Below are 57078 nucleotides of genomic sequence, written 5' to 3' on the forward strand. Positions count from 1 at the left end.
GGTAGGTGAACTGCACTTCTTCCAGGTGGGTGAAGTGCGAGTTGCCTGGATCCTGGCAGTTGTGCATTTTGTTGTTGATGGCGACGATGATCGCGTCTTCCAGTTTGGTGGTGTAGTAGTGCTCTTGAGTACCTTGAGCCGAAGTACGGAACCACTGGATAACGATTTCGCTCATGCGCTCGCCGGAAGTCAGAGCGGCTTGCAGCAGAGGCGAAGCCTTGTCGTAGACCTTGGTGATCACAACTGGCTTGTGAACGCGCTGACCGGTTGGCTGACCGGATTGCGGGTCACGCGGGATGATCACGTCGTGGCTGAACGCCTGAACCATGACCTGGTCTTCGTGACCTTCCTGGTAGGTGTTGCCAACGGAGTCGGCAGTGAAGGCGCCGGCAGTGATCAGGCCTTGTTTTTCGCCGGTAACCGACATGTACGCTGGTGTTGCCATGGGGTGCTCTCCTTGCGGATAAATTTAAGGTGCCCGGGAGGCGAAATCGCCCGGTGGGTGCCGAAGACATATCAAGTAGCGTGCCAGGTTTTGTGAAGTGCCCGGAAGCCGGGGGTGAGGCTGCACCTGATCGGGTTTTTGACTGTTTTTCGTGCGGATTTGAGGTCTGAAGTGCGCAACTTCTTGCGCAGTACTGCGCAAGAAGTTGCGCACTCGTCTGTACAGAACGGATTACGTGGGCTGTAGGGATGTGTCCACACGGTTATCCACATTTGAGTGCGCAAGAAGTTGCGCACAATGGCGTGTGGCCACTATTGGTGGGGGTTGCTAAAAAATGGCCAATCCAACATCCATTTTTGCCATTACGTCACTGGTGCGTCGCCTTGGGATTGTCAGACAGTCGCACGCCAAAGCCTTGCGATAAGCCGTTGCGCAAGGCGTGAGGGTGAAAAAGCGTCTTATAAATGAAACAGCGCCCTCGGCTATACTCCCCGCATTTCGACTTAGGCACGAGGACTCACTGTGAAGAACTGGACGTTGCGCCAACGCATTTTGGCGAGCTTTGCGGTGATTATCGCCATCATGTTGCTGATGGTCGTCGTCTCGTATTCACGGCTTTTGAAGATTGAGGCTGGCGAACAGAGCGTGCGTGATGACGCGGTGCCGGGTGTGTATTTCAGCTCGATGATCCGCAGTGTCTGGGTAGACAGTTACTTGCAAACCCAGGAATTGCTGGGCCTTAAAAAAGGCTTGGGAATCAGTTCCGAGGACGCCGCAGACTTCAAGGCCTTCGAAGCACGGCTCGAAGAGCAGGTGGGCAACTATCAAAACACCATCACTACCGAGCAGGACAAAGCCGAGTTCAGCTTGTTCAAGCAGGACATCCTGAACTACAACAAGATTCAGGCTCAGGTGCTCGATCTGCACCAGCGCAATCTCGATGATGACGCGACGAAGTTGTTCAACGAACAACTGACGCCAGCGTGGATGGCTGGTCGCATGAAACTCAACGACATCATTCGCGAGAACAAGTCGGTGGCCGATCAGGCCATGGACAACATTGACAGCGCAGTGGAAGCGGCCAAGATCAGCATGTTCATCTCGTTGCTGGTGGCCATTCTCGCGGCTGGCGCCTGCGGCCTGCTGCTGATGCGGGCGATCATGGCACCGATGAACCGCATCGTGGAAATCCTCGAAATCATGCGTACCGGCGACTTGAGCAGCCGCCTGGACCTTGCCCGCAAAGACGAGTTCGGCGCGGTGGAAACCGGCTTCAACGACATGATGGCCGAGCTGACTTCGCTGGTGTCGCAAGCGCAGCGTTCATCGGTGCAGGTGACCACTTCGGTGACCGAAATCGCCGCCACTTCCAAGCAACAGCAAGCCACCGCCACCGAAACCGCGGCCACTACCACCGAAATTGGCGCGACCTCGCGGGAAATTGCGGCGACGTCCCGCGATCTGGTACGCACCATGACCGAAGTGTCCACCGCTGCCGATCAGGCCTCGGTGCTCGCCGGCTCCGGCCAGCAGGGCCTGGCGCGCATGGAAGACACCATGCATTCGGTGATGGGCGCAGCCGATCTGGTCAACGCCAAACTGGCGATCCTCAACGAGAAGGCCGGCAACATCAATCAGGTGGTGGTGACCATCGTCAAGGTCGCCGACCAGACCAACCTGCTGTCGCTGAACGCGGCGATCGAAGCCGAGAAGGCCGGTGAATACGGCCGTGGTTTTGCCGTGGTTGCCACTGAAGTGCGGCGTCTGGCGGATCAGACGGCGGTCGCCACTTACGACATTGAACAAATGGTGCGCGAGATCCAGTCGGCGGTGTCGGCGGGCGTGATGGGCATGGACAAGTTCTCCGAAGAAGTGCGTCGTGGCATGTTCGAAGTGCAGCAGGTCGGTGAGCAACTGTCGCAGATCATCCATCAAGTGCAGGCGCTGGCGCCGCGGGTGTTGATGGTCAACGAAGGCATGCAGGCCCAGGCCACGGGCGCCGAGCAGATCAATCACGCGCTGGTGCAGTTGGGCGATGCCAGCAGCCAGACCGTCGAATCGCTGCGTCAGGCCAGTTTCGCCATCGATGAACTGAGCCAGGTGGCCGTCGGGCTGCGCAGCGGCGTTTCGCGATTCAAAGTCTGATGAGCGAAATCAGCGCCAAACGCAGTGCCGCACCCGTGGCGAAGCAGGCGTTATTCCTGCTGTTTCGCATTGGCAATGAGCGCTACGCCTTGCGTGCCACCGAAGTGGCGGAAGTGCTGCCGCGCTTGCCGTTGAAACCGATTGCCCGGGCGCCACAGTGGGTCGCCGGGGTGTTCGCCTATCGTGGTGCGGTGGTGCCGGTAATTGATCTCAGCGCGCTGACTTTTGGTCAACCCGCCGAGGCACGCACCAGTACGCGGTTGGTGTTGGTTCACTATCGCCGGGACGCGTCGCAGCCGGCGCAATGGCTTGGGCTGATTCTCGAGCAGGCGACAGACACGCTGCGCTGTTATCCAGAGGATTTTCAACCCTACGGCCTCGACAATCGCGAGGCGCCGTACCTCGGCCCGGTGCGCGAAGATGCGCAGGGGCTGGTGCAATGGGTGCGGGTCAGTGACTTGCTCGATGATGGCGTGCGCGCTTTGCTGTTCCCCAATCCGCCGCTGGACCCGATGCAGCTTGAGGCGCAGTCATGAGCAGCGACCAGCGCTTTTTCGACTTCCTCAAAGAACGCATCGGCCTTGATGTCACCTCTGTGGGGCCGGCGATCATCGAGCGAGCCGTCCGTCAGCGCACCACGCTTTCACAAGCGGCGAACGCCGAAGAATATTGGCAACTGCTGCAAGGTTCGCGCGATGAACAGCAGGCGCTGATCGAAGCGGTCATCGTCCCCGAAACCTGGTTTTTCCGTTACCCGGAGTCGTTCGCCACCCTCGGTAAACTGGCGCGCAATCGTCTTGGCGAACTGAACAACATGCGCGCGCTGCGCATCCTCAGTCTGCCGTGTTCCACCGGCGAAGAGCCTTATTCGATTGCCATGGCCTTGATTGACGCCGGGCTCAGGCCGCATCAGTTCAAGGTCGATGGCATGGACGTCAGCCCGATCTCGGTGGAAAAGGCGCGGCGCGCGTTGTATGGCAAGAACTCGTTTCGTGGCCAGGATCTGGACTACCGCGAGCGGCATTTCACGCCTGAGCAGGACGGCCATCGGGTCAACGAAAACGTGCGCGAGCAAGTGCGTTTGCAGGTCGGCAATGTGCTCGATCCGGCGCTGTTGGCCAGTGAGCCCGCCTTCGATTTCGTGTTCTGCCGCAACCTGCTGATCTACTTCGATCAGCCGACCCAGAAGCAAGTCTTCGAAGTACTCAAGCGCCTGACTCATGTCGATGGCGTGCTCTTTATCGGCCCGGCGGAGGGCAGTCTGCTTGGACGGTTAGGCATGCGTTCGATCGGTATTCCCCAGTCGTTTGCGTTCAGCCGCCACAGTGAGCCGGCGCCGGAACCGTTGCCGATCCCCAAGCCCATTCCGTTGCCCGTCAGTCAGCCGCTGCGCACCACACCACCCACACCGTCCGTGCGCAACCGGCCGTTTACCGCCGTGACGGCACTGCCGATTACCCGCAAAAGCGCCAACCCGGACGCTGCGACGTTGCTCGCCCACATTGCCGCCCTGGCCAACGAAGGCAAAAGCGCCGAGGCCCGCGCCGCGTGCGAGCAGTATTTGCGTAGCCACGAACCGGTGGCGCAAGCCTTCTACTGGCTCGGCCTGCTCAGCGATGTCGCAGGCAGTGCCCTTGAAGCCCAGGGTTTTTACCGCAAGGCGTTGTACCTCGAACCGCAACATCCCGAAGCGTTGATGCACCTGGCCGCGTTGCTGCAAGCCCAAGGTGACAGCGCCGGTGCCAGACGATTACAGGAGCGCGCCGCCCGCAGCGCACGCACCGCCGACAGTGAGCGCAAACGATGATCCCGTCCGACACCTTGAACGTCACACATGAAGATGCCCGGGCCATCGACGATTGCTGGAACCGCATCGGCATTCACGGCGACAAGTCCTGTGCGCTGCTGGAAGAACACATCCATTGCCGCAATTGCTCGGTGTATTCCGCCGCCGCCACGCGCCTGCTCGACCGCTATGCGTTGCAGCAGGACGAGCGTGACCCGGTGGCTACAGCAGTCGAAACCGATTTGAAAACCCGTTCTCTGCTGATGTTTCGTATTGGCGAAGAATGGCTGGGGCTGGCGACGCGCAGCCTCGTAGAGGTGGCGCCGATGCAGGCGATTCACTCGCTGCCGCATCAACGCTCGCGGGCCTTGCTTGGCGTGGCCAATGTGCGCGGCGCGCTGGTGGCGTGTCTGTCGCTGGTTGAGTTGCTGGATCTGGATGGCAATGTTGCACCGGCCAATGGCGGGCGAGTCATGCCGCGCATGCTGATCATCGCTGCCCATGGTGGACCGGTGGTGGTGCCGGTGGATGAAGTTGATGGCATCCATGCGATTGACGAGCGCATTCTCGATGCCGCATCGCGATCCGGCGCTCAGGCCAGTGCCAAGTACACCCGGGGTGTTCTGCCATTTCGGGGGCGCAGCCTGCGTTGGCTGGATGAAGAACAGCTGCTGTCCGCCGTGACCCGGAGCCTCACATGACCCCCGAGCAAATGCGCGACGCCTCATTGCTGGAGCTGTTCAGCCTTGAAGCTGAGGCCCAGACCCAAGTCCTGAGCGCGGGGCTTTTGGCACTGGAGCGCAACCCGACCCAGGCCGATCAACTGGAATCGTGCATGCGCGCGGCGCACTCGCTCAAAGGCGCGGCGCGGATCGTCGGTATCGACAGCGGCGTCAGCGTTGCGCATGTGATGGAGGATTGTCTGGTCAGTGCGCAGGAAGGGCGGTTGTTGCTGCGCCCGGAGCACATCGACGCGTTGTTGCAGGGCACCGATTTGCTGATGCGCGTCGCCGTGCCGGCCAGCGCGCCGCAACCGGCAGACATTGAAGCTTACGTCGCGCTGATGGCGCGCCTGCTCGATCCGTCAGCCCCGCCAGCATCGGTCGCTGCGCCGCTGATGGCCGAGTTGCAGCTTGAAGCGCCGCCAGCGGTTCAGCCGACGCCGGTGCCTGCTATAGAAGCTTCTGTTGAGTCGCCCGAGCCGCCACCGAACAAGAGCAAACGCACCACCGAAGGTGGCGAGCGCGTGTTGCGCGTCACCGCCGAACGTCTGAACAGCCTGCTCGATCTGTCAAGTAAATCGCTGGTGGAAACCCAGCGACTCAAGCCGCATCTGGCGACCATGCAGCGCCTCAAGCGCATGCAGAACAACGGTCTGCGCGCATTGGAAAACCTCAACGTCCACCTCAAGGAACATGCGCTGAGCCTTGAAGCTCTGGAAGCGTTGGAAGATGCGCGGCGTTTGCTCGCCGAATCCCAGCAAATGCTGATCGAGAAAAATGCCGAACTCGATGAATTCGCCTGGCAGGCCAGCCAGCGCGCGCAAGTGCTCTACGACACTGCATTGGCCTGCCGCATGCGGCCCTTCGCAGACGTGCTCAGCGGTCAGGTGCGCATGGTGCGTGATCTGGGCCGCACTCTCGGCAAGCAGGTGCGACTGGAGATCGAAGGCGAGAAAACCCAGGTTGATCGCGATGTGCTGGAGAAGCTCGAAGCCCCGCTTACCCATTTGCTGCGCAACGCGGTCGATCACGGCATCGAAACGCCGGAGCAACGTTTGCTCCAGGGCAAACCCGCCGAAGGCCTGATCCGCCTGCGCGCCTCGCATCAAGCGGGATTGCTGGTGCTGGAATTGAGCGATGACGGTAACGGCGTCGATCTGGAAAAGGTTCGGCGTAGCATTGTCGAGCGCCAGTTGTCCCCCGCCGAAACAGCGGCGCAGTTGAGCGAAGAGGAGTTGCTGACCTTCCTGTTCCTGCCTGGTTTCAGCCTGCGCGATACGGTCACTGAAGTGTCTGGCCGTGGCGTCGGCCTTGATGCCGTTCAGCACATGGTCCGTCAGTTGCGTGGCGCGGTGGTGCTGGAACAGACGGCGGGCGAGGGCAGTCGCTTCCATCTTGAAGTGCCGTTGACCTTGTCAGTGGTGCGCAGTCTGGTGGTGGAAGTCGGCGAAGAGGCCTACGCCTTTCCGCTAGCCCACATCGAGCGCATGTGCGATCTGGCCCCCGAAGACATCGTGCAGGTCGAAGGTCGCCAGCATTTCTGGCACGAGGATCAGCATGTCGGGCTGGTGGCTGCCAGCCAGTTGTTGCAGCGCCCGGCCAGTCAGAGCAGCGGTGAGGCCCTGAAAGTCGTGGTGATCCGCGAGCGCGATTCGATCTATGGAGTGGCGGTCGAGCGCTTCATTGGCGAGCGCACGTTGGTGGTGTTGCCACTGGACGAGCGTCTGGGCAAAGTGCAGGACATTTCCGCCGGTGCCTTGCTCGATGACGGCTCAGTGGTGCTGATTGTCGACGTCGAAGACATGCTGCGTTCGGTGGACAAACTGCTCAATACCGGGCGCCTTGAGCGCATCGCCCGCCACGGCAATCAAGCCGTGGAAGCGGCGCGCAAACGAGTGCTGGTGGTCGACGACTCGCTGACGGTGCGCGAGCTACAGCGCAAACTGCTGCTCAACCGTGGCTACGACGTCGCTGTGGCGGTGGACGGCATGGACGGTTGGAACGCGTTGCGTTCGGAGGACTTCGATTTGCTGATCACCGACATCGACATGCCGCGCATGGACGGCATCGAACTGGTCACGCTGTTGCGCCGCGATAACCGACTGCAATCGCTGCCGGTGATGGTCGTGTCGTACAAGGATCGCGAAGAAGACCGGCGCCGTGGACTGGACGCCGGCGCCGACTATTATTTAGCCAAAGCCAGTTTTCATGACGACGCCCTGCTCGACGCAGTGGTCGAGCTCATCGGAGGAGCGCGGGCATGAAGATTGCTATCGTCAATGATATGCCGCTGGCGGTGGAGGCCCTGCGCCGGGCGCTGGCCTTCGAGCCGGCGCATCAGGTGGTCTGGGTCGCGTACAACGGCGCCGAAGCGGTGCGCCTGTGCGCCGAAAATACCCCGGATCTGATTCTGATGGATCTGATCATGCCGGTGATGGACGGCGTCGAAGCCACCCGACGGATCATGGCCGAGAGCCCGTGCGCCATTGTCATCGTCACGGTTGACCGGCAACAGAACGTGCACCGGGTCTTCGAAGCCATGGGCCACGGCGCGCTGGACGTGGTCGACACCCCGGCCCTTGGCGCCGGCAATGCACAGGAAGCGGCGGCGCCATTGCTGCGCAAGATCCTCAATATCGGCTGGCTGATCGGTGAGAAAACCCCTCGCTCGCGCCCCGTGCCGACTCCCCAGCGCAGCACGGCGTCGTGCCAGCGACTGGTAGCAATCGGTTCGTCGGCGGGCGGGCCGGCGGCGCTGGAAGTGCTGCTCAAGGGCTTGCCGCGTGATTTTTCGGCGGCCATCGTGCTGGTGCAGCACGTTGACCAGGTGTTCGCCGCCGGTATGGCCGAGTGGCTGGCCAGCGCCAGTGGTCTGGATGTGCGCCTGGCCCGCGAAGGCGAGCCACCGCAAGCCGGCGTGGTGCTGCTGGCCGGCACCAATCACCATATTCGATTACTGAAGAACGGCACGCTGGCCTACACCGCCGAGCCGGTCAACGAGATTTACCGACCCTCGATCGACGTGTTTTTCGAGAGCGTCGCCAGTTACTGGAATGGTGATGCAGTCGGGGTTTTATTGACCGGGATGGGACGTGATGGGGCTCAAGGGCTTAAGCTCATGCGCCAACAAGGTTACTTGACCATCGCGCAGGATCAGCAAAGCAGTGCGGTCTATGGCATGCCCAAGGCCGCTGCGGCCATTGATGCAGCCGTTGAAATCCGCTCACTGGAAAAGATAGCGCCACGATTGCTGGAGATTTTCCCCAAATGAACAGATTTTTCCGCAATCCTGGCCCCCGCCGTACTCAGGTGACCGCCCATGAATGACTTACAGATCGATGACATCAAAACCGACGAAAACGCCGCCATGGTGTTGTTGGTGGACGATCAGGCGATGATCGGCGAGGCCGTGCGTCGTGGGCTGTCGAATGAAGAAAACATCGACTTCCACTTCTGCTCTGACCCGCATCGAGCCATCGCACAAGCGGTGCGGATCAAACCAACAGTGATCCTGCAGGACCTGGTCATGCCAGGCCTCGATGGTCTGAGCCTGGTGCGCGAATACCGTAATCACCCGGCGACCAAGGACATTCCGATCATCGTTCTGTCGACCAAGGAAGACCCGCTGATCAAAAGCGCGGCGTTTTCGGCCGGCGCCAACGACTATCTGGTGAAACTGCCGGACACCATCGAATTGGTCGCGCGCATCCGTTATCACTCGCGTTCCTACATGACCTTGCTGCAACGGGACGCGGCGTACCGTGCGCTGCGGGTCAGCCAGCAGCAGTTGCTCGACACCAACCTGGTGCTGCAACGCCTGATGAACTCCGATGGCCTGACCGGGCTGTCCAACCGTCGACACTTCGATGAGTATCTGGAACTGGAATGGCGACGTTCCCTGCGTGATCAGAGCCAATTGTCGTTGCTGATGATCGACGTCGATTACTTCAAGTCCTATAACGACACGTTTGGTCATGTCGAAGGCGATGAGGCGCTGCGCAAGGTTGCCACGGCGATCCGCGACGCCAGCGCCCGGCCGTCGGACCTGCCGGCGCGTTACGGGGGGGAGGAATTTGTCTTGGTGCTGCCGAACACCTCGCCGGGCGGCGCGCGACTGATGGCGGAGAAGCTGCGCCAGACCGTGGCCGCGCTGAAAATTCCACATATTGCACCGAGCGAAGGTGCGAGCCTGACCATCAGTATCGGTTTGGCGACGATGGTGCCTGAGTCGGGTAGCGATTGCCGGTTGCTGATTTCGGCGGCGGATCGCGGTTTGTACCTGGCCAAGAACAATGGGCGCAATCAGGTCGGCATTGAGTAGTCCACTGTCCCCTGTGGGAGCGGGCTTGCTCGCGAAGGCGACGGCATAGCCAGCAGTAGGGTTGGCTGACCCACCGCATTCGCGAGCAAGCCCGCTCCTGCATTTGCAATACGTCGCCCCAACAGCCGCCAGACGGGCTGCCGTGACAGCGTGATTACGTTATACTCGCCGGCTTTCAAAAGTTCGCCAACGAGTGCTGCCCGTCATGGAAATCAACCCGATCCTGAACACCATCAAGGACCTGTCCGAGCGCTCCGAAACTATTCGGGGGTATCTTTGACTACGATCAAAAGCATGAGCGTCTGACCGAGGTCAATCGCGAGCTTGAAGATCCGAGTGTCTGGAACAAACCTGAATACGCCCAGGAGCTGGGCCGCGAGCGCGCTGCGCTGGCGCAGATCGTCGATACCCTCGACGAACTGAACGGCGGTCTGGCCGATTGCCGCGACCTGCTGGACATGGCTGTCGAAGAAAACGACGAAGGCGCAGTGGGCGATGTTGTCGCCGAGCTGGCCCGTCTTGAGGACAACCTCGCCAAGCTCGAATTTCGCCGCATGTTCAGCCACGAGATGGACCCGAACAACGCCTACCTGGACATCCAGGCCGGTTCCGGCGGCACCGAAGCCCAGGACTGGGCCAACATCCTGCTGCGCATGTACCTGCGCTGGGCTGACAAACGCGGTTTCGACGCGACCATCATGGAACTGTCGGCCGGTGAAGTCGCCGGGATCAAAGGCGCGACCGTGCACATCAAGGGCGAATACGCCTTTGGCTGGCTGCGTACCGAAATCGGCGTACACCGTCTGGTGCGCAAGAGCCCGTTCGACTCCGGCAACCGTCGCCACACTTCGTTCTCGGCGGTTTTCGTCTCGCCAGAGATCGACGACAAGGTGGAAATCGAAATCAACCCGGCAGACCTGCGGATCGACACCTATCGTTCCTCCGGTGCCGGTGGTCAGCACGTAAACACCACCGACTCGGCCGTACGTATTACGCACGTACCGACCAACACCGTGGTCAGTTGTCAGAACGAACGTTCCCAGCACGCCAACAAGGACACCGCCATGAAAATGCTGCGGGCCAAGTTGTACGAGCAGGAAATGCAGAAACGCAACGCAGCGTCCCAGGCGCTGGAGGACACCAAGTCCGATATCGGCTGGGGTCACCAGATCCGCTCCTACGTTCTCGATGCTTCGCGCATCAAGGACCTGCGGACCAACATCGAACGCAGCGACTGCGACAAGGTGCTCGATGGCGACATCGACGACTACCTGGAAGCCAGCCTGAAATCGGGGCTGTAAAGCCGTCAGCCCGACCTTAAGTCCCCCGTCAATGGCGGGGGCAACGAACCTGTGATGGAAAATTTAAAGACATGAGCGACCAACAACTCGATCCGCAAGCCCTGCAACAGGAAGAAAACTCCCTGATCGCCCTGCGCAAGGAAAAGCTTGCTGCCGAGCGCGCCAAGGGCAATGCCTTCCCGAACGACTTCCGCCGCGAAAACTACTGCGAAGAACTGCAGAAGCAATACGCGGACAAGACCAAGGAAGAGCTGGCAGAGGCTGCAATCCCGGTCAAGGTTGCCGGTCGTATCATGCTCAACCGTGGCTCGTTCATGGTGATCCAGGACATGACCGGTCGCATTCAGGTCTACGTCAACCGCAAGACGCTGTCCGAAGAAACCCTGGCCGCGGTGAAAACCTGGGACATGGGCGACATCATTGCCGCTGTTGGCACCCTGGCCCGTTCCGGCAAGGGTGACCTGTACGTTGAAATGACCGACGTGCGCCTGCTGACCAAGTCGCTGCGCCCGTTGCCGGACAAGCACCACGGCCTGACCGACACCGAACAACGTTACCGTCAGCGTTACGTTGACCTGATCGTCAACGAAGACGTGCGCCAGACCTTCCGCGTACGTTCGCAAGTGATCGCGCACATCCGCAGCTTCCTGATGAAGCGCGACTTCCTCGAAGTCGAAACGCCGATGCTGCAGACCATTCCTGGCGGCGCTGCGGCCAAGCCGTTCGAAACCCACCACAACGCGCTGGACATGGAAATGTTCCTGCGTATCGCCCCGGAGCTGTACCTCAAGCGTCTGGTGGTTGGCGGTTTTGAAAAGGTCTTCGAGATCAACCGCAACTTCCGTAACGAAGGCGTTTCGACGCGTCACAACCCGGAATTCACCATGTTGGAGTTCTACCAGGCGTACGCCGACTACGAAGACAACATGGACCTTACCGAAGAACTGTTCCGCGAACTGGCGCAACTGGTGCTGGGCAGCACTGACGTGCCGTACGGTGAAAAGGTGTTCCACTTCGGCGAACCGTTCGTGCGTCTGTCGGTATTCGACTCGATCCTCAAGTACAACCCTGAGCTGAGCGCCGATGACCTGAACGACATCGACAAGGCGCGCGCCATTGCCAAGAAGGCCGGCGCCAAGGTGCTGGGCTTCGAAGGTCTGGGCAAGCTGCAGGTGATGATTTTCGAAGAACTGGTCGAGCACAAACTCGAGCAGCCGCACTTCATCACTCAGTACCCGTTCGAAGTGTCGCCGCTGGCCCGTCGCAACGACGACAACCCGAACGTCACCGACCGTTTCGAGCTGTTCATCGGCGGCCGTGAAATCGCCAACGCCTACTCCGAGTTGAACGACGCCGAAGACCAGGCCGAGCGCTTCATGGCGCAGGTGGCCGACAAGGACGCCGGCGACGACGAAGCCATGCATTACGACGCCGACTTCGTGCGTGCGCTCGAGTACGGCATGCCGCCAACGGCCGGTGAAGGGATCGGCATCGATCGTCTGGTGATGTTGCTGACCAACTCGCCGTCGATTCGCGATGTGATCCTGTTCCCGCACATGCGACCGCAAGCGTAAACGTTTCAGTTAAAAAGCCGCCTAAAACAGGCGGCTTTTTATTGCCCGTCTGGTACAAATGTATCAATTGGTTACTTTTGAAATAGCAGAGGAAGTGCTGTCGTGATGGTTGCAATCGCTCAAGAAGGTGCAGCGGGTATCGCCACTGCGGTCGCTGAAAGTGTTCAGTACCAGGGCCGCAAGGCCAGCCGACAGGGCAGTGAACAGCGTCGACAGGTCATTCTCGACGCGGCGATGCGCATTGTCGTGCGTGATGGCGTGCGTGCCGTGCGCCACCGTGCGGTAGCAGCCGAGGCCGGTGTGCCGCTGTCGGCCACCACGTATTACTTCAAGGACATCGATGACCTGCTCACCGATACCTTCGCCCAATACGTCGAACGCAGCGCGGCCTATATGGCCAAATTGTGGGTCAACAACGAAGGTCTGCTGCGTGAGATGGTCGTCAGTGGCGATGGCAGCCCGGAGTCGCGTTCGCAACTGGCCGACAATATTGCGCGGCTGATGACCGATTATGTCCATCGGCAACTGGTCAACCGTCGCGAGCATTTGATGGCCGAGCAGGCGTTCCGTCAGGAAGCGTTGCTTAACCCGCGCCTGGCCATTCTGGTGCGATCCCATCAGCAGATTTTGCTGCAGGGTACCTGCCAGTTGTTTCAGGTTCTGGGCTCGCGGGAACCGCAGCAGGATGCCAAGGTGTTGACGGCGATTATCGGACGGATGGAATATCAGGGCCTGCTCAACGAAGCCGAGCCTTTGGCCGAGCAGGAAATGCTCGACATTTTGACGCGGTATATGCATTTGGTGCTGGCGTCGGTGTAACCCTCTGAGGCAATCATAATTCCCACGGGGGACTGTGGCGATCTTCAGGGCCGTGATTGTTCATAGGGAGTATTGAATGAAAGCCTGGCGTGGTGTGCTGATCGCCTTGTCGTTGCTGTTGCTCAGTGGCTGTCTGGTGACTTTCAAGGCGCCTCTGGCCAGCAGTGACTCGGCGCCCAAGGGCTTGCTCGGCAAATGGTCGAGCACCAATGCCTGGGGCGAGCCGATGAGCCTTGAGTTGACGCGCGTCGGCAGCAACCGTTATCAGGCCGTCACTTGGTTGAAAGCCAAGCCCCGTGAGCGCGAAGCCTATCCTTTCACGGTGTCCCGTCATGGCAATCGCTGGTATCTGTCAGCGAAAGTACCGGCGCGGTTCGGCGGCCACTACACCATCGCCGGGTTCGAACTCACCGACAAACACGAACTGGTGGTCTACAGCCTCGATCTCGAGCAGATCAACCAAGCGATCAAAGAAAAAGCCCTCGACGGACAGGCCTTCCAGACCGACGATGGCGACGGCGCGCAAGTCGATAGCCCACTCGACAAGGTCTTTGCTTACCTCGACGATCCGGCCAATTCCGATGTGTTCGTCGAGGCTGCGCGCTATCAGCGCCAGCGCGCGGGCAAATAATTCAGTACGTCACGTTTTCTACAGGAGTTTCGGGTGGACGATTACCAGCAGACGATACGCATGTTGTCCGATCGCATTGTGCTGGCGCAGACGCCGATTCGCGTGCTCGATGCGGTCAAGTGGGACGAGAACGTGCGCAAGGGCTTCCTCAAGGCCAAGGGCAAGGAAATGCCAGCGGTGGATCGCGACTACTACCTCAATCGGCCGCTGACCTTCGATTCGAGCAAGGTCAAACTGGAATTCCAGAACATCGAGCGCGACATCACCCGCCAGCTCGGCCAGTTCAATCCGGTCGGGCAGATCATGCGGCGCATGTGCAAGGAATACCGCATGGTGGTGCGCATGCTCGAAGCGCGTGGCACCGAGGATTTCGGACTGATCTCGCAGGAACTGTACGGCGCTGCCTCGGATGCGTTCCACGCTGGCGACCCGACCCTGGCCGACCTCGGCCTGATGATGTCCGACTATTTGAACAACATCGATGGTCGTGGCGACCTGAAGGACGAACCTAAAATCCTCACCGCCAAGGACGCCGTGCACCTGCTGCAAACCCGTCTGAATAAAGTCTTCGGCGAGGCCGAGGAAACCATTCGCGTATTCGAGTCCGACGGCATCGTGGCCGACGCGGCGGCGGGGGCCGACTACATCAAGATCCGTACCGATGCGATGTTTAACGACCGCGACGTACGTGCGCTGGAGGTTCACGAAGGCCTGGTGCACGTCGGCACCACGCTCAACGGTTTGAACCAACCGATCTGCACCTTCCTGTCCAAGGGGCCGCCCTCATCGACGGTGACCCAGGAAGGCCTGGCGATCCTGATGGAAATCATCACCTTCGCCTCCTACCCGAGTCGTTTGCGCAAACTGACCAACCGCACCCGCGCCATCCACATGGTCGAGGAGGGCGCGGACTTCTTGCAGGTGTTCGAGTTCTTCCGCGAGCAGGGCTTTGAAATGGCCGAAAGCTACGGCAACGCCAGTCGGGTTTTCCGGGGTTCGACACCGACTGGTCTGCCATTCACCAAAGACTTGTCCTACCTCAAGGGCTTTATCATGGTTTACAACTACATTCAGTTGGCCGTGCGTAAGGGCAAGCTTGAGCAGATTCCGTTGCTGTTCTGCGGCAAGACCACGCTGGAGGACATGCGCACGATGCGCCAATTGGTCGATGAAGGGCTGGTAGTGCCGCCCAAGTATTTGCCGGACCAGTTCCGCGACTTGAACGCGTTGTCGGCGTGGATGTGCTTCTCCAACTTCCTCAACCATTTGAGCCTGGACCGGATCGAAGCGGATTACTCCAACATCCTTTGAACCAACACAAAACCCTTGTAGGAGTGAGCAGGCTCACTCCTACAGTTTTCAATCGTGTACCAACCCGAATTTTCGCGAGGTTTCACCGGATGAGAATCCTCGGCATCTTTTGCCTGCTCCTGACCCTCGGCGGTTGCAGTTCGCTGTTGTTCTACCCGGAACCCGGTCAGGTCTTCACCCCGGAAAAAGCCAAACTCCAATACCGCACCGTCACGCTGGTGACGGCTGATGGCCTCAAGCTCAATGCCTGGTGGCTGCCGGCCAAGCCCGGCGTAGACGTCAAAGGCACGGTGCTGCACTTACACGGCAACGGCGGCAATCTGCCGATGCACTTGGGCGGGAGTTGGTGGTTGCCGAAAAACGGCTATCAGGTATTGCTGGTCGACTATCGCGGCTACGGCCTGTCCGAGGGTGAGCCGAGCCTGCCGGCGATCTATCAGGACATCGACGCGGCGTTCGCCTGGCTGGACAAGGCGCCAGAGGTCCAAGGCAAGCCGCTGGTCCTGCTCGGTCAAAGCCTTGGTGGTTCGATGGCCGTGCATTGGCTGGTACAGCATCCGCAGCGGCAGAAACAGCTCAAGGCACTGGTGCTCGACGGTGTGCCTGCCAGCTATCGAAGCGTCGGCCAATATGCGCTCAGTACCTCGTGGCTGACCTGGCCGTTCCAAGTGCCGCTGTCGTGGCTGGTGCCGGACGGCGACAGTGCGATCTACTCGATGCCGCAACTCAACGGCGTGCCGAAACTGATGTTCCACAGCATCGACGATCCGCTGGTGCCGCTTTCCAATGGCATCCGTCTGTATCAAGCTGCGCCGCCGCCGCGCGTTCTGCAGTTGACCCGTGGCGGCCATGTGCAGACGTTCGGCGATCCGGTGTGGCGTCAGGTGATGCTGCGCTATCTAGACGATCCCGAGCATTTCAACGGCCTGCGCCGTCTCGGCGAAATCCCCAATTACCCGCCACCCCCGAATTCTGAAAACGAGAGCCCGCAATGAGTGAAGAACGCAACGCTATCCCGCTGATCATCACCGGTATCTGCAGCATCCTCGGCACCGTGGGTGCCCTGTGGTACTACGGCTACCTGCACTTCGCCAAACCCGAGGATGCGTTGCTGCTCAACGAATTCACCATGCTCAAAACCGTGCCGGGCGAGGACTACAAAGTCTCGCTGGACCCGGCAGCGCAAGTGGCGCAGTGCATTGACGGGGTACTGGTGCTGTTCGATACCGAGCAGAAAGGTTTGACCGGTGTGCTGATCAACGGCCAGAAGAAAGCGGTGCGTTGCATGGGGCAGGAAACGCCGCAAAAACTCGAGCAATAACCGCCCCTACCCAAGGCCCACTAAAAAGCCCCGCCTGATCACTCAGGCGGGGCTTTTGCGTTACTGCTTACAGCTTAGTTCGAGCTGACCGCCGAACGTGGCATCACTGGCTGGTTGTCGTTGGAAATGGTCACTTCCACACGACGGTTCATCGCACGGCCCGACACGCTGCCGTTATCGGCAACCGGATATTCCTGGCCGTAGCCCTGAACCACGATGCGCGCAGGATCTACGCCCATTTTGATCAGCGCGACCTGTACCGACGTCGCACGACGCTCGGACAGCGACTGGTTGTACGACGCGGCGCCAGTGCTGTCGGTGTAACCCTCGACGATCACTTTGCGATCAGGGTTTTGCTGGAGGAACTGCGCCAGTTTGTTGATGTTCACCAGACCGCTGGATTTCAGGTCAGCCTTGTTGGTGGCAAACAGCACGTCACCGAAAGTCACCAGCGTACCGCGATCAGTCTGCTTGGCGTTCAGGCTTTGCTGCAGCTGTTTGATCTGCTGGTCACGAGCATCCAGACGCGCCTGGGCACGCTGGGCTGCGGCGTTCTTCAGATTGTTCTCAGCGGTACGCAGGGCGATGGTCTGCTTGGCCACTTCCACGCGCTGGTTGGTCAGGTAGGCCAGTTGATCGACCTTGGCCGCATCTTGCTTGTCCATATAGGCCTTGTCGGCCTTGTCCAGATAATCGCTAGCATCTTTGGTTTCCAGCGCTGCCACTTTGCTCGCTTGCGGGTTGGCTTGCAGGCCGGCGTAGTTGGTGCGCGCCTGTTCCAGGTTCGGGTTAGGCGGGGTAGAGCAGGCAGCCAAGGCAACGCTTGCGGCCAGGAGAGCGGGAATCATCAATTGCTTACGCATAATTTTTCGTCCTTTCTATCGATAAGAGTTTCAGCTTTGCAGTCCGGATGCGCGCTTATTGCACGGTGCGCTGACTTTCCTGACGCAGTTCCTGAATACCTTTCTGGGAATCCTTCACCGCTCGCTCGGCTTTCATGGCTTGTGCCTTGCGTTCGGCGACACGGGCATCCCACTCGGCTTGTTCGGCGAGGACGCGGGCTTCGTCATACTTCTTATCGTGCATGGCGATTTCGGCTTGTTTGAGTTTGTCCTGCGCTTGCTTCATCTCCACAGCAGCGAACTCAGTACCACCGGCGCTGACCGCGCTGTTCACGGCCGATTGAGTCACGGCGTATTGCTCGCTCGGTGGATTGCCTGCGCAACCGGCCAGCACGAAGCTGGTGCCGATGGCCAGAGCAGCCAGTTTCAGACCGCGCAAGTGAGAGAACGAGGTTTGGGTCTTCATGGTCTTCAACTCCATTGTTTAACTCCTGATAAAACCGAAAATCCATCCTGGTCGAGGAGCCGCAAGCGTCATGTGGCAGCGCGTTTTTGAAACGCTCGTTCCAGGCGTGGTTACAGGTTCCGACCGGAGGCGTTTTTCAAAAGTTCAGAAAAGATGGCCTATCGCCAAAAAGAAATCTGACCGAATGGACAGGGCTATAAAGCGGGAACTTTGGCGATTTTGAGTGGTACGCGCGGGAGTTTTTGCAGCCCGAAAACACACCCTGCCAAAGGGAGAGATTCGGTCAATGTGGGAGCGGGCTTGCTCGCGAAAGCCTCGAGTCAGTCGACAGAAATACCGACTGCCAGAGCACGTTCGCGAGCAAGCCCGCGTGCGTCCAGATCTATGTCCGATCAGTGTTTTTGCTTGTTCCCAGCCGACGACAAGTCCTGCAAATGCCTGCGCGAGAGGGCGAGAAAGCGCGGGGTCGGCCCGACGTCTTCGTACAGTGGATCACCTTCCTCGTCAGTCGCGACCACGGTTGAGCCTTTCACATAGGGCAGGCTCGCTTCGAACTCCTCAAGCGCAGCGCCAAGCAGTTCGCCAAGCAGTTCTTCGGGGTGGCGTTTGGGGTACATCTCGGCAATTGCCGCCAGGCGCGCGGCGGCCTCGACGTCCAGATGAATCGTGTAGCCCGTGTCGGTCATACGACCTTTGGCGTTTTCTTCCCAATGCTGGGCGAGTTCACGGATTTTCATAATGACCTCATGTCGCACCTGATCAAAGCAGGCCAGGGGGAGTGTCCGGCGGGGCCGGCGGCAAGCCGTTGTGCGGCTCAGTGTTGAGACTAGCTTTCGGCCACAAGGTTTAAAGTCCCTTCGTCGCCTGCTTGTAAGAAGCGGCGCAGAGCGGCACTCTCTAGGTCATGCACTCGTTTCTAAGCCGTCCGGATTACTGCTGGAGAATTGCTGATGACTGATATTGATGCACGCTTGCGCGAGGATGTTCACCTGCTCGGAGAGCTGTTGGGCAATACCATTCGAGACCAGTATGGCGAGGATTTTCTCGACAAGATCGAGCAGATCCGCAAGGGTGCCAAGGCCGACCGGGGAGGCTCCACGGACGCTGAACTCAGTGCCAGCCTCAATCAATTGAGCGAAGACGAATTGCTCCCCGTGGCGCGGGCGTTCAACCAGTTCCTGAACCTGGCGAACATCGCCGAGCAGTATCAGTTGATTCATCGCCGTGAAGAGTCGCAGCCAGCGCCGTTCGAATCCCGTGTCTTGCCCGAATTGCTTGCGCGCCTGCGCAACGAAGGCCACAGCGCCGAATCGCTGGCCCGGCAACTGGCGAGGCTGGAAATCGAATTGGTGCTGACCGCACACCCGACCGAGGTCGCCCGCCGCACGCTGATCCAGAAATACGACGCGATTGCCGCGCAACTCGCCGCTCAGGATCACCGTGACCTGACCACGGCCGAACGCGAGCAGATCCAGAACACCCTGCAACGGCTGATCGCTGAAGCCTGGCACACCGAAGAAATCCGCCGCACGCGCCCGACACCGGTCGACGAAGCCAAGTGGGGCTTTGCCGTGATCGAGCACTCGCTGTGGCAGGCAGTTCCCAACCACATGCGCAAGGCTGATCAGGCGCTGCACGCGGCTACCGGCCTGCGGTTGCCGCTTGAAGCCGCACCGATTCGATTCGCGTCCTGGATGGGCGGCGACCGCGACGGCAACCCCAACGTCACGGCAGCGGTGACTCGCGAAGTGTTGCTGCTGGCGCGCTGGATGGCGGCGGATTTGTACCTGCGCGATGTCGATCACCTGGCGGCCGAGTTGTCGATGCAGCAGGCCAGCGACGCGCTGAAAGCCAAGGCCGGCGACAGCGCCGAGCCGTATCGTGCGGTGCTCAAGCAATTGCGCGAACGCCTGCGTGCCACCCGCAACTGGGCGCATGCGTCGCTGACGGCGGCGACACCGGCGCCTGCCGATGTGCTGCACAACAACCGCGATCTGCTTGATCCATTGGAACTGTGCTTCAACTCGCTGCATGAGTGCGGCATGGGCGTGATTGCCGACGGGCCGCTGCTCGATTGCCTGCGCCGGGCCGTGACCTTTGGCCTGTTTCTGGTGCGCCTGGATGTGCGTCAGGATTCGTCGCGGCACAGTTCGGCCATGACTGAAATCACCGACTATCTTGGGCTCGGTCGTTACGAAGACTGGGACGAAGAGCAGCGCATCACCTTCCTGACCCGCGAGCTGAGCAATCGTCGGCCGTTGCTGCCGGCGCATTTCAAACCGTCCGCCGACACTGCGGAAGTGCTCGCCACTTGCAAGGAAATTGCCGCCGCGCCGGGCGCCTCGCTGGGATCCTACGTGATCTCGATGGCCGGCGCGGCTTCCGATGTGCTCGCCGTGCAAACGCTGCTCAAAGAGTCCGGCGTGTTGCGGCCAATGCGCGTCGTGCCGCTGTTCGAAACCCTGGCTGACCTCGATAACGCCGGGCCGGTGATGGAGCGTCTGTTGCTGCTGCCGGGCTATCGCGCGCGGCTGCAAGGCCCGCAGGAAGTCATGATCGGTTACTCCGACTCGGCCAAGGACGCCGGCACGACGGCAGCGGCCTGGGCGCAATACCGCGCGCAGGAGCGGCTGGTGGACATTTGCCGCGAGCAGCAAGTCGAACTGCTGTTGTTCCATGGTCGTGGCGGCACCGTGGGACGTGGCGGTGGCCCGGCGCACGCGGCGATTCTGTCGCAGCCACCGGGATCGGTCGCGGGGCGTTTCCGCACCACCGAGCAGGGCGAAATGATTCGTTTCAAATTCGGTCTGCCGGACATTGCCGAACAAAACCTCAATCTGTATCTCGCCGCTGTGCTCGAAGCCACGTTGCTGCCACCGCCGCCGCCAACGCCTCAATGGCGCCATCTGATGGATGAACTGGCGGCCGACGGCGTCAGCGCTTATCGCAAAGTCGTGCGTGAGAATCCGCAGTTCGTCGAGTATTTCCGTCAGTCCACGCCGGAGCAGGAATTGGGCCGGTTGCCGCTCGGCAGCCGGCCTGCCAAGCGCCGTGCTGGCGGGATTGAAAGCCTGCGGGCGATCCCGTGGATCTTCGGCTGGACGCAAACGCGCTTGATGCTGCCGGCCTGGCTCGGCTGGGAATCGGCGCTGAGCAAGGCGCTGGAACGCGGCGAGGGCGAGTTGCTGGGGCAGATGCGTGAGCAATGGCCGTTCTTCCGCACGCGTATCGACATGCTGGAAATGGTCCTGGCCAAGGCTGACGCCGATATTGCGCTGTCCTACGACGAGCGTCTGGTCGAGCCGGAATTGCTGCCGTTGGGTGCGCACTTACGCGACCTATTGTCGCAGGCATGCTCGGTGGTACTTGGGTTGACCGGTCAGTCGCAGTTGCTGGCACACAGTCCGGACACCCTTGAATTCATCCGTCTGCGCAACACCTATCTCGACCCGCTGCATCTATTACAAGCCGAATTGCTGGCTCGTTCGCGACAGCAGAATGTCGAGCAGGGCAGCCCGGTGGAACAGGCGTTACTGGTGTCTGTGGCGGGCATTGCCGCCGGTTTGCGTAATACCGGCTAAGGTTTTTGCCGTGGCATGCGGTGCCCGGAGTCAACGCCGGGTGCCGCTTCGCACGCTGAGGAAAGTGCCGCCAGGCGACAGTAAGTGACGGGGTTGCGACTTGGGTCACCGCGTCGCGAGGTCGCGGCAGGCGCGGGTTTCTCCGACTTTTGGCGTCTTGTGTGGGCGCAGCCTGCTGTGTATCTTGATCAGCCTTTGGCCGTTTCTGCGGCCACGACCCGTATTTTTCAGGAATCGTCCCATGCGGCGAGTCCTTTGTTTTGTAAAAGCTTTTTATAAAAAAATTGAGGAGCACATCTAATGCGCGTCATTCTGCTGGGAGCTCCCGGGGCCGGTAAAGGTACTCAGGCTAAGTTCATCACCGAAAAATTCGGCATTCCGCAAATCTCCACCGGTGACATGCTGCGTGCAGCGGTCAAGGCCGGCACTCCACTGGGCGTTCAAGCCAAAAGCATCATGGATGCCGGCGGCCTGGTGTCGGATGATCTGATCATCGCACTGGTTCAGGATCGTATCGCGCAACCTGACTGCGCCAACGGCTTCCTGTTCGACGGCTTCCCGCGCACCATTCCGCAGGCCGAAGCACTGGTGACTGCTGGCGTCGAGTTGGACGCCGTGGTTGAAATCGCCGTTGAAGACGAAGAAATCGTTCAGCGTATCGCTGGCCGTCGTGTTCACGAAGCCAGCGGCCGGGTGTATCACATCGTCTACAACCCGCCGAAAATCGCAGGCAAAGACGACATCACCGGCGAAGAGCTGGTACAGCGCAAGGACGACACCGAAGAAACCGTGCGTCATCGCCTGTCGGTCTACCATTCGCAGACCAAGCCGCTGGTGGACTTCTACCAGAAGCTGTCGGCTGCCAACGGCAAGCCGAAGTGCAGCCACATCCCGGGCGTTGGTTCGGTAGAAGCAATCACCGCCAAGGTGCTTGAAGCGCTGAGCTGAAAAAGCTGATTAGCTGCATCATCCACGGCCCGCTTGCGGGCCGTAGTTGTTTATACTGACGCACTTTTTCCCCACCCCTGTTTTGGATACATCGATGAGCACCTTGCTGGCCCTGGACACCGCGACTGAAGCTTGCTCCGTTGCCTTGCTGCATGACGGCAAGGTCACGAGCCATTACGAGGTGATTCCGCGCCTGCACGCGCAAAAGCTGCTGCCGATGATCCAGCAATTGCTGGCCGATGCCGGTACCACGTTGCAAGCGGTGGATGCTATTGCCTTCGGTCGTGGGCCGGGTGCGTTTACCGGTGTGCGGATTGCCATCGGTGTGGTGCAGGGCTTGGCGTTCGCGCTGGATCGTCCGGTGCTGCCGGTGTCCAACCTGGCCGTGTTGGCGCAACGTGCGTTTCGCGAGCAGGGTGTGAGCCAGGTTGCAGCGGCGATCGATGCGCGCATGGACGAAGTGTATTGGGGCTGCTATCGCGAGACGGCGGGGGAGATGCGTCTGGTCGGCGCCGAAGCAGTGCTGCCGCCGGAAGTCGCGGCGCTGCCGGTCGATGGCAGTGGCGAATGGTTCGGTGCCGGCACTGGCTGGGGCTATGGTGAGCGTATCGCAGTGAACCTGAGCGGTTCAGACGCGGGCATGCTGCCCCACGCCGAAGACCTGTTGACCTTGGCACGCTTTGCTTGGGAGCGCGGCGAAACGATTCCGGCCGATGATGCGCAGCCGGTTTACCTGCGCGATAAAGTGGCTACCCCCAAGGCCCGCTGATTCACCCAAAAACCTGTGGGAGCGAGCAAGCTTGCTCCCACAGTGAATAGTGCTCTGCCTGAAGTCTGCCAATCGTCAGTTTCTAACCCCACGTTTTAAACCTTTTGCGCTTTATGTGTTCTAGTTATCACTCGGCAGTTTGCTAAGTCGGTCAAGTGCCGCTAAATTGCCATCATTGATACCGAGCATGAATTTATGCGTATAGACGGCGTTTCCTCTCAGTCCTACCCCATCAAGCGCAAGCCTCGCAAAGGCAATGTGGCGCAGGAAGAAACCGTCGACGATATCGACGGCGAGTTGGAATTCCCCACCGAAGAGCAACTGGCCGCCCGTGCTGCCAAAGCCTCTGCGCAACGCTTGAGCAATCTGCCTGCCCGTCAGCAAGACATGATCTACCACCGTGCGATGAAGAAAAGCGTAGCCATGGCCTTGGCCAGCTACCTGAGCACTGCCGGTTTTGTCGATTGGGATGCGGACGTGCTGGGCCTCGACCTTTACATCTGATGGCTCTGCCTTACTACCTCGGTTGCCCGTCCTGGAGCGAAAACGCCTGGCGCGAGTATCTGTATCCGGAAGACGCCAAAACCTCTGACTTCCTCAGCCTCTATTGCCAAGTGTTCAACGCCGTGGAAGGCAACACGACCTTCTACGCCAGTCCTTCGCCGGCCACTGTGCAGCGTTGGGCCGACGTCATGCCTGAACACTTTCGCTTCACTGCCAAGTTCCCCGGCGACATTAGCCACAGCGGTGACCTGCGCGAGCAACTGACCGCTGCCCAAACCTTCCAGCAGTTACTCAACCCCCTCGGCGAGCGTGTCTCGCCGCTGTGGCTGCAATTGTCGAAAAGCTTCACGCCGCATCGGTTGCCGGAGTTGGCGGCGTTTATCGATGCGCTGGACTGCCCGCTGGCGGTTGAGGTGCGGCATGAGCAATTCTTCGCCAAGGGCGAGAGCGAGCGCCTGCTCAATCGGCTGCTGCTCGATCGTGGGGTTGAGCGTATCTGTCTCGACCCGCGAGCGCTGTTCAGTTGCCTGTCGACCGAGTCTTCGGTGATTCACGCTCAATCGAAAAAGCCGCGTGTACCGACGCGTCCAGCGGCGTTCACGCAGTTCCCGCAAGTGCGCTTTATTGGTCATCCCGAGCTTGAGGCCAACGATGCGTTCCTGGTGCCGTGGGTGGCGAAAATCGCCGAGTGGATCGAAGAAGGCCGCACGCCATACATCTTCCTGCACACCGCCGACAACTTGCTGGCGGCGAAGTTGGCGCAACGTTTTCATGCACAACTGATGCAACGTTTGCCTGGCTTGGCATCGCTGCCTGAGCTATACAGAGAGCCCGCCGCGGAGCAACTTGGCCTGCTCTGAGGCGGGTTTATTCATCTGCCCCGGAGCTGCCAATGGACGCGCAAACCCGCAAAGCCCACGCCTTCAAAGCCCTGCATGAACGCCCGGGGATTTTCGTTATTCCCAATCCGTGGGACGCCGGTTCAGCGAAGATGCTCGCCAGCCTTGGCTATCAGGCACTGGCGACGACCAGCGCCGGTTACGCATTTTCCCAGGGCAAAGCCGATGGTGCTTTGAGTCTCGATGAGACGTTGGCGAATGTCCGCGCGATTGTCGCAGCCACCGATTTGCCGGTAGCGGTGGATCTGGAAAACGGTTTCGCCGATGACCCGGTCGAATGCGCCCAAAGCGTATTGCGCGCAGCCGAAGCGGGCGCGGTAGGCGCCTCAATCGAAGACGCCACCGGCCGTGAAGACGCCCCGATCTATTGCTTGGAACACGCCGTGGCGCGCGTCGAAGCCGCCGTCGCTACCGTACGCACGTTGCCGTTTCCCTTCATCCTGACGGCCCGTGGGGAAAACTATCTGCACGGCAATCCCGATATCAATGACACCGTCCGCCGCTTGCAGGCTTTTGCCGAGGCAGGCGCCGACGTGCTGTATGCGCCCGGCTTGCGCAATGCTGACGAAGTGCTGGCGGTGGTGCGTGCGGTGGCCCCCAAACCGGTCAACGTCCTGATGTCCGGCGGGCTGAAGATGACGGTGCAGCAACTGGAAGACATCGGTGTGCGGCGGATCAGTACCGGTTCGGCATTGGCTCTGGCCGCGTTCGGCGAATTCTTCCGTGCGGCTGAAGAAATCCAGCAATCGGGCACATTCGGTTTTACGTCGCAGTCGATGCCTTACGCCAAGGCCAATCAGTTTTTCAAAGGCTGAACAGGGTGCGATGGATTCCATGGGCTGTGCTGCTGGTCATTATCGGCGCCATGGTCAGTGTCTGGCGTGGTTGGCTGCCAGTGCCGCCTGAGTGGAACCCGTGGGCGCCGCTGGATGTAAAGGCCGCGCCCAATTGGCTGACCGGTTACAAGCTGATGCGCTTGCGCGGTGACCCAGAGCTGTGTGCGCAAGCACTGGCCAGCTCGGCGTTGCGCGTGACGACGCAAGCGGACAGCCCCGACGCCAAGTGCCCGCTGATTGGCGCCTTGCGCGTTCAGGGTGCAGAGGTGGCCCTGAGCAGCAGCTTCCTCGCCAGTTGCCCGTTGGCGGTGGCTTACGCGATGTTCGAGCGACACACCCTGCAACCCGCCGCGCAGGCCGTTTACGGCGAGAACGTCGCACGCCTGGATCACCTCGGCAGTTTCGCCTGCCGCAATCTCTACAACCGCGAGAGCGGCGCGCTCAGCCGGCATGCCAGTGCCGATGCGCTGGATATCGCCGGTTTTCGTCTGGCGAGCGGTCGCCGTGTCAGCGTGCTAAAGGATTGGCCCAAGCAGAATCAGGACGCACAGTTTCTGCGTCAGGTGCGTGATGGCGCGTGCAAGGCATTCAGTGTGGTGTTGAGCCCGGATTACAACGCGGCGCATCGCAATCATTTTCATGTCGATATCGGGCGCTGGAGCGTGTGTCGCTGAGGCTTAGGCGGCGATGCGCAGGTTCTGCAAAACGATCGGGCGTGCCCAGCCGTTATCGAAGTCCAGCGCCTTTTGCTGTTCGGCGATTTCTTGCGGCGAGAACGGCGGGAATGGCTTGTCCAGCAAGTCCAGATCGAACTCGGCAATCGGCAAGTACAGTGGACGCTTGTGCGGCGCAGCGCCTGGCTCCGGAATTGGCTGACCATTGTTGATCACGATCGGGCGAACCCAACTGCTGTCGAAATCCTGCTGCTCTTGCTGAGCTTTGATTTCTTCCGGCGGGAACGGTGGGAATGGCTTGTCGGCCAGTTCCATTTCGAACTCGGCGATTGGCAGGAACAGCGGCTCCGGCGGACGCACTTCGGTTTCAACGACTTCGCATTCACGCTGGCTGACGATATGCGCGTGCAGTTCGCTGCCCAGGGTCGGCTCTTCAGGGCTGTTCAGGTCAACCGGTGGAAACGTGCCGCAAGCGGGCACCACTTCACTCGTCTGTTCGGCCAGGGCCTGGGCAAAGAAATCCTGCCACAGGTGACTGACGCCGCTCAGTGCTTGAGTATTTTGACGGCTGAAATCGCCATGGGGCGAAATGTAGCCAATCGATGTGGGAAGAATGCCTGACATTTTTTTCGGTTGACGCTCAGCTCTGGCAAAATGCGCGTTGATTGGGTTATCGGCGGTTTCTGCCGATCCTTAACTTTTTTGAGCGTGTTTTCCATGATTGAGCAACCCGCGGCCTGCCGCATCCATGTCCAGGCCCTTGGCCCGATGTTTGAAGCGCAGGCCGAGCAGTGGGCCAAGCGTCTGGGCCTGCCGTTGCAAGTGGCTGATGGCGAGTTTGCCTTGCAGGTCGGCGAGCAGGGTTTGCAACTCCAGCAACTGGGGCCGGATGCGCCGGGGCCTGTGCGCGTGGACTTTGTCGAGGGCGGTGCGGCGCATCGTCGTTTATACGGCGGTGGCAGCGGGCAGATGATCGCCAAGGCTGTCGGCATTGCCCAAGGTGTGCGCCCGCGGGTGTTGGATGCCACAGCAGGGCTGGGCAAGGATGCGTTCGTGCTGGCGAGTCTGGGCTGCGAGATGAGCCTGATCGAGCGCCAGCCGCTGATCGGTGCGTTGCTGGAGGATGGCCTGGCGCGCGCGGCGGAAGATTTCGACGTGGCGCCGATTGTGGCGCGGATGAAGTTGTTCAAGGGCAACTCCATCGAGGTCATGCGCCACTGGGAGGGCGAGCCACCGCAAGTGATCTACCTTGATCCGATGTTCCCGCATCGGGAGAAAACCGCGTTGGTGAAGAAGGAAATGCGCCTGTTCCGGCCGCTGGTTGGCGATGATCCGGATGCACCGGCGTTGCTTGAAGCGGCGTTGGCACTGGCCACGCACCGGGTGGTGGTCAAGCGGCCGCGCAAGGCGCCGTGCATCGACGGGCCGAAGCCGAGTCATGCGCTGGATGGCAAGTCCAGCCGGTATGACATTTACCCGAAGAAGGCGCTCAAGGCTTAAGACCGCGTCGCTGCCATCGCTAGCCTGCTAGCGATGGGGCCGGCCAATACAGCGCAAAACTCAGGGCCGATACGCCCGCATAAACAATCCCACGACTTCCTGCACATGGCTCTGCGCCGCCTCGTCAGTCAACGGCTCCCCACAGCCATACAACAAGCGAAAATTGCCCGCGCCCTTGATCAGGCAAAAGAAATGCTCAGCCGCGTTACGCGGCAGGTCGATGTTCAGCGCGCCGCTTTCGTGGATCTGCGTCAGCAGCCGCTCCATCCCTTGCACCATGCGCTCGGTGCCGGCCTCAAAGAAAATCTGCGACAGTTTTGGATCCTGCGCGCCCAGTGCCATGATCAGGCGATGCAGATTCACCGATTCATCGCTGTTGATCAGGTGATGAAAGCCCCGGGCAATGTTCAGCAACACATTTTCCACGGCAATGCCGTCCGGCAATTCGAAGAACAACGGCGGTAATTGTTCCTCGCATTTGGCCACCACGGCGGCGGAGAACAGTGTCTCCTTATCGGTGAAATGGCTGTAGACCGTCAGCTTCGACACGCCGGCCTCGGCGGCCACCGCGTCCATGCTGGTGTTGGCATAGCCATGACTCAGAAACAGAATTTTCGCCGCATCGAGAATCGCCTGACGTTTGGCCAGATCCTTGGGGCGGCCCGGGCCGTTTGGAACTGCAAGATTGTTCGACATTCTTCGCTTTTATTACTGGACTGGTGAGTTTGCTATTAATAACATACCGGCCAGTATAATTATTCCAAGCACCATTAGCGAAAGGTCCGTCACCATGTCCCGCCATGCACTGCACCTCACGTGGCCATTTGCGTTGCCAGTCAGCCTGGTTTTTTTACTGTCCGCATGTGGCCAGGAAGAGGCAGCGCCCGTTACCGTGCGACCGGCGATGGTGGTGCAGCCAGAGCCTTCGGCGCAGAAGATGGAAAGCTATCCGGGCGAAGTGCGCGCCCGTTACGAACCTGATCTGGCGTTCCGCATCGGTGGAAAAGTCAGCCGACGACTGGTCGAGGAAGGTCAGCGCGTGAAGGCCGATCAGCCGCTCGCCGAACTTGATCCCCAGGACGTACGCCTGCAACTGGAAGCGACTCGCGCCCAAGTCTCTGCCGCTGAGGCCAATCTCACTCTGGTGCGCGCCGAACGTGACCGCTACAAGACGCTGATGGATCGGCAGATGGTCAGCCGCTCGGCCTACGACAACGCCGAAAACCTTTATCGCTCCGGCGAAGCCCGCCTCAAACAGATCAAAGCCCAATTCAACGTTTCGACCAATCAGGCCAGTTACGCCGTGTTGCGTGCGCCCCAGGACGGTGTGGTTGCCAAGCGCTCGGTGGAAGTGGGGCAGGTGGTCGCCGCAGGGCAGACGGTGTTTACACTCGCCGCCGATGGTGAGCGTGAAGTGCTGATCAGCCTGCCGGAACAGAGTTTTGGCAGGTTCAAGGTCGGTCAGCCGGTTACCGTAGAGCTCTGGACGCAGCAGAACCAGCGCTTCGCCGGGCAGATTCGTGAGCTGTCGCCATCCGCCGATCCCAAATCCCGCACCTTCGCTGCCCGTATCTCTTTCACCAGTGGCAAAGTCCCGGCCGAACTCGGCCAGAGTGCGCGTGTGTTCGTGCAATCAGCCAATACCGCGTCGCTATCGGTGCCGCTTTCGGCATTGACGGCCGAGAACGGTGCGACCTACGTCTGGGTCGTCAGCGCCAACAACACCTTGAAGAAGACCCCCGTGCGAGTCGGCCCATTCGGTGAAAAAACCGTGCCGGTGCTCGAAGGCCTCAATGCCAGCGACTGGGTCGTGGCTGCCGGCGTGCATGTGCTCCTCGAAGGGCAGCAGGTGCGCCCCGTGGATCGTTCCAACCGTGTGGTCAATCTGGCGGACAAGGAGTAAGTCCCGATGCGCTTCAACCTTTCCGAATGGGCGCTGCGTAATCGCCAGATCGTACTGTTCCTGATGCTTTTGCTGGCCATCGTCGGTGCGTTGTCCTACACCAAACTCGGCCAAAGTGAAGACCCGCCGTTCACCTTCAAGGCCATGGTGATTCAAACCCGTTGGCCAGGGGCGACCGCGCAGGAAGTCTCACGGCAGGTCACTGAACGCATCGAAAAGAAACTGATGGAAACCGGTGAGTACGAGCGCATTGTTTCGTTCTCCCGTCCTGGTGAGTCTCAAGTCACCTTCATTGCGCGCGACTCGATGCATTCGGTGGAGATTCCCGATCTCTGGTATCTGGTACGCAAGAAAATCAGCGACATCCGCCAGACGCTGCCGCCGGGCATTCAGGGGCCGTTTTTCAACGATGAATTTGGCACGACCTTCGGCAATATCTACGCGCTGACCGGCGACGGTTTCGACTACGCCGTGCTCAAGGATTACGCCGATCGCATCCAGATCCAGCTGCAACGGGTGAAGGATGTCGGCAAGGTCGATTTGCTCGGTTTGCAGGACGAGAAAATCTGGGTCGAGCTGTCGAACGTCAAACTCGCCACCCTCGGTTTACCGCTGGCGGCGGTGCAACAGGCGCTGGAGGAACAGAATGCGGTGTCCACGGCGGGTTTCTTTGAGACGCCTACCGAGCGCTTGCAGCTAAGGGTTTCGGGGAATTTTCAGACGGTCGATGAGATCAGGAACTTCCCCATCCGGGTCGGTGATCGCACGTTCCGTATCTGCGATGTCGCCGACGTGCGGCGCGGATTCAACGATCCGCCGGCGCCGCGCATGCGCTTCATGGGCGAAGATGCGATCGGCCTGGCGGTGGCGATGAAGGGCGGCGGTGACATTCTGGTACTGGGCAAGGCGCTGGAAGGCGAGTTCTCGCGTATCCAGAAAAACCTCCCGGTCGGTATGCAACTGCGCAAGGTGTCTGACCAACCGGCAGCAGTGAAAACCGGGGTTGGCGAGTTTGTCCAGGTGTTGGTCGAGGCGCTGGCGATTGTGTTGCTGGTGAGCTTCTTCTCCTTGGGCGTGCGCACCGGCATGGTCGTGGCGCTGACCATTCCGCTGGTCTTGGCGATGACCTTTGCCTGCATGTATTACCTGGGTATCGGCCTGCACAAAATCTCCCTCGGTGCGCTGGTTCTGGCGCTGGGCTTGCTGGTGGACGACGCGATCATTGCCGTGGAGATGATGGCGATCAAAATGGAACAGGGCTTCGACCGGATCAAGGCCGCAAGCTACGCCTGGACCAGCACCGCGTTCCCCATGCTCACCGGAACGCTGATTACCGCCGCAGGCTTTCTGCCGATTGCCACGGCGCAGTCCGGCACCGGTGAGTACACCCGCTCTATTTTCCAGGTGGTGACCATCGCGCTGCTTGCTTCGTGGGTGGCAGCGGTGGTGTTCGTGCCGTATCTGGGTGAAAAACTGCTGCCGGACCTGGCGAAAATTCATGCCGCCAAACACGGCGCCGGGGACGGTCAGTCGGACCCTTATGGCACACCGTTCTATCAGCGCGTTCGACGTCTGGTGGAGTGGTGTGTGGTCCATCGTAAAACCGTGATCGTGCTGACGTTGGGGCTGTTTATCGCGTCGGTGATGTTGTTCCGCTTCGTGCCGCAGCAGTTCTTCCCGGCCTCAAATCGACTGGAATTGATGGTCGATCTGAAACTCGCCGAGGGCGCTTCGTTGGCCAATACCACCGGTGAGGTCAAGCGGCTTGAAGCAATACTCAAGGAGCATGCCGGCATCGATAACTATGTGGCCTATGTCGGCACCGGTTCGCCGCGTTTCTATTTGCCGCTGGACCAGCAACTGCCTGCGGCGAGCTTCGCCCAGTTTGTGGTGTTGGCCAAAAATATCGAAGAGCGTGAAGCGCTGCGAACCTGGTTGATCGATACGCTTAACGAACAGTTTCCGGCGCTGCGTTCGCGGGTGACACGTCTGGAAAATGGCCCGCCCGTGGGGTATCCGGTGCAGTTTCGCGTCACGGGTGAGCACATCGAAGAAGTTCGTGCGCTTGCCCGCAAGGTGGCGGCCAAGGTGCGCGAGAATCCCCATGTGGTCAATGTGCATCTGGACTGGGAAGAACCGAGCAAAGTGATCTACCTGAACATCGATCAGGATCGCGCTCGGGCACTTGGGGTGAGCACGGCCAGTCTGGCGAAATTCCTCCAGAGTTCGTTGACCGGGTCGAGTGTCAGCCAATATCGCGAAGACAACGAGTTGATCGAGATTCTGCTGCGCGGCACGGTGCATGAACGCACTGAACTGTCGCTGTTGCCGAGCCTGGCAGTGCCGACTGACAACGGCCGCAGCGTCGCGTTGTCGCAAGTGGCCACGCTGGAATACGGCTTTGAGGAAGGCATCATCTGGCACCGTAACCGCCTGCCGAACGTGACGGTGCGCGCGGACATTTATGACAGGGAGCAACCGGCGACGTTGGTGAAACAGATCCTGCCGACGCTGGATTCGATTCGTGCCGAGTTGCCGGACGGTTATCTGCTGGATGTCGGTGGGACGGTGGAGGATTCGCAGCGGGGGCAGAAGTCGGTGAACGCCGGGGTGCCGATGTTCATTGTCGTTGTGCTGACGTTGCTGATGGTGCAACTGCGCAGTTTTTCGCGCACGGCGATGGTGTTTTTGACGGCGCCGTTGGGGTTGATCGGGGTGGTGCTGTTTTTGATGGTGTTTCGGCAGCCGTTCGGATTTGTGGCGATGTTGGGGACGATTGCGCTGTCGGGGATGATCATGCGCAACTCGGTGATTCTGGTGGATCAGATCGAGCAGGATATTGCCTCGGGGCTCAGGCCTTGGCAGGCGATTATCGAGGCTACCGTGCGGCGCTTTCGGCCGATTGTGTTGACGGCTCTGGCGGCGGTTCTGGCGATGATTCCGTTGTCGCGCAGTGTGTTTTTTGGGCCGATGGCGGTGGCGATCATGGGGGGGTTGATTGTGGCGACGGCTCTGACGTTGTTGTTTTTGCCGGCGTTGTATGCGGCTTGGTTCCGAGTGCGTCGGGAGGCTTGAGGCTTGGCGGCCTTTGGGCCGACCATGCTGTGGGTGTTCTTGGTGAATATCCGTTGCTTCGGGTGCTGGCTCTGGCGGTTTCGCTTTTACAGCGAGTCCCTTTTGCAAACGCCCAAAAGGAACCAAAACGCTGGGCCCCGGCGTACGGCCCGCTCGCTGGGGCTCGGGGTGCCTTCGTTGCGGGTTTCATCCGGGGGCATCGCCTCCGGTTTGCTGCGCTGCACCTCCTTTCGATGTGTTCGACTTCGTCGAACGGCGCTGCGCGCCTACCCCCGGATGAATCCCGAAACGAAGCCTGCCGAAGGGGCCGGTACGTCAAGAGCTGCAGCCGAGCTAACGCTCATCCTGTTGAGTGGTGAAGGGCGACGCGGGGCTAGTGTGTGGTGTTTTTGCTTTTCGGTGTGGGTTTGCCAGCGATGGCGGCCTGACAGCCGACCGATTGCGACCTGATGACACTCGATGCCATTGTGTGAGACAGCCTGCTGGCACTTCTCGAAGTCGATCCGCAAACCTGACGCCTGCAAAAAGCCCGCTGAACGTATGACGTTCAGCGGGCTTTTTGGTGTTCAGAACCTTACAGCGTCCCAAACACCTTCTTCGCCAGACTTGTTGCAGCAGCGGCGGGGTTTTTGCGGATGGTTTCTTCCTGTTTACCGATCATCTCGAACAGGCCGTTAAGTGCTTGCTCGGTGACGTAGTTTTCGACGTTGGCGCTCTTGGCGTCGACGACGCCGAAGGTCGCGGCCTGGCCGGCGAAGGTGTTGTATTTCTGCACCACGCCGACCTTGTCGGTGGCTTGTTTGACGATTGGCAAGAACTTGGCACGGATCTGTTCGCGGCTGGATTTGTCCAGGTACTGTGTGGCCGAGTCGTTGCCGCCGCTGAGGATGCCTTTGGCGTCGGCCACGCTCATTTTTTTCACGGCGTCGACGAGGATCGGCTGGGCCTGGGTCACGGCGCTTTCCGCGGCTTTGTTCATCGCGGTTTCCAGTTCTTCGACCTGGGCGCCCATGCCGAAGGCTTTCATCTTGCCGGCGACTTTGCCGAGTTTACCCGGCAGTTCGATTTTCACGTCCGGGTTGTTGCTGAAACCGCCCGGGGTACCTAATTGTTTGACGGCCAGTTGTGCGCCTTGGGTCAAGGCGTCCTTGAGGCCGCCGGTGGCGTCGTTTTGTGACAGGTCGCTGAGTGACAGGGCCATGGCGCTGGCGCAGATCATCAGGCCTGCGCACAGGCCGGCGAAGCGAAAGGTGGGACGGAGCATGGCGGCTTCCTTGTTCCAGAAAATGAATTAACGCGCGGCGTCAACGCGGATTTTCAGCGGCTGCGGATCGTTGCCGTCCAGTTGCACGGCATGGTTTTCGGTGGTGATGAACATCAGTTCGCCGTTCACTTCAATGCGTGCGCTGACCGAGTAACGGTGGCCGGGTTTGACCTGCCCCGGATCGTAGCTCAAGTGGAACGGCAGCGGCACCTGCCCTTTGACCGGGCCTTTCTGTTCATCGAGTACAACGGCTGGGGCGTCGGCCAGTGAAACGTCTTGCAGGCTCACGCTCAGCGTTGCGCTCGGTGGCAGGGCGATGCGTTGCAGGTAGAACACTTCGCCGTCGAGGCTGACCTTGCCGGCGGGAGTGGTCGATTGGCAGGCGCTGAGCAGGGCAGCGGCAGCGAGAATGGTCAGTTTTTTCATGGCAAATCTCCTTTCATTGTGGGAGCGGGCTTGCTCGCGAAGGCGGTGTGACACTCAGCAGCGATGTTGAATGTTGAACCGCTTTCGCGAGCAAGCCCGCTTCCACAGGGTTTTCATCAGGTCTCGGGCGGTGTGGCGACTTGGTCGGCCGCATCTTCACTGCGATGCAGCGCCACCTGACGGATCGACAAACGAATGTCCGCCGGCAACACGCGTTTGGCCGCACCTTCGGCCAGTTCGCCGAGCAGTTCGTGGTAGCTCAATTTGCCCGCTTCGTCGCGGCGCAGCACGTCGAGGTCGAGCAGGGTCTGGATGAAGTGGCGGAACAGGCTCTTGTCGAAAAACTCCGGGGCGTTGAGGCCATGCAGGATCGACAGGCGCTGAGCCATGACCGTGCAGAGGTCTTCCAGTTCTTCGGCGCTGACGGCGTTCTGGCCGGCGTTGAGCAGCAGCGACACGGTCATGTAGAAACGTTGCAGGGTCTGCGCAATGCTCTTCGACAGCAGCGTCAGCAATACGAAATGCCGCGAACTTGGCGCCGGACGCAGGTAGACGTCTTTCTCGAAACGCAGCAGACCTTGCTCGACAAATGCTTCCAGCCACTGATCGACCACTGCATCGAGCTCGTCCAGGCTCCAGCGGATGAACAGCTCCGACTGCAAGTACGGATACAGCGCGCGGGTGTAGCGCAGGATCTGTTCGCGGCTCATGCGCGAGGTGCTCTGGAAGAAACTCGCCAGCAGCGCCGGCAGGGCAAAGATGTGCAGCACGTTGTTGCGGTAGTAGGTCATCAGGACGGCGTTCTGCTCGTCCAGATAGAGAATCTTGCCCAGCGCATCGCTTTGCTCGGACAGCAGGTCCATGTCCTTCACATGCTCGATCAGCGCACGGCCATCACCTTCCGGCAGGGTGGTGTGTGGCGAGTACGGGACTTTGCGCAGCAGGGCCAGATACAGATCCAGCACGCGCGCCATGGCCCGATCGTCCAGTGCCAGGCGGCTGGTCGACAGAAGCGCCAGTGCCACCAGGTTGACCGGGTTGATCGCTGCCGCTTCGTTGAGGTGCTGGGCGACTTTCTCACCGAGGCGATGGGTGGTCGCGTTGAGCCACGCGGGTTTGTACTGCGGGGCAAGTTCCTGTTGGCGCCAGCCCGGTTGCTCGGCATCGAGGAATTGCGCCAGTTTGATCGGTTCGCCGAAGTTGACGGCCACCTGACCGAAACGTTGCTTGAGCGCGCCGATGACTTTGAAGATGTCGAAGATCGACTCTTTCTTCTTGCTCGCACCCCGCAGTTCGCCCAGGTAGGTGCGGCCCTCCAGCACGCGTTCATAACCGATGTACACCGGCACAAACACGATCGGCATGCGCGAGGAGCGCAGGAAGCTGCGCATCGTAATCGCGAGCATCCCGGTTTTCGGTTGCAGCATGCGCCCGGTGCGCGAGCGGCCGCCTTCGACGAAGTACTCGACCGGGAAGCCTTTGGTGAACAGGGTGTGCAGGTATTCGTTGAACACCGAGGTGTACAGCGGATTGCCCTTGAACGTGCGGCGCATGAAGAACGCACCGCCACGGCGCAGCAGGCTGCCGATCACCGGCATGTTGAGGTTGATCCCGGCGGCGATGTGCGGCGGGGTCAGGCCGTTGCGGAACAGCAGATACGAAAGCAGCAGGTAGTCGATGTGGCTGCGGTGGCACGGCACGTAGATCACTTCGTGACCCTGGGCGACCTTCTGCACGCCTTCGATGTGGTTGACCTTGATGCCGTCGTAGATCTTGTTCCAGAACCAGCTCAGCACCACTTCGAGGAAGCGGATCGCGGTGTAGGTGTAGTCCGAAGCGATCTCGTTGCCGTAGCGCAGGGCTTGGGCCTTGGCTTTTTCCGGGGAGATGTTTTCGCGCTCGGCCTCATCAAGGATCGCTTGCTTGACCAGCGGCTGATTGAGCAGGCCTTTGACGAGGTTGCGGCGGTGGGAAATGTCCGGGCCGATCACCGCCGCTTTGAGGTTGCGAAAGTGCACGCGCAGGATGCGCTGGGCCATGCGTACGGTGCGCTCGTGGCCCTTGTTGTGTTCGATCAGCTCGCGCAAGTGGATCGGCGCAGAGAATTGCACACGGGTTTTACGCCCCAGCACGATGATGCTCAGCAGCCGGCGCAGACGTCCGGTGACCGCCCAACTGTCGGCGAACAACAATTTCCACGGGCTCGACTCGCTGTCCGGCGACTGCCCCCAGAACACGCTGACCGGGATGATTTGCGCATCTTCGGCGGCGTTCTGGGTGAGGGCGCTGACCAGGCGGGTCAGGGTCGGCGGCGCGCCGCGTTTGTCCTGACGGCCGAGCCAGTCCGGGTCTGGCGTCAGGTAAAAGAACGCCGCCGGTTCGATCAACGAACCGATCGACACCGGCAGCACCGGGCGAGGCAGGCCGGCCTTGGTGCACTCGGTATCGACCACTGCCAGGTCGGTGAGCGATGGGTTTTGCAGGACGTAGAACACCGGACGACTGCGGTCGAGGTTGAGGGTGAACGACGACTGATTGATCGTCTCGGAGCGAACCCAGAGGTACAACAGTCGGCGCAAGGTGCCAAACACAAGACGGCGGAACGGGGAACGGGTCATACGGCTTCTGCGTGAGTGAATAAAACCGAGCGTTTGCTCGGGCGGTCGACAGTTTGCCGGATTCATCGAAAATCGGCAAAAAAGCGGCGAAGTAATCTCCTGTTGAGACTTTTCGCTCCTGTCATATACTCGGCGGTCTGTCGCCGGGGCCCTTTTATGGACGTCGGACGCAGGCTGACGTTCCTCAAAGGCTTTCCTGCGAAAAGCCTGTTCAATAATAAAAAAGGAGTATGAACAGATGGCAACACGTGAAACCGGAAACGTGAAGTGGTTCAACGACGCCAAGGGCTACGGCTTCATTCAGCGCGAAGACGGGGTGGACGTGTTCGTGCACTACCGCGCGATTCGCGGCGAAGGGCATCGGTCGCTGACCGAAGGCCAGCAGGTCGAGTATGCGGTGGTGACAGGTGACAAGGGTTTGCAGGCTGAGGATGTTGTAGGCCTGTAAATCCAGGATCAAAAGATCGCAGCCTTCTGCAGCTACTACAAAAGCTGCTGCAGGCTGCGATCTTTTTTTGGGTGTGAAATCTCATCCAACGCTGCGCTGTATGAATAAACACCCTGTCAGATCTGACAGTAGACAGCTTTTGTTCTCACGGCTACTTTCGCGAAAACGTGCCTTGGAGCCAGTATTTTCGCGGCTCTACCTACGCGAGAGGAAAGCGGTCATGTGGAAAGGTATTTCGATTTTGCTGGTCTTGGGGCTTTTCGGGTGCTCAGGTCAGACGACCTCCGAAAATGCTTCTCCGGAACCGCTCGCTCGCGCAATGACAGGTCTGGCATTGCCACAACAAGAATCAGGTATTTCGGCGGCGCAGCCCGCGATATTCAAAGTGGTCGACGCGCCGGGAGGCGAGTTGAATGTCGATACCCTCGGCACAGAGGCCACTGTTCAGGTGAATTATCCGAGTCAGGCGCCTAGGGACACCGTCGGTGTGCGCCTGACCGGTGTGGCGTTGCGTGATGCGCCAATCCAGACCGTGTCCACCGTGGGCACGCGAACCTTCAAGTTGCCCAAAGCCTGGATCAGCGAAAACAAGGGGCGTACGGTCAACCTGACTTACACCTACAAGGTCGGCGGTGTCGGAAATCTGATTACCTCGTCCCCACTGAGCATCCGCGTGGTCAGCGCGCAGGGCCAGAGTGTGTTCAAGGTGGTCGAAGCCCCGACGGGAGAGTTGAATGCCGATACGCTCGGCACCGAAGCCAACGTACAGGTCAGTTATCCGAGCCTGGCGCCAAAGGATACTGTCGGTGTGCGCCTGACCGGTGTGGCGTTGCGTGATGCGCCGATCCAGACCGTGTCCACCGTGGGCACGCTGACCTTCAAGTTGCCCAAAGCCTGGATCAGCGAAAACAAGGGGCGTACGGTCAACCTGACTTACACCTACAAGATCGGCGGTGTCGGAAATCTGATTACCTCGTCCCCACTGAGTATCCGCGTGGTCAGCGCGCAGGGCCAGAGTGTGTTCAAGGTGGTCGAAGCCCCGGCGGGCGAGTTGAATGCCGATACGCTCGGCACCGAAGCCAACGTACAGGTCAGTTATCTGAGCCTGGCGCCAAAGGATACTGTCGGTGTGCGCCTGACCGGTGTGGCGTTGCGTGATGCGCCAATCCAGACCGTGTCCACCGTGGGCACGCTGACCTTCAAGTTGCCCAAAGCCTGGATCAGCGAAAACAAGGGGCGTACGGTCAACCTGACTTACACCTACAAGGTCGGCGGTGTCGGAAATCTGATTACCTCGTCCCCACTGAGTATCCGCGTGGTCAGCGCGCAGGGCCAGAGTGTGTTCAAGGTGGTCGAAGCCCCGGCGGGCGAGTTGAATGCCGATACGCTCGGCACCGAAGCCAACGTACAGGTCAGTTATCCGAGCCTGGCGCCAAAGGATACTGTCGGTGTGCGCCTGACCGGTGTGGCGTTGCGTGATGCGCCAATCCAGACCGTGTTCACCGTGGGCACGCTGACCTTCAAGTTGCCCAAAGCCTGGATCACTGAAAACAAGGCACGTACGGTCAACCTGACTTACACCTATAAAGTGGGCGGTGTCGGGAATCTGATCACTTCATCTCCCTTGCCGATCAAGGTGACAGGTGTTGCCGCTCCGGGCGACGGCCCACGGGTTGCAAATGAGTTGAACGTACAATATTCGACGACCAGTAATACCTGTCCGAGCAATTCCAGTCTGGGAGCATGGTACTGCGCCGGGGTACTGATTCGCACAGTTGATGATTCGACGGCATTTCATGCCTGGAACCCTAGTCCGGGCGCCGAAAAACTAGGCGGGGTGTCATTCAGCTACATGAAGACGGGTATTGGCATGAATCAACTGCAAGGTAGTCGAACCCAGGGTTTTGTTCTGGAAACGGGGCAGAACTTTACCGTCAATGGGGGCTACCCGCTTCAAGTCCTGTGTTCATACCCCTACGATGGGGGCACTTTGATTCGTAGTGCAGCCGGCTGCGGGGCTGCGAGCAATTTCCCGAGCAGCAGTGTTCCATGTGCTGCTCAAGGCCTCACGACACTGACGACCTGGCGTGCGCACTTCCGGCAGTATCCAGCCAGCAGCACCAACCGCTATCACCATCAATGCAGTTTCGGTGTGGATAGGGCGGGGTTCGCACTCAGTTTACTTTCGCGGGAAAATCCAGCGGGTGAACTGGCTTCGTGGCGACAAAACGAGGTGATGATTAAGACCTGGCCGCAGAACATTTCGAATCTGCCGATCAAGGCGTTCATCTACTTCAATACTGCGAGCCGGGCGGTCGGTGTGGAAGGAGCGAAGAATATTCAGCGGGACTTCTTGAAAACGACAGGTAGACGTATTCCTGTCATTAAAGTCTCGCCCCATGCAGCGAACATCTTCAGTTACTCCGATGCCGATCAAGGGATCTAGGACAAAAAATCGGGCGCCATATCCGTCGCGGGACAGATATGGCGCCGGGTTGTTCAGGCGGTTTTCCAGGTGATCTCTTCTTCACCATCAGCGCTGATGCGCATCCAGCGATCCGCCGTTTCCTCGCCTTCTTCCTCGACCCACGTCCCCGGTGCACAACGCACTTCGACGTTCAGCGCAGCAAACGCGGCGCGGGCGCAGGCGATGTCGTCGTCCCATGGGGTCGCATCGCTTTCCAGGTACAGGCTGTTCCACTTGCCCACGGCTTTGGGCAGCCAGGTCACCGGGATGTTGCCGGCCTTGCACTTGTAGGTCTGGCCTTTCTGTACCCAGTCGCTGCACGGGCCCAACGCTTCACCGAGCCAGGCGGAAATGGCTTTGTGGTCGACGTCGGCGTCTTTCAGGTAAATCTCGATATCCGGTTGGCGCATGGATGTCCTCACTGCGGGTCTGAAAAATCCATTCGCGGATTTAGCCGGCCCCGGGCACTTGCCCGAGACCAAAAGTTATTGAAGAACGAAATAATCGTAGCGCATCGACACGGTGGTCACGAACGGCTCGGCCTGTTCGATCACCGCCGTGCGGCGTTCGGCACTGGCGCGCCAGCCGTGGGGTGTCATCGCCAGGAGGTTGGCGCGATCCTCGGGTTTGTCCAGCGTCAGCTTGAACTCCAACGTCTCACTGTGTGCCAGTGCCATGCCTGACGGCACCAAGGCCAGATGCTTGTCGTCGGTGTATTCGCGAACCTCGTCGTAAAGACGTTCGCGCAGTTCCATCAGATGGCCGCTGGTCGGGCCGACTTTCATCAGGCCGCCGCCGACGCTGAGCAGGCGCTTGGCCTCTTCCCAGTCCAGCGGACTGAAAACGCTGGCGAGAAACTGGCAACTGCCCGCCGCCAATGGCACGCGGGCCATGCTGGCGATCAACCAGGTCAGTTGCGGATTGCGTTTGCAGGCGCGCTTGACGGCTTCGCGGGAGATATCCAGCGCGTAGCCATCGGCATCCGGCAGGGCTTCGGCGATTTGCGCGGTGTAGTAACCCTCGCCACAACCGATATCGACCCAGCGCGCCGGTGCGTAACTCGCTGCCAGCTCGGCCAGACGCTTGGCCACCGGCGCGTAATGCCCGGCGTTCAAGAAGTCGCGGCGCGCCTCGACCATCGCCTGATTGTCGCCAGGGTCGCGGCTGTTTTTGTGCTGCACCGGCAACAGGTTCAAGTAACCCTGGCGCGCACGGTCGAAGCGATGCCCGGCGGGGCAGACCACGCCGTTGTCTACCGCGTTCAGCGGCTCACTGCAGATCGGGCATGCCAGCATCAGGCGAGCAACTTGATCAGGGTCTGGTAGTAGATCTCGGTCAGCACGTCGAGATCGGCCGCCAGCACACGCTCGTTGACCTGGTGAATGGTTGCGTTGACCGGGCCCAGCTCAACGACTTGGGTGCCCATGGTCGCGATGAAACGGCCATCGGACGTGCCGCCGCTGGTGGACGCCTTGGTCTCGCGGCCGGTGATGTCCTTGATGCTCGACGACACCGCGTCGAGCAGCGCGCCCGGCTCGGTGAGGAACGGCAGGCCTGACAGCGCCCAGTCGATGTGCCAGTCCAGATCATGCTTGTCGAGGATGTCGGCCACGCGCTTTTGCAGGCCTTCAACGGTCGATTCGGTGGAGAAGCGGAAGTTGAACACCGCCACCAGATCGCCCGGAATCACGTTGGTCGCGCCGGTGCCGGAGTTGACGTTGGAAATCTGGAAACTGGTCGGCGGGAAGAAGTCGTTGCCGTGGTCCCAATGCTCGGCGGCCAGTTCAGCCAGGGCCGGCGCCGCGAGGTGAATCGGGTTCTTCGCCAGATGCGGGTAGGCGACGTGGCCCTGAATGCCTTTGATGGTGAGTTTGGCGCCAAGCGAGCCGCGACGGCCGTTTTTCACCACGTCGCCCACCAGTGTGGTGCTCGACGGTTCGCCGACGATGCACCAGTCCAGACGCTCTTTGCGCGCCGCCAGACGCTCAATCACAGCCTTGGTGCCGTGGTGCGCCGGGCCTTCTTCGTCGCTGGTGATCAGAAACGCGACCTTGCCCTTGTGATTCGGGTAATCGGCAACGAAACGCTCAGCGGCCACGGTCATCGACGCCAGGCTGCCTTTCATGTCTGCCGCGCCACGGCCGCAGAGCATGCCGTGTTCATCGATCACCGCATTGAACGGATCGATCTGCCAGGCGGTCACCGGGCCGGTCGGCACCACGTCGGTGTGACCGGCGAAGCACAGCACCGGGCCGTCGTTGTTGCCGTGGATGGCCCAGAAGTTATCCACATCTTCGATGCGCATCGGCTCCAGCGTGAAACCGGCATCGCCCAGGCGCTGCATCATCTGCTTCTGGCAATCGGCGTCGACCGGCGTCACGGACGGACGGCGGATCAGGTCGATGGCGAGTTGGAGGGTCGGCGAAAGGTCGGCGTGGGCCGTCATGGAGAACTCCGGAGATCATGAATGTGGGCGCGGACTAAATGTGGGAGCGGGCTTGCTCGCGAATGCATTGTGCCAGTCAACATCAACTTTTAATGACACACCGCATTCGCGAGCAAGCCCGCTCCCACAGGGATACAGTCCGGTCAGTCAGACCGCGTATCACGCCAAGCCCCGCAAAATGGCGGTTATCTTAAAGCAAAACGGCGACCATTGGCCGCCGTTTAGTGCATCGATGAGTATTTAGACGACCGGTGCCGGCTCAGGCGTCGCGGCAGGTTTTGGCAGTGACGACAGGAACGCCATGATCAGCGCCGCCAGATACGGCAGCGACTGCACCAGCAGCATCGCCACCCAGAAGCGCATGTCGTTGCTCGGAATGCCTTGCACCAGGAAGATCCCCAGCGCCGCGCCCCACAACAGCAGCATGATGAACAATTCTTCCCGTGCTTCGGAAATCGCCACCCAGAAGCCGTGGTTGTCGGCGTTTTTCGGCGTGCGGAAGAACGGAATGCTGCTGGTGAAGAAGCCGTACAGCACCGCTTTGGCGATGGTGTGCGACAACGCCAGCCCGGCCAGTGCCGCACAGAACGCATCCTTGAGGTTCACGCCCACCGCGCGGCGATACAGGAAGATGATCTTGCCGACCTTGAACACGAACAGCGCCAGCGGCGGGATTGCGAAAATCAGCAGCGGCGGGTCGACCCGTTGCGGCACGATGATCATCGCCGCCGACCACAACAAAGCGCCGATGGTGAAGAAAATGTTCATCCCGTCCGCGACCCACGGCAACCAGCCCGCGAGGAAGTGGTAGCGCTGGCCGCGAGTCAGTTCGGTGTCCTGGCCGCGCAGCAGACTGCGGGTATGGCGCTTGATGATCTGGATGGCGCCATAGGCCCAGCGGAAACGCTGCTTCTTGAAGTCGATGAAGGTGTCCGGCATCAGACCTTTGCCGTAGCTGTCGTGGTAATACGCCGCCGACAGGCCTTTTTCGAACACGCGCAGACCCAGTTCGGCGTCTTCACAGATGCACCAGTCGGCCCAGCCCAGTTCTTCCAGAACCGAGCGACGGGTCATGGTCATGGTGCCATGCTGGATGATCGCGTCACGGTCATTACGGGTGACCATGCCGATGTGGAAAAAACCTTTGTACTCGGCGTAGCAGAGTTTCTTGAAGGTGCTTTCGTTCTGGTCGCGATAATCCTGCGGCGACTGCACCACGGCGATTTTCGGATCGGCGAAGTGCGGCACCATGTGCTTGAGCCAGTCAGGGTGCACGCAGTAATCGGAGTCGATCACGGCGATCACTTCGGCGTCCTTGGCGGTGTGCGGGATCAGGTAGTTCAGCGCGCCGCCCTTGAAACCTGCCAACGGCGCTACATGGAAGAACTTGAAGCGCGGGCCGAGGGTTGCGCAGTAGTCGCGCACCGGTTCCCACACCGCCGGGTCCTTGGTGTTGTTGTCGATGATCAGGACTTCGAAGTCCGGATAGTCGAGGTTGGCCAAGGCGTTGAGGGTCTGTTTGACCATCTCCGGCGGCTCGTTGTAGCAGGGCACATGGATCGACACTTTAGGTCGGTAGTCCGAATCGCCGATCACCGGCAGGAATTCTCGTCGGCGCTTGTGAGTCCACACCGCTTCGGCCAGTTCATGCGCCTCGGTGAGCAACACGATGAACACCCCGAGCGCACCCAGCGCCAGGAGGAAACCCACCGTCAGGCTGAACCAGGTGCTGTATTGCTGGCTGTAGTCGTAACCGATCCACACCAGAACCGAACCGCAGAGGAACGCGATAAAGGTCAGGAAGGTACGGCCACGCTGGCGCAGGGCCGAGCCGTCGATCATCAGCAGCGTCAGCGAGAGCAGCGCCAGCACCACCGAACCGATGGCCAGCACGCGCCATTGCGGAATCGCCACCACTGGGCCTTCAAAGTTGAATTTTTGCTGACGCGCCGCGTTGAACACGCCCCAGTACGCGCCGACCGACCCCTCGTCACTGGCCTTCCACGGCTGATCAAAGGCTTCGATCACGAAGTAGTTGAAGCCCTGGCGGTTGAGTTTGTTGACCAGCGTGCGCAGGTAGATCGCCTGATCCGCCGGCGACGCGTCGGCGCCACCGCGCATGCGGCCGTTGCTCGGCCAGCCCACTTCGGACAGCAGCAGCGGTTTTTTCGGGAACATCTTTTTCAGGTCGCGGGCACGGTCGAAAACGAACTGTCCGGCCTTGTCGACGGGAATGAATTCCCAGTACGGCAGCACGTGCGCGGCGATCAGGTCAACGTGCTTGGCCAGTTCCGGGTGTTCTTCCCAAACGTGCCATTGCTCGGAGGTGGTCACCGGCACTTTCACGGCTGCGCGTACGCGATCAAGCAACACGCTCAGTTGCTCGGCAGTGATTTCCTTGCGGAAAATCGCCTCGTTACCGACCACCACCCGAACCACGCTGCGCGAAGTGTTGGCCAGTTCGATGGCGCGCTGGATCTCCCGCTCGTTACGTTCCTGATCGGGGCTTATCCAGATCCCGAGGGTCACGCGTAAACCGAATTCTTCAGCCAGTTTCGGGATGTCTTGCAGGGAGCCGTCGACCGAGTAGATGCGGATGTTGTCCGTCAGCTTGCTCATGATCTCCAGGTCGCGGCGCATCTCCTCATCAGACGGATACTGATCCTTCTGTGGGTATTGTCCCTGCTGAAATGGCGAATAAGAGAAACCGGCGATCTGCTCCGGCCAGTTCGGTGCAGAAACCGGGCGATTGATCAGCGCCCAGAAACCGGTGAACAGGGCGGCGATTGCCAGAACCACCACCAGGTTGAGTCCAAATTTACGCGATGACATAGCTGTTTCGGGTTCCAAAGGCTGTGGAACGGAGGATCGGTCGGCTGTACGCCAGAGGGGCGCGCATCCTACACCGGCAGTTCGCCAGTCGTACATCGGACAGGGAAATGACTGACATTGGGCAACCGGCGTTGACTTAAGTTCTTACACTTGTAGCTTGAAGCTTAAAACTTGTCGCTGCGTAGCCCTATAATGCGCGCCGGTTTTTGGGGTAATGGTCATGAGTACAGAAGATCCACGGTTTGCAGGCATCGCCCGTTTGTATGGCATCGAAGGCCTGGAGCGTCTGCGCGCCGCCCATGTGGCGATCGTCGGCGTCGGCGGCGTCGGTTCCTGGGCGGCGGAAGCCATGGCCCGTTGCGGCGTGGGTGAAATCTCGCTGTTCGACCTGGACGACGTCTGCGTCAGCAACGCCAACCGGCAGTTGCATGCGCTGGACAGCACCGTCGGCAAACCCAAAGTCGAGGTCATGGCCGAGCGCCTGCGCGGGATCAATCCCGACTGCACCGTGCACGCGGTGGCGGATTTCGTCACCCGCGACACGATGGCCGAATACATCACGCCAAACATCGACTGCGTGATCGACTGCATCGACGCGGTCAACGCCAAGGCTGCGTTGATCGCCTGGTGCAAACGCCGCAAGATCCAGATCATCACCACGGGCGGCGCGGGCGGGCAGATTGACCCGACGCTGATTCAGGTCTGCGACCTGAACCGCACGTTCAATGATCCGTTGGCCTCGAAAGTGCGCTCTACGTTGCGCCGCGATTACGGTTTTTCGCGCACCGTGACCCGTCACTACAGCGTGCCGTGCGTGTTCTCCACCGAACAACTGCGCTATCCGAAGCCTGACGGCAGCATTTGTTTGCAGAAGAGCTTTGTCGGCGACGGCGTCAAACTGGACTGTGCCGGTGGATTTGGCGCGGTGATGATGGTGACGGCGACGTTTGGCATGGTCGCGGCAACCAAGGCTGTGGACAAGCTTGTGGCGGGTGTTCGGCGCCCGGCTGACCGAGTCAAACCTCAGGTTTGATGCAGAGGCTGATGGCCCCTTCGCGAGCAAGCCCGCATTGGGATGCGTTCCCCTGTGGGGGCAAACTTGCTCGCGAAGGCGATCAAACAGCCAACGCATTCATCCGCTTGAGCACGGCATTCAAGCCGTTACTGCGCGACGGTGAAAGCTGGCGCGAAAGCCCCAACTGGCTGAACCAGTCCGGCAAATCCACCTGCTGCAATTCATCAGCAGTCAACCCGTTGACCCGCACCAGCAGCAACGCCACCAACCCGCGAATCATCCGCGCATCGCTGCTGGCGCTGAATTGCCAGTAACCGTCCTGCAGTTTGCCCACCAGCCACACTTGGCTTTCACAACCATGCACCCGGTTGGCATCGTTTTTATCCGCATCGCCCAGCGGCGGCAGACGATCACCGAACTGCATCAGCAACCGCGCCCGCTGTTCCCAACCGGCAGCATTCTGAAAGGTTTGCAGCGCTTGCGCGGCGGCGATCGGCAGGCTCATCGCAACAATTCCAGCGCCTGATCCAGCGCTTCAAAAAAGCGCTCCAGATCTTCGGAGTCGTTGTACAGCGCCAGCGATACGCGAATCGCCCCAGCGAGCTCGAAGCTTTTGAGCAGTGGCATGGCGCAGTGATGCCCGGCGCGCACGGCAATGCCTTGCTCGGTGAGCAGGTGCGCCAGATCGGCGTTGTGCACGCCTTCGACGACAAAACTGGCCAGCGCCAGTTGCGGCGAGCCCAGCACGCGAATGCCGTTGCGAGCGGCGAGGCCGCACAGCAGATAATCATGCAGCGCCGCTTCGTGAGCAGACACCGCGTCCTGATCCAGCCCAGCCAGATAATCGAGGGTCGCCCCGAGGCCGATCACACTGGCAATCGGCGGCGTGCCCGCCTCGAAACCCAGGGGCGCCGGGCGGAAGCGCGCGTCGTGATAATTGGCTTCCAGCACCATTTCGCCGCCGAACTGCCACGGCTTCAGGTGTTCAAGCGCCTTGTTGCGCCCGAACAACACGCCGAGGCCATCAGGGCCATACAGCTTATGGCTGGAAAACACATAGAAGTCGCAACCGAGGGCCTGCATGTCCTGCCGACCATGTACCACGCCCTGGGCGCCATCGACCACGGTCAGGGCGTTTTGCGCCTTGGCCATGGCCAGCAACGCGGGCAGTGGTTGCCAGGCGCCGAGCACGTTGGACAACTGACTGACCGCCAGCAATCGGGTGCGCGGGGTGATCAAACGCACCGCCGCCGCGAGGTCGATCAAACCGTCGTCATCCAGCGGCAGGATCACCAGTTTCAGATCGCGACGTTGCGCCAGTTGCTGCCACGGCAGCAGGTTGGCGTGATGCTCCAGGGCGCTGATGACTATTTCATCGCCCGGATGGAAAAGATGTTCCAGGCCATAAGCCAGGAGATTCAGCGCACTGGTGGCGCCGTGGGTGAAGATGATCTGCCCGCTGTCACCGGCATTGAGCCACTGGGCAACCTTGAGGCGACTGTCTTCGAACGCTTGCGTGGCATGGGCGCCGGGCAAGTGCTGCGCACGGTGCACATTCGCTGCACCGTTGGCGTAGTAATGCGCCAATGCGTGGAGCAGGGCCTGGGGTTTTTGCGTGGTGGCGGCGTTGTCCAGGTAAGTCTGGTCTTGCCGTTGCAGTGCGGCGATGGCCGGGAAGTCGGCGCGCCACGGGGAGGGAATCATCATCTGTTCAGCCCTGTGAATTTGGGCGGGGTTTACGCCAGACCCTGCGGGAGCGGGCTTGCTCGCGAAAGCGTAGTGTCATTCAGCACTGCTGTTGAGTGACAGGACGCCTTCGCGAGCAAGCCCGCTCCCACAGGGGATCGGGTGGCTGCTTAGTTGTGAGCGTGCAGCGCTTCGTTCAGTTCGATGGCCGACTTGTGGGTTTTGCACTCCACGGCACCGGTTTGCGAGTTGCGACGGAACAGCAGGTCAGTCTGACCGGCCAGCTCGCGGGCCTTCACCACCTTGACCAGATTGTTGTGCTCGTCCAGCAGCGCCACCTTGGTGCCGGCGGTCACGTACAGGCCCGACTCGACGGTGTTGCGGTCGCCCAACGGGATACCGATACCGGCGTTGGCGCCGATCAGGCAGCCTTCGCCGACCTTGATCACGATGTTGCCGCCGCCCGACAGGGTGCCCATGGTCGAGCAACCGCCACCCAGATCCGAACCCTTGCCGACGAAGACGCCAGCGGATACACGGCCTTCGATCATGCCCGGGCCTTCGGTGCCGGCATTGAAGTTGATGAAACCTTCATGCATGACGGTGGTGCCTTCGCCCACATAGGCGCCCAGACGCAGGCGCGCGGCATCAGCGATACGTACGCCGGCCGGAACGACGTAGTCGGTCATTTTCGGGAATTTGTCCACCGAGAACACTTCCAGCAACTCGCCACGCAGACGGGCTTCGAGTTGCATTTCGGCCAGTTCGCTCTGGTCGATCGCGCCCTGGCTGGTCCAGGCAACGTTTGGCAGCAGCGGGAAGATCCCGGCCAGGCTCACACCGTGCGGCTTGACCAAGCGGTGGGACAGCAGGTGCAGCTTGAGGTAAGCCTCTGGCGTCGACGTCAGTTGTGTATCTTCGGCCAGTACGGTGGCGACCAGCGGCTTGTGGCTCTCGGCCAGACGGGTCAGCAGTTTGCCTTGAACGGCGTCGATGCCTTTGACCGCTTCAGCCAGTTGCGCAGCCTGCGCGGTGGTGAAGGTGATGGCCTGGTTGCCTTGGGTGTAACCGAGGATCGGCGCAACAGCCGCGACCAGTTCTGCCGACGGGTTGAGCAGTGGCTGTGCGTAGAACACTTCCAGCCATGCGCCTTGACGGTTTTGTGTGCCGACGCCGAAGGCGATGCTGAACAGGGAGTTGGACATGTGAATACCTCTAGCAATAAGTGACGGGCTGCTTTACTTGAGTGCGGCCGCGTAGATATCTGGCTTGAAGCCAATCAGGGTTCGGTCACCGAGATCGAGCACCGGGCGCTTGATCATCGAGGGTTGAGCGAGCATCAGTTCGATGGCTTTCGATTGGTCGAGATCGGCTTTGCGTTCGTCGTCGAGTTTGCGAAAGGTCGTGCCTGCGCGGTTCAACACCGTTTGCCAGCCGTGCTCGTCACACCATTGGGTCAGGTGTTCACGGTCGATACCGGCGGTTTTGTAATCATGGAAGTCGTAGCTGACAGCGTGTTCATCGAGCCAGGTGCGCGCCTTTTTCATGGTGTCGCAGGCTTTGATGCCGAAAAGGTGCAACGTTTTACTTGAAACGGTCAAGGAATCGCCCCCTTTACAGGTGCTGGAAAAAAATGGTCCGGGATTATGCCATGCCCCTTCGGGTAAAGCGCAAAACCTGTGGGCGCGAGTTGGCGAGACTGCGACGTAGGTGCAACGGTCACGCGCATCCTAAGCGGCTAATATGGCAGTTCAACGCTGTCGATCTCCTGAGATTTGTGCTTTATGCAAACTGCCTACACCGTCCTGATCCTGCTGATGCTGGTCAGCGTCTCGCGTTTGCTCGGACGGGTCATCCCGTTGCCATTGCCTCTGGTGCAAATCGCCGCCGGTGCCTTGCTGGCCTGGCCGACGCTGGGTCTGCATGTGGCGCTCGACCCGGAGCTGTTCCTGTTTCTGTTCCTGCCGCCGCTGCTGTTTTCCGACGGCTGGCGCATGCCCAAACGCGAACTCTGGCATCTGCGGGGGCCCATCCTGACGCTGGCGGTGGGGTTGGTGCTGTTCACCGTGGTCGGCGCCGGGTACTTCATTCATTGGTTGCTGCCGACGATTGCGTTGCCCGTGGCTTTTGCTCTGGCAGCCGTGTTGTCGCCAACCGACGCCGTGGCCGTCTCGGCTATTTCGCAGAACCGCCTGCCGACGCCGCTGATGCACATGCTTCAAGGCGAGGCACTGATGAATGATGCGTCGGGCCTGGTGACGTTCAAGTTCGCCTTGGCGGCAGCCGTCACCGGAGTGTTCTCGCTTGCCAATGCGAGCCTGGACTTTGTCGTGGTGGCAATCGGCGGGCTGGCCGTTGGCGTGGCATTGAGCTGGTTGGTCGGGCGCGGGCGCGCCTGGATGATCGCCCGTGGCTGGGATGATCCGGCCACCCATGTGGTGTTCATGTTGTTGCTGCCGTTCGCCGCGTACGTTTTGGCTGAGCGCCTGGGTGTGTCGGGCATTCTTTCGGCGGTGGCGGCGGGGATGATGCAGAGCTGGCTCGACCTGCTGCCGCGCCAGACCAGCACCCGACTGCTCAATCGCAGCGTCTGGTCGCTGCTGGAGTTTGCCTTCAACGGCCTGATCTTTCTGCTATTGGGCTTGCAGTTGCCGGACATTATCAAGGCGGTGGTCAGCCATGAGCCGACGCTGTGGCCAACGTTGTTTTATCGCTGCCTCGATGTGGTGGCGATTTTCCTGGCGTTGGTGCTGCTGCGGTTTATCTGGGTGCAAAGCATCTGGCGGTTGTCCGTGCTGCTGCGGCGTTTGCGTGGCAAAGGTGAGCTGACACAAGTGCCCACCGCCCGTTCCTGCTGGTTGTTGACCGTCGGCGGTGTGCGAGGGGCGGTGACACTGGCGGGCGTGATGTCGGTACCGATGTTGATAGGGGCGCACGCATTTCCTGAGCGTGATCTGCTGATCTTCATCGCTGCCGGCGTGATCCTGCTGTCGTTGATATCGGCCTGCATTGTGCTGCCGCTGTTGCTGCATGGAATCCAGAAGAGTCCAGACGACAAACGCCGTCAGGAAGTCCGCGATGCCTGGCGCCAAACCGCTGAAGCGGCCATTCATGCGCTTGAAACCGAAGAGTTCCCCCCGCAGGACGCTGCACAAGCGGCGTTGGCGGCAGAGCTCAAGGCCCGGATCATGTCCGAATATCGCCATCAACTGGACGTGTTCAATGATTCCGCCGAAGCGCAGGCGCTGGCGTTCCAGATGGATCTGCTGGAACGTCATTTGCGTGTGAAGGCACTGCGGGCGCAGCGCCTTGAGCTCTATAGCCTGAGTCGCCATCACCGGATCGGCGATGACGTGCTCAGGGAAGTGCTGGCTGACCTGGACTTGAGCGAGGCGAATCTGGGAAAGATCAAATAGGCAGTTGGCGATAGTTGATGGGGGGGTAGGTCTGACTTGCAAACAACTTGTCGCCTTCGCTGAGTGTTGTATTTATTTTTGTCTGCCAATTCGACAAGGTCATGAAGTCTGGTATGTGGTAGTGCATGACGGAGTCTTTATCGTACTTGCCAAAAGACAGTGTTTGGGTCGGGTCAACATCAAAGAGATTAAGGTTGACTCGTGCTTTGGTCCAGCCGAAGTTGGTTTTGAAGAAGTTATAAACTACCGGTTTGTTCCACGGAATATTGGCCTGGGGGTGCAGGTGCGCATGATGAAAGCCCAAAGCATGACCAAACTCATGAAGCAGTGTGCGCTCAAAATCAAAGTGGTCCGGTTCTACTCCGATGCACAGGGTCGGAAGGTCAGCGTGGATGTTGAGTGCTTCTGTCCCCATGGTCGAGTAGCTATCCTTGCCGCCCACAGCGATGCGAATTTCCCCCTTGTCATCCGCCACGATTTCAAAGGCCAGACTGACGTAAGGCTCCCATTGGCGAATGATCCTTTCGATTCGGTCTCTCAGGTCAACAGGAACATCGTGGGCGAAAGAGATTTTAAGGGTGCTGGCGTTTTCCCAGAAATAGTTGGCATAAGCGACTGAGCGCTTGTGACGTCCTTGAGACAACGGTTGTACCCGGTCTTCGGTATGTTCTTCATTGATCGAGTCAGTGCAGTTGTTTTTATTCTGCAGCTTCAGTTCTACATAGTGGAATATTTGCATGATCAACATCCGTGTTGGTTTTGAATGTCTGTCCTGATCCATTGGACAAACCTGTTTAAGCGGATGCGAAGATAATCTGGTTGGGCGTTCTTTGGGGGCAGATGTTGTAACTTTATGCTGGATCCACGTTCCGCTATTGCATTTTTTTCAGGGTTTGGAGTATTGGCGCACAGGGATAACTCAGGGCGGCCGGACAGGAGACTGTTGATGGGGTGAATGTGTAACTTTTAATCAGGCCGTTGCGCCAGGTTGCCTGGCGCAAGACTTCGGAAGTTACTGCTTGCGAGTAATAAAAGCGCGAATCCGCTCAGCCGCTTCAACGCATTCTGCCAAGGGGGCTACCAGCGCCATGCGCACGCGGCCAGCCCCAGGGTTGACGCCATCCACTTCCCGGGAGAGATAGGAGCCCGGCACCACAGTCACATGTTCTTCGGCAAACAGGTCACGGCAAAACGCCGCGTCATCACCTTGCACATTCGGCCACAGATAGAAGCTGCCATCCGGGCGCTGCACATCCAGCACCGGGCTGAGGATCTCCAATACGGCATCGAATTTCTCGCGGTACAGCGCACGGTTGGCACGTACATGCACTTCGTCATTCCACGCGGCAACGCTGGCCAGTTGGGTTTGTACCGGCATCGCACAACCGTGGTAGGTGCGATACAGCAGGAAGCCTTTGAGAATGTCGGCATCGCCGGCGACGAAACCGGAGCGCAGCCCCGGCAGGTTGGAGCGCTTGGACAGGCTGTGGAAGACCACGCAGCGTTTGAAGTCCTTGCGGCCCAGTTCTACGCAAGCAGTGAGCAAGCCCGGCGGGGGCGTCTGTTCGTCGAAGTACAACTCGCTGTAGCACTCATCGGCGGCGATCACGAAATCGTATTCGTCGGCCAGGGCGATGAGTTTTTTCAGCGTCTCGACCGGGATCAGCGCACCCGTCGGGTTACCCGGCGAGCACAGGAACAGGATCTGGCAGCGCGTCCAGATGTCCGGCGAGACGGCATCGAAGTCGGGGTTGAAACCGTTCTCGTCCAGGCACGGCAGGTAATGCGGCTTGGCACCGGCGAGGAAGGCGGCGCCTTCGTAGATCTGATAGAACGGGTTCGGGCTGACCACTAGTGCGTCGTCACCCCGGTTGACCACGGTTTGGGTGAAGGCAAACAGCGCCTCACGGGTTCCGTTGACCGGCAGCACGTTGCGCGCCGGGTCGATCCAGCCGGTTGGCACGCCGAAGCGACGCTCGCACCAGCCGGCAATGGCTTCGCGCAGCGCCGCAATGCCGAGCGTGGTCGGGTACACCGCCATCTGATCCAGATTATTGGCCAACGCCTCGGCGACGAAGCTTGGCGAGCGATGCTTCGGTTCACCGATGGACAGCGCGATCGGGCGCTTGTCCGGATTCGGCGTGACGGTGCCGAGCAGGGCGCGCAGCTTTTCGAAAGGGTAGGGCTGGAGCTGGTTCAGAGCGTTGTTCATTCGTGCAGGGTCTCAATGCAAAGCAGATTAATCCGGGCGCGCAGTCAGATGCTGATGCGCGACAGTTTGATATCGGGTTCCTGATTGACGCTCAGATGTTCGACGATCGCATCCTGCAAACGGCTGCACAGCAGCGGATCGGATAACGGCTGATTGTGCGCGTCGGTGATGAAGAACACGTCTTCCACCCGTTCGCCCAGCGTGGCGATCTTGGCGTTCTGCAGTGACAGGTCGAACTCGAGGAATATCCCGCCAACGCGCGCCAGCAGTCCTGGCCGGTCGGGCGCGGTGAGCTCCAGCACCGTCACCGGTCGCTGGGCGTCGTTGTGGATCGTCACCTGCGGCGCAAAGGCAAAGTGCTTGAGCTGGCGTGGTACCCGGCGCTGGATGATCGTCGGGTAGTCGTCCGGGTTGCGCAAGGCTTCGGTCAGGCCTTCGCGGATCTGCTTGACCCGGGCCGGGTTGTCGCCGATCGAGTCGCCATCGGTGTCGAGCACGATGTAGGTGTCGAGGGTGAACTGGCTGCTCGAGGTGATGACCCGGGCATCATGAATGTTCAGGTTGAGCTGGTCCATCGCCGCCACGGTCACGGCAAAGAAATCGTGCTGATCGGGTGCATAGATGAAGATCTGCGTACCGCCCTCGAACTCGCGTTGGGTGGTTTCCTTGATCAGCACCAGTGGGCCACCATCGGTGGGCTGCTGGAGAATTGCATCGCTGTGCCAGGCCACATCGCCTGCTGTGTGACGCAGGAAGTAGTCATCGCCCAACTGCGCCCACAATTGCTCGACATCGTCCGGATCGGTGCCGCCGCGCACCAGGATGTCCAGGGCCGCGCTCTGGGTCTGGCGGATCTGCTCTTCGCGATCCACCGGGTTCTCGAGGCCTCGGCGCAGGGCGCGTTTGGTCTCGGTGTAGAGTTGGCGCAGCAGGCTCGCGCGCCATGAATTCCAGAGTGTCGGATTGGTCGCGTTGATATCGGCGACCGTCAGCACATACAGGTAGTCGAGGCGGGTTTCGTCGCCGACGGCCTGAGCGAAGTCGTGGATCACTTGCGGGTCGGACAAGTCTTTACGTTGGGCCGTGGTCGACATCACCAGGTGGTTCTGCACCAGCCAGACGATCAGACGGCTGTCCCATACCGGTAACTGATGACGCTGGCAGAACGCCTCGGCATCGACCGCACCGATTTCCGAGTGATCGCCATGCCGGCCCTTGCCGATGTCGTGGTACAGGCCGGCGAGGTAGATCAGCTCCGGTTTGGGCAGCTTGCCCATGAGCTTGCTGGCCAGCGGGAATTTTTCCGATACCTGGGTGTACTGCAACTTACGCAGGTGTTTGATCAGGTTCAGGGTGTGTGCGTCGACCGTATAGATGTGGAACAGGTCGTGCTGCATCTGCCCGACGATAAAGCCGAACTCCGGCAGGTAGCGCCCGAGAATGCCATAACGGTTCATCCGCCGCAGGTTTCGGTGGATGCCGACCTTGCACTTGAACAGCTCGATGAACAGGCTGGTATTGCGGATATCGTTGCGGAAGTTGTCGTCGATCAGGTGACGGTACTCGCGCAGCAAGCGAATGGTGTCGGCACGCACGCCTTTGATTTCAGGCTGCTGAGCCATCAACACGAAAATTTCGAGCATGGCGAACGGCGTGCGGCGGAATACATTGTCACTGCGCGCCTCGATATAGCCGTCGTGCAGTTGGAAGCGCGAGTTGATCGGTTGCGGCGGTGCTTCGTCCTCCGGTGCGAGAATGACCTCTTCGAAGTGCTGGATGATCAAGTCGCTGAGCTGGGCGATGCTCATCACTACGCGAAAGTACTGTTGCATGAAGTTTTCGACGGCCTGCTTGGCGTCGTCACCTTCAAAACCCAGTAACCCGGCAATGGTGCGTTGATAATCGAACAGCAGACGGTCTTCAGAGCGTCCGGCCAGCATGTGCAGGGCGTAACGCACCTTCCACAAAAACTCCTGCGAAGAGGCGAGCAAGGCGTTTTCGCTCTCGACCAGGAAGCCTTCGCCGGCCAGCGCGCGCAGGTTGAGAGTGCCGTATTGACGACGGGCAACCCAAAGAATCGTCTGAATGTCCCGCAGTCCGCCGGGCGAGCCTTTGACGTTGGGTTCCAGGTTGTATTCGGTGTCGTTGTACTTGTGGTGGCGAGTCTTCTGTTCGGCGCGCTTGGCCAGAAAGAACTCTTTGGCTGGCCACATGTGCGCGGTACTGGTGACGTCCAGCATGCGCTGGCGCAAACGCTCGGGGCCGCAAATGGTGCGGCTTTCCATCAGGTTGGTGACCACTGTCAGGTCGGCGCGGGCTTCTTCGGCGCATTCATCGACCGAGCGAACGCTCTGACCGACTTCGAGGCCGATGTCCCACAGCAAAGTCAGAAAACGCTCGATGGAATCGCGGAAAACTTCGTGATCGGCGCTGTCCAGCAGGATCAGCAGATCGATGTCCGAGTAAGGGTGCAACTCCCCTCGGCCGTAGCCGCCGACCGCGACCAGCGCGATATCGGCGTCTTCACTCCAGTTGAACTGCTCCCAGGCCTTTTGCAGGATGTTGTCGACGAACCAGGCGCGGTCTTCGATCAGCCGGCGGATGTCACGGCCGCAGCGAAAACGTGTGTCGAGCACCTCGCGGGCCTGGCGGATAGCCTTCTTGAACGCCGCTATGGGGCTCGCTTTCAGGGCCAGTTCAGCCTGGAACTGGCCGCGGTCGAAGAGTTCGGGATCCACCTGCGGCATCGATTGGCTTTCCTTCTGTAAAAGGCTGAGAGCGTGCTGGGGATCAGGCCGAAATGCGCGCGATGGTGTCGTCGGCGCGCAGAGTGAAGATCTCGTAGCCAGTGTCGGTTACCAGCAGGGTATGTTCCCACTGTGCCGAGAGCTTGCGGTCCTTGGTGATCGCCGTCCAGCCGTCGCCCAATACTTTGGTGTCGGCCTTGCCCTGATTGATCATCGGCTCGATGGTGAAGGTCATGCCGGCCTTCAGTTCCATGCCGGTGCCGGCGCGGCCGTAGTGGAGGATCTGTGGCTCTTCGTGGAACACCTTGCCGATGCCGTGACCACAGAATTCGCGAACCACCGAGAAACCGTTCTTTTCCGCATGCTTCTGGATGACTTCACCGATGTCACCCAGGCGGCAGCCAGGTTTGACGATCTCGATGGCCTTGTACATGCATTCCTGGGTGATCTGCGAAAGGCGCTCGGCCCAGACCGGTACTTCGCCGACGTGGAACATGCGGCTGGTGTCGCCGTGATAGCCGTCCTTGATCACTGTCACGTCGATGTTCAGGGTGTCGCCGTTTTTCAGCGGTTTGTCGTTCGGGATGCCGTGGCAGACCACATGGTTGATCGAGGTGCAGATCGACTTCGGATAGCCCTTGTAGTTGAGCGGGGCAGGGATGGCCTGCTGCACATTGACGATGTAGTCGTGGCAGATCTGGTTCAATTGATCAGTGGTAATGCCCGGTTTTACATGCTCGGCAATCATTTCCAGCACATCGGCGGCCAGTTTGCCGGCGACACGCATACCAGCGATGTCCTCGGGGGTTTTGAGGTTGACGGTCATACAGGCTCTCTCTGCGCTCGGCGGCGCTTGCTGATACGGGTAGGGTGGCAACTGTTCGTTTTGCGACCCCGAAAAACGCGATTCTAACAGACCAAAGGAGCAATTCCGCGCCGGTGTGCATCGCTTCTCTCTATACAATGGCGGGTGCCGGGTCGATTCCAAGGGGGCTGCGCCCATGTCCTTGGTGTGATTACAGATTTCGGGTTCCGTTTCTGCACACCCTGTGGTATAAAATGCGCCGCTTTCCGGGGATGCCCCGAAAAGCTTAAATCCACACACGTGTCGACACGATGACCTGGGTG

Annotated in this window: 49 protein-coding genes; 28 read left to right on the forward strand and 21 right to left on the reverse strand. The window is 60.1% G+C overall.

The annotated features are described in order from the left end of the window. Positions 1-445 (reverse strand): Hcp family type VI secretion system effector (locus tag AACY18_RS03680; RefSeq protein WP_339464314.1); only part of this gene is annotated, 445 nt, incomplete at its 3' end. 522 nt (positions 446-967) lie between these two features. On the opposite strand from AACY18_RS03680, the gene AACY18_RS03685 reads away from it, so the two are divergent. From AACY18_RS03685 to AACY18_RS03750, 14 genes are all read left to right on the forward strand, one after another. Beyond that, positions 968-2590 carry a methyl-accepting chemotaxis protein gene (locus AACY18_RS03685; RefSeq protein ID WP_339464315.1) on the forward strand — a complete coding sequence of 541 codons (1623 nt, stop codon included), beginning with the start codon at positions 968-970 and terminating at the stop codon, positions 2588-2590. Continuing rightward, positions 2590-3126, forward strand: a complete 537-nt coding sequence (locus AACY18_RS03690) for a chemotaxis protein CheW (RefSeq protein ID WP_221733981.1) — start codon at positions 2590-2592, stop codon at positions 3124-3126. Before AACY18_RS03685 ends, AACY18_RS03690 begins: the two co-directional genes overlap by 1 nt. Then, positions 3123-4397 carry a CheR family methyltransferase gene (locus AACY18_RS03695; protein ID WP_339464317.1) on the forward strand — a complete coding sequence of 425 codons (1275 nt, stop codon included), beginning with the start codon at positions 3123-3125 and terminating at the stop codon, positions 4395-4397. The genes AACY18_RS03690 and AACY18_RS03695 overlap by 4 nt, the downstream gene beginning before the upstream one ends. Further along, positions 4394-5077 carry a chemotaxis protein CheW gene (locus AACY18_RS03700; RefSeq protein WP_339464318.1) on the forward strand — a complete coding sequence of 228 codons (684 nt, stop codon included), beginning with the start codon at positions 4394-4396 and terminating at the stop codon, positions 5075-5077. Before AACY18_RS03695 ends, AACY18_RS03700 begins: the two co-directional genes overlap by 4 nt. After that, the gene (locus AACY18_RS03705; RefSeq protein ID WP_339464320.1) at positions 5074-7362 is read left to right on the forward strand and encodes a hybrid sensor histidine kinase/response regulator; all 2289 of its coding nucleotides are present in this window, start codon (positions 5074-5076) and stop codon (positions 7360-7362) included. Before AACY18_RS03700 ends, AACY18_RS03705 begins: the two co-directional genes overlap by 4 nt. Further along, entirely contained in the window at positions 7359-8369 is a 1011-nt protein-coding gene (locus AACY18_RS03710; RefSeq protein WP_339430510.1) for a chemotaxis response regulator protein-glutamate methylesterase, read from the forward strand. Before AACY18_RS03705 ends, AACY18_RS03710 begins: the two co-directional genes overlap by 4 nt. Before the next feature lie 48 nt (positions 8370-8417). After that, positions 8418-9419: a PleD family two-component system response regulator gene (locus tag AACY18_RS03715; RefSeq protein ID WP_339464321.1), complete on the forward strand. Its 1002-nt coding sequence runs from the start codon at positions 8418-8420 to the stop codon at positions 9417-9419. Positions 9420-9624: 205 nt separating this feature from the next. Then, a protein-coding gene (prfB, locus tag AACY18_RS03720; protein WP_339430512.1) for a peptide chain release factor 2 occupies positions 9625-10720 on the forward strand; the annotation gives its coding sequence in 2 pieces (ribosomal slippage) (positions 9625-9696 and positions 9698-10720; 1095 coding nt in all). Between the two features lie 71 nt (positions 10721-10791). After that, on the forward strand, positions 10792-12294 hold the full coding sequence (gene lysS / locus AACY18_RS03725; RefSeq protein ID WP_339430513.1) for a lysine--tRNA ligase: 1503 nt from the start codon (positions 10792-10794) through the stop codon (positions 12292-12294). A 105-nt stretch (positions 12295-12399) separates the two neighbouring features. Further along, positions 12400-13113, forward strand: coding sequence for a TetR/AcrR family transcriptional regulator (locus tag AACY18_RS03730; RefSeq protein WP_221733987.1), 714 nt, complete (start codon positions 12400-12402; stop codon positions 13111-13113). Positions 13114-13189: 76 nt separating this feature from the next. Further along, the gene (locus AACY18_RS03735; RefSeq protein ID WP_339464322.1) at positions 13190-13744 is read left to right on the forward strand and encodes a hypothetical protein; all 555 of its coding nucleotides are present in this window, start codon (positions 13190-13192) and stop codon (positions 13742-13744) included. 60 nt (positions 13745-13804) lie between these two features. Then, positions 13805-15055, forward strand: coding sequence for a flavohemoglobin expression-modulating QEGLA motif protein (locus tag AACY18_RS03740; RefSeq protein ID WP_339430759.1), 1251 nt, complete (start codon positions 13805-13807; stop codon positions 15053-15055). Between the two features lie 89 nt (positions 15056-15144). Next, entirely contained in the window at positions 15145-16050 is a 906-nt protein-coding gene (locus tag AACY18_RS03745) for an alpha/beta hydrolase (protein WP_339430515.1), read from the forward strand. Next, positions 16047-16376 (forward strand): hypothetical protein, encoded by a 330-nt coding sequence (locus AACY18_RS03750; RefSeq protein WP_221733971.1) that lies wholly within the window; start codon positions 16047-16049, stop codon positions 16374-16376. Before AACY18_RS03745 ends, AACY18_RS03750 begins: the two co-directional genes overlap by 4 nt. Before the next feature lie 74 nt (positions 16377-16450). Here the strand turns inward: AACY18_RS03750 and AACY18_RS03755 are convergent, their stop codons facing one another. From AACY18_RS03755 to AACY18_RS03765, 3 genes are all read right to left on the reverse strand, one after another. Beyond that, positions 16451-17239 (reverse strand): OmpA family protein, encoded by a 789-nt coding sequence (locus AACY18_RS03755; protein WP_339430516.1) that lies wholly within the window; start codon positions 17237-17239, stop codon positions 16451-16453. A 55-nt stretch (positions 17240-17294) separates the two neighbouring features. Then, entirely contained in the window at positions 17295-17699 is a 405-nt protein-coding gene (locus AACY18_RS03760; RefSeq protein ID WP_221733969.1) for a DUF4398 domain-containing protein, read from the reverse strand. A gap of 377 nt (positions 17700-18076) precedes the next feature. Further along, a complete protein-coding gene (locus tag AACY18_RS03765) occupies positions 18077-18421 on the reverse strand; it encodes a pilin assembly protein (protein ID WP_339430517.1) in 345 nt (114 codons plus the stop codon). Positions 18422-18634: 213 nt separating this feature from the next. On the opposite strand from AACY18_RS03765, the gene ppc reads away from it, so the two are divergent. The 7 genes from ppc to AACY18_RS03800 all read left to right on the forward strand — a co-directional run bounded on the left by ppc (position 18635) and on the right by AACY18_RS03800 (position 25895). Then, positions 18635-21265 carry a phosphoenolpyruvate carboxylase gene (gene ppc / locus AACY18_RS03770; RefSeq protein WP_339464323.1) on the forward strand — a complete coding sequence of 877 codons (2631 nt, stop codon included), beginning with the start codon at positions 18635-18637 and terminating at the stop codon, positions 21263-21265. A 300-nt stretch (positions 21266-21565) separates the two neighbouring features. Beyond that, complete coding sequence (adk, locus tag AACY18_RS03775; protein ID WP_339430519.1) at positions 21566-22213, forward strand: adenylate kinase; 648 nt, start codon at positions 21566-21568, stop codon at positions 22211-22213. A gap of 94 nt (positions 22214-22307) precedes the next feature. Next, on the forward strand, positions 22308-22982 hold the full coding sequence (gene tsaB / locus AACY18_RS03780; protein ID WP_339430520.1) for a tRNA (adenosine(37)-N6)-threonylcarbamoyltransferase complex dimerization subunit type 1 TsaB: 675 nt from the start codon (positions 22308-22310) through the stop codon (positions 22980-22982). Positions 22983-23177: 195 nt separating this feature from the next. Next, on the forward strand, positions 23178-23486 hold the full coding sequence (locus tag AACY18_RS03785) for a hypothetical protein (protein WP_339430521.1): 309 nt from the start codon (positions 23178-23180) through the stop codon (positions 23484-23486). Then, positions 23486-24346 (forward strand): DUF72 domain-containing protein, encoded by an 861-nt coding sequence (locus AACY18_RS03790; RefSeq protein ID WP_339464325.1) that lies wholly within the window; start codon positions 23486-23488, stop codon positions 24344-24346. The genes AACY18_RS03785 and AACY18_RS03790 overlap by 1 nt, the downstream gene beginning before the upstream one ends. A 32-nt stretch (positions 24347-24378) precedes the next feature. Further along, positions 24379-25200 (forward strand): isocitrate lyase/PEP mutase family protein, encoded by an 822-nt coding sequence (locus AACY18_RS03795; RefSeq protein ID WP_339464326.1) that lies wholly within the window; start codon positions 24379-24381, stop codon positions 25198-25200. Between the two features lie 50 nt (positions 25201-25250). After that, positions 25251-25895, forward strand: a complete 645-nt coding sequence (locus AACY18_RS03800) for an extensin-like domain-containing protein (protein ID WP_339464427.1) — start codon at positions 25251-25253, stop codon at positions 25893-25895. A 3-nt stretch (positions 25896-25898) separates the two neighbouring features. Here AACY18_RS03800 and AACY18_RS03805 read toward each other — a convergent pair whose 3' ends face one another. Further along, complete coding sequence (locus tag AACY18_RS03805; protein WP_339430524.1) at positions 25899-26519, reverse strand: energy transducer TonB; 621 nt, start codon at positions 26517-26519, stop codon at positions 25899-25901. Positions 26520-26612: 93 nt separating this feature from the next. Between AACY18_RS03805 and AACY18_RS03810 the strand changes: the two genes are divergently transcribed. Then, positions 26613-27395, forward strand: a complete 783-nt coding sequence (locus AACY18_RS03810; RefSeq protein WP_445261944.1) for a class I SAM-dependent methyltransferase — start codon at positions 26613-26615, stop codon at positions 27393-27395. A gap of 60 nt (positions 27396-27455) precedes the next feature. Here the strand turns inward: AACY18_RS03810 and AACY18_RS03815 are convergent, their stop codons facing one another. Next, positions 27456-28091: a TetR/AcrR family transcriptional regulator gene (locus AACY18_RS03815; protein WP_339430525.1), complete on the reverse strand. Its 636-nt coding sequence runs from the start codon at positions 28089-28091 to the stop codon at positions 27456-27458. Positions 28092-28185: 94 nt separating this feature from the next. Between AACY18_RS03815 and AACY18_RS03820 the strand changes: the two genes are divergently transcribed. Together AACY18_RS03820 and AACY18_RS03825 are read left to right on the forward strand one after the other, a co-directional pair. Next, on the forward strand, positions 28186-29298 hold the full coding sequence (locus AACY18_RS03820; protein WP_339430526.1) for an efflux RND transporter periplasmic adaptor subunit: 1113 nt from the start codon (positions 28186-28188) through the stop codon (positions 29296-29298). 6 nt (positions 29299-29304) lie between these two features. Then, complete coding sequence (locus tag AACY18_RS03825) at positions 29305-32373, forward strand: efflux RND transporter permease subunit (RefSeq protein ID WP_339464327.1); 3069 nt, start codon at positions 29305-29307, stop codon at positions 32371-32373. 574 nt (positions 32374-32947) lie between these two features. Here the strand turns inward: AACY18_RS03825 and AACY18_RS03830 are convergent. The 3 genes from AACY18_RS03830 to plsB all read right to left on the reverse strand — a co-directional run bounded on the left by AACY18_RS03830 (position 32948) and on the right by plsB (position 36681). After that, positions 32948-33637 carry a DUF4197 domain-containing protein gene (locus tag AACY18_RS03830; protein ID WP_339430528.1) on the reverse strand — a complete coding sequence of 230 codons (690 nt, stop codon included), beginning with the start codon at positions 33635-33637 and terminating at the stop codon, positions 32948-32950. 27 nt (positions 33638-33664) lie between these two features. Beyond that, the gene (locus AACY18_RS03835; RefSeq protein ID WP_339464328.1) at positions 33665-34063 is read right to left on the reverse strand and encodes a YbaY family lipoprotein; all 399 of its coding nucleotides are present in this window, start codon (positions 34061-34063) and stop codon (positions 33665-33667) included. Between the two features lie 116 nt (positions 34064-34179). Next, a complete protein-coding gene (gene plsB / locus AACY18_RS03840; protein ID WP_339464329.1) occupies positions 34180-36681 on the reverse strand; it encodes a glycerol-3-phosphate 1-O-acyltransferase PlsB in 2502 nt (833 codons plus the stop codon). A 238-nt stretch (positions 36682-36919) separates the two neighbouring features. On the opposite strand from plsB, the gene AACY18_RS03845 reads away from it, so the two are divergent. Together AACY18_RS03845 and AACY18_RS03850 are read left to right on the forward strand one after the other, a co-directional pair. Further along, positions 36920-37129 (forward strand): cold-shock protein, encoded by a 210-nt coding sequence (locus AACY18_RS03845; protein WP_095189383.1) that lies wholly within the window; start codon positions 36920-36922, stop codon positions 37127-37129. 334 nt (positions 37130-37463) lie between these two features. Continuing rightward, positions 37464-39575 carry a hypothetical protein gene (locus tag AACY18_RS03850; protein WP_339464331.1) on the forward strand — a complete coding sequence of 704 codons (2112 nt, stop codon included), beginning with the start codon at positions 37464-37466 and terminating at the stop codon, positions 39573-39575. A 53-nt stretch (positions 39576-39628) separates the two neighbouring features. Here the strand turns inward: AACY18_RS03850 and AACY18_RS03855 are convergent, their stop codons facing one another. From AACY18_RS03855 to AACY18_RS03870, 4 genes are all read right to left on the reverse strand, one after another. Next, positions 39629-40006: a hypothetical protein gene (locus AACY18_RS03855; RefSeq protein ID WP_339430531.1), complete on the reverse strand. Its 378-nt coding sequence runs from the start codon at positions 40004-40006 to the stop codon at positions 39629-39631. Positions 40007-40081: 75 nt separating this feature from the next. Next, the gene (locus AACY18_RS03860; RefSeq protein WP_339430532.1) at positions 40082-40891 is read right to left on the reverse strand and encodes a putative RNA methyltransferase; all 810 of its coding nucleotides are present in this window, start codon (positions 40889-40891) and stop codon (positions 40082-40084) included. Then, positions 40891-42042 (reverse strand): succinyl-diaminopimelate desuccinylase, encoded by a 1152-nt coding sequence (gene dapE / locus AACY18_RS03865; protein WP_339430533.1) that lies wholly within the window; start codon positions 42040-42042, stop codon positions 40891-40893. Before dapE ends, AACY18_RS03860 begins: the two co-directional genes overlap by 1 nt. Before the next feature lie 240 nt (positions 42043-42282). Further along, positions 42283-44874 carry a glycosyltransferase gene (locus AACY18_RS03870; RefSeq protein WP_339464333.1) on the reverse strand — a complete coding sequence of 864 codons (2592 nt, stop codon included), beginning with the start codon at positions 44872-44874 and terminating at the stop codon, positions 42283-42285. A gap of 220 nt (positions 44875-45094) precedes the next feature. Between AACY18_RS03870 and tcdA the strand changes: the two genes are divergently transcribed. Continuing rightward, positions 45095-45907: a tRNA cyclic N6-threonylcarbamoyladenosine(37) synthase TcdA gene (tcdA, locus tag AACY18_RS03875; protein WP_401160484.1), complete on the forward strand. Its 813-nt coding sequence runs from the start codon at positions 45095-45097 to the stop codon at positions 45905-45907. Between the two features lie 82 nt (positions 45908-45989). Here tcdA and AACY18_RS03880 read toward each other — a convergent pair whose 3' ends face one another. The 4 genes from AACY18_RS03880 to AACY18_RS03895 all read right to left on the reverse strand — a co-directional run bounded on the left by AACY18_RS03880 (position 45990) and on the right by AACY18_RS03895 (position 49176). Then, entirely contained in the window at positions 45990-46394 is a 405-nt protein-coding gene (locus AACY18_RS03880) for a SufE family protein (RefSeq protein WP_339430536.1), read from the reverse strand. Continuing rightward, entirely contained in the window at positions 46391-47596 is a 1206-nt protein-coding gene (locus AACY18_RS03885) for an aminotransferase class V-fold PLP-dependent enzyme (protein WP_339464334.1), read from the reverse strand. The genes AACY18_RS03880 and AACY18_RS03885 overlap by 4 nt, the downstream gene beginning before the upstream one ends. Before the next feature lie 149 nt (positions 47597-47745). Continuing rightward, positions 47746-48780 carry a 2,3,4,5-tetrahydropyridine-2,6-dicarboxylate N-succinyltransferase gene (gene dapD / locus AACY18_RS03890; protein WP_339430538.1) on the reverse strand — a complete coding sequence of 345 codons (1035 nt, stop codon included), beginning with the start codon at positions 48778-48780 and terminating at the stop codon, positions 47746-47748. A 33-nt stretch (positions 48781-48813) separates the two neighbouring features. Next, positions 48814-49176 (reverse strand): ArsC family reductase, encoded by a 363-nt coding sequence (locus tag AACY18_RS03895; RefSeq protein ID WP_003222107.1) that lies wholly within the window; start codon positions 49174-49176, stop codon positions 48814-48816. Between the two features lie 183 nt (positions 49177-49359). Between AACY18_RS03895 and AACY18_RS03900 the strand changes: the two genes are divergently transcribed. Beyond that, the gene (locus tag AACY18_RS03900; protein WP_339430539.1) at positions 49360-50991 is read left to right on the forward strand and encodes a Na+/H+ antiporter; all 1632 of its coding nucleotides are present in this window, start codon (positions 49360-49362) and stop codon (positions 50989-50991) included. Here the strand turns inward: AACY18_RS03900 and AACY18_RS03905 are convergent. From AACY18_RS03905 to map, 4 genes are all read right to left on the reverse strand, one after another. Further along, positions 50984-51730: a M12 family metallopeptidase gene (locus AACY18_RS03905; protein WP_339430540.1), complete on the reverse strand. Its 747-nt coding sequence runs from the start codon at positions 51728-51730 to the stop codon at positions 50984-50986. The genes AACY18_RS03900 and AACY18_RS03905 overlap by 8 nt on opposite strands. 273 nt (positions 51731-52003) lie before the next feature. Beyond that, a complete protein-coding gene (gene dapC, locus AACY18_RS03910; protein WP_339430541.1) occupies positions 52004-53203 on the reverse strand; it encodes a succinyldiaminopimelate transaminase in 1200 nt (399 codons plus the stop codon). Between the two features lie 44 nt (positions 53204-53247). Then, the gene (locus AACY18_RS03915; RefSeq protein WP_339430542.1) at positions 53248-55950 is read right to left on the reverse strand and encodes a [protein-PII] uridylyltransferase; all 2703 of its coding nucleotides are present in this window, start codon (positions 55948-55950) and stop codon (positions 53248-53250) included. Between the two features lie 43 nt (positions 55951-55993). Further along, positions 55994-56776, reverse strand: a complete 783-nt coding sequence (map, locus tag AACY18_RS03920; RefSeq protein ID WP_339430543.1) for a type I methionyl aminopeptidase — start codon at positions 56774-56776, stop codon at positions 55994-55996. Between the last annotated feature and the right edge of the window lie 302 nt (positions 56777-57078).

Source organism: Pseudomonas sp. EA_65y_Pfl2_P74 (assembly GCF_963970575.1).
Classification (GTDB): domain Bacteria; phylum Pseudomonadota; class Gammaproteobacteria; order Pseudomonadales; family Pseudomonadaceae; genus Aquipseudomonas; species Aquipseudomonas baetica_A.

Excerpts from the sequence above, each read along its gene's own strand:
- AACY18_RS03690 (WP_221733981.1), top strand. The coding sequence starts at position 2,590 with ATGAGCGAAATCAGCGCCAAACGCAGTGCCGCACCCGTGGCGAAGCAG.
- AACY18_RS03695 (WP_339464317.1), top strand. The coding sequence starts at position 3,123 with ATGAGCAGCGACCAGCGCTTTTTCGACTTCCTCAAAGAACGCATCGGC.
- AACY18_RS03700 (WP_339464318.1), top strand. The coding sequence starts at position 4,394 with ATGATCCCGTCCGACACCTTGAACGTCACACATGAAGATGCCCGGGCC.
- AACY18_RS03705 (WP_339464320.1), top strand. The coding sequence starts at position 5,074 with ATGACCCCCGAGCAAATGCGCGACGCCTCATTGCTGGAGCTGTTCAGC.
- AACY18_RS03710 (WP_339430510.1), top strand. The coding sequence starts at position 7,359 with ATGAAGATTGCTATCGTCAATGATATGCCGCTGGCGGTGGAGGCCCTG.
- AACY18_RS03715 (WP_339464321.1), top strand. The coding sequence starts at position 8,418 with ATGAATGACTTACAGATCGATGACATCAAAACCGACGAAAACGCCGCC.
- lysS (WP_339430513.1), top strand. The coding sequence starts at position 10,792 with ATGAGCGACCAACAACTCGATCCGCAAGCCCTGCAACAGGAAGAAAAC.
- AACY18_RS03730 (WP_221733987.1), top strand. The coding sequence starts at position 12,400 with ATGGTTGCAATCGCTCAAGAAGGTGCAGCGGGTATCGCCACTGCGGTC.
- AACY18_RS03735 (WP_339464322.1), top strand. The coding sequence starts at position 13,190 with ATGAAAGCCTGGCGTGGTGTGCTGATCGCCTTGTCGTTGCTGTTGCTC.
- AACY18_RS03740 (WP_339430759.1), top strand. The coding sequence starts at position 13,805 with ATGTTGTCCGATCGCATTGTGCTGGCGCAGACGCCGATTCGCGTGCTC.
- AACY18_RS03745 (WP_339430515.1), top strand. The coding sequence starts at position 15,145 with ATGAGAATCCTCGGCATCTTTTGCCTGCTCCTGACCCTCGGCGGTTGC.
- AACY18_RS03750 (WP_221733971.1), top strand. The coding sequence starts at position 16,047 with ATGAGTGAAGAACGCAACGCTATCCCGCTGATCATCACCGGTATCTGC.
- AACY18_RS03755 (WP_339430516.1), bottom strand. The coding sequence starts at position 17,239 with ATGCGTAAGCAATTGATGATTCCCGCTCTCCTGGCCGCAAGCGTTGCC.
- AACY18_RS03760 (WP_221733969.1), bottom strand. The coding sequence starts at position 17,699 with ATGGAGTTGAAGACCATGAAGACCCAAACCTCGTTCTCTCACTTGCGC.
- AACY18_RS03765 (WP_339430517.1), bottom strand. The coding sequence starts at position 18,421 with ATGAAAATCCGTGAACTCGCCCAGCATTGGGAAGAAAACGCCAAAGGT.
- ppc (WP_339464323.1), top strand. The coding sequence starts at position 18,635 with ATGACTGATATTGATGCACGCTTGCGCGAGGATGTTCACCTGCTCGGA.
- adk (WP_339430519.1), top strand. The coding sequence starts at position 21,566 with ATGCGCGTCATTCTGCTGGGAGCTCCCGGGGCCGGTAAAGGTACTCAG.
- tsaB (WP_339430520.1), top strand. The coding sequence starts at position 22,308 with ATGAGCACCTTGCTGGCCCTGGACACCGCGACTGAAGCTTGCTCCGTT.
- AACY18_RS03785 (WP_339430521.1), top strand. The coding sequence starts at position 23,178 with ATGCGTATAGACGGCGTTTCCTCTCAGTCCTACCCCATCAAGCGCAAG.
- AACY18_RS03790 (WP_339464325.1), top strand. The coding sequence starts at position 23,486 with ATGGCTCTGCCTTACTACCTCGGTTGCCCGTCCTGGAGCGAAAACGCC.
- AACY18_RS03795 (WP_339464326.1), top strand. The coding sequence starts at position 24,379 with ATGGACGCGCAAACCCGCAAAGCCCACGCCTTCAAAGCCCTGCATGAA.
- AACY18_RS03800 (WP_339464427.1), top strand. The coding sequence starts at position 25,251 with ATGGTCAGTGTCTGGCGTGGTTGGCTGCCAGTGCCGCCTGAGTGGAAC.
- AACY18_RS03805 (WP_339430524.1), bottom strand. The coding sequence starts at position 26,519 with ATGTCAGGCATTCTTCCCACATCGATTGGCTACATTTCGCCCCATGGC.
- AACY18_RS03810 (WP_445261944.1), top strand. The coding sequence starts at position 26,613 with ATGATTGAGCAACCCGCGGCCTGCCGCATCCATGTCCAGGCCCTTGGC.
- AACY18_RS03815 (WP_339430525.1), bottom strand. The coding sequence starts at position 28,091 with ATGTCGAACAATCTTGCAGTTCCAAACGGCCCGGGCCGCCCCAAGGAT.
- AACY18_RS03820 (WP_339430526.1), top strand. The coding sequence starts at position 28,186 with ATGTCCCGCCATGCACTGCACCTCACGTGGCCATTTGCGTTGCCAGTC.
- AACY18_RS03825 (WP_339464327.1), top strand. The coding sequence starts at position 29,305 with ATGCGCTTCAACCTTTCCGAATGGGCGCTGCGTAATCGCCAGATCGTA.
- AACY18_RS03830 (WP_339430528.1), bottom strand. The coding sequence starts at position 33,637 with ATGCTCCGTCCCACCTTTCGCTTCGCCGGCCTGTGCGCAGGCCTGATG.
- AACY18_RS03835 (WP_339464328.1), bottom strand. The coding sequence starts at position 34,063 with ATGAAAAAACTGACCATTCTCGCTGCCGCTGCCCTGCTCAGCGCCTGC.
- plsB (WP_339464329.1), bottom strand. The coding sequence starts at position 36,681 with ATGACCCGTTCCCCGTTCCGCCGTCTTGTGTTTGGCACCTTGCGCCGA.
- AACY18_RS03845 (WP_095189383.1), top strand. The coding sequence starts at position 36,920 with ATGGCAACACGTGAAACCGGAAACGTGAAGTGGTTCAACGACGCCAAG.
- AACY18_RS03855 (WP_339430531.1), bottom strand. The coding sequence starts at position 40,006 with ATGCGCCAACCGGATATCGAGATTTACCTGAAAGACGCCGACGTCGAC.
- AACY18_RS03860 (WP_339430532.1), bottom strand. The coding sequence starts at position 40,891 with ATGCTGGCATGCCCGATCTGCAGTGAGCCGCTGAACGCGGTAGACAAC.
- dapE (WP_339430533.1), bottom strand. The coding sequence starts at position 42,042 with ATGACGGCCCACGCCGACCTTTCGCCGACCCTCCAACTCGCCATCGAC.
- AACY18_RS03870 (WP_339464333.1), bottom strand. The coding sequence starts at position 44,874 with ATGTCATCGCGTAAATTTGGACTCAACCTGGTGGTGGTTCTGGCAATC.
- tcdA (WP_401160484.1), top strand. The coding sequence starts at position 45,095 with ATGAGTACAGAAGATCCACGGTTTGCAGGCATCGCCCGTTTGTATGGC.
- AACY18_RS03880 (WP_339430536.1), bottom strand. The coding sequence starts at position 46,394 with ATGAGCCTGCCGATCGCCGCCGCGCAAGCGCTGCAAACCTTTCAGAAT.
- AACY18_RS03885 (WP_339464334.1), bottom strand. The coding sequence starts at position 47,596 with ATGATGATTCCCTCCCCGTGGCGCGCCGACTTCCCGGCCATCGCCGCA.
- dapD (WP_339430538.1), bottom strand. The coding sequence starts at position 48,780 with ATGTCCAACTCCCTGTTCAGCATCGCCTTCGGCGTCGGCACACAAAAC.
- AACY18_RS03900 (WP_339430539.1), top strand. The coding sequence starts at position 49,360 with ATGCAAACTGCCTACACCGTCCTGATCCTGCTGATGCTGGTCAGCGTC.
- AACY18_RS03905 (WP_339430540.1), bottom strand. The coding sequence starts at position 51,730 with ATGCAAATATTCCACTATGTAGAACTGAAGCTGCAGAATAAAAACAAC.
- dapC (WP_339430541.1), bottom strand. The coding sequence starts at position 53,203 with ATGAACAACGCTCTGAACCAGCTCCAGCCCTACCCTTTCGAAAAGCTG.
- AACY18_RS03915 (WP_339430542.1), bottom strand. The coding sequence starts at position 55,950 with ATGCCGCAGGTGGATCCCGAACTCTTCGACCGCGGCCAGTTCCAGGCT.
- map (WP_339430543.1), bottom strand. The coding sequence starts at position 56,776 with ATGACCGTCAACCTCAAAACCCCCGAGGACATCGCTGGTATGCGTGTC.